The sequence below is a fragment of the Pseudomonas sp. 5Vm1k genome, assembly GCF_056161485.1.
Window position 1 is genome coordinate 261,217 of record NZ_JBSPCZ010000008.1, and the last position, 56,347, is coordinate 317,563.

A 56,347-nucleotide genomic window follows, 5' to 3' on the forward strand; every position below is an offset into this window, starting at 1 on the left:
CCTCGTCGTTCATCGAAGAGTGGGTGATAGCGCAACGCCATGGTCTGAATCTTGCCTTGCTTATCCGCTTCAACGCGGCCCCCTTACAAAGGGGATCGAGAATGGGAAGTTTCGCTACAGAGTCGGCCTACAGAGCTGGCAAGGGTGAACTTTCGAGGCCTTTTAAAGGGGCACAAGTCGCGGTCGCAATGATCACGACGCACGCCAATGGTGCGTGGTGTCCAGAGGAGTCATGGGGCATGCAGGCTTTTTTATCACCGGGGATCGGACTGCTGGGGCGTTTTGGCTTCGCACGCAAATTTCAGCTGTTGTTTCTGCTGTTTATCCTGCCGCTGGCCGGCAGCCTGTGGATGATCGGCCAGGACTATCGAGACAAACTCCAGCTGATTACCGGTGAACGTGCCGGGGTTCACCAACTGCTGGCCCTGGACGCACTCGACAACCTGCTCGCCGCCCAACGTGACCGCGCGGCCCGTTGGCGCGCCACCGAAACCAATCGCCAGCCGACGCCGGCCACGATCGCCGCCATGGGCGCTTTCGACGCCGTGCAGCCCGCTGTCGCCCAAGCCACTACGGACCTGGGCAACGCCTTGAAAACCGCAGGCGCCGAAGGTGAAATCCTGGCCCGCTATCAAGCCCTGCAAACTGCCCTCAACGGCCTGGATTCGAAAAGCCTGAGCAGCGTCGGCTGGTGGCCGGACGGTTACGACCGCTTCACCAACGCCTTGAGTGCCCTGCAAGCCTTGCGCGAACAAATCGTCATGGACAATCGCCTGACCCTGGCGCCGTGGCTGGAAACCTATTTGCTGACGCAGATTTCCACACAACATGCACCGGACCTGATTGAACGGGTCGGACGCCTCGCGGCGGTTGGCCAGGCGTCGGTGGTGTCGGGTCAGTTCACCTTGCAAAGCCGTCTGCAATTGCGCGATCTGCGCAGTCGCATCGGTGATGCGCGGGAGCAACTGGTGAAAACCGCGAGCCTGTTGGAAGCACGCCTGCCCAGCGCTTTACAGACCTGGGCCGGGCAGTACCATGACAGCCTCAAGCACCTCGATTCCACCTTGAAAGTGCTGGACGACGGGGTGTTCGGCGGCAGCATCAACCTCAAGCCGGAAGACTTCGAACACAACCTCGACGCGCTGCTGACCGATCTCGCCTCGCTGCGCCAGCAATCCTTGGTGTCGCTGGATCAACGCCTGGATTACTACCACAGCTCGGCCATCCGTCAATTCATCCTGGTGGCGACGATCTTTGGTTGTCTGCTGCTAGCCGCGCTGTACCTGTTTGTGTGCTTGCAGGCTTCGATCCGGCGCAGTGCCAGCGGCATCACCGTGCTGGCCGAAGCCTTGCGCGACGGTAACCTGAGCCTGCAAGTACCGGTGCAGGGGCGCGATGAACTGGCGGCAATCAGCACCGCACTGAATGTCGCGGTGGTGCAACTGCGCAACAGCTTGCTCGGGGTCGATCACGAGACGTTGCAGCTGAGCAATGCCGTGCGCACCCTCAACGATCATTCCAGCGGCGCATTGGGCGAAGTCGAAGCCCAGCAGATTCAGATCAGCCAGATCGCCGCCGCTGCCACGCAATTGGCCGCCACCTCCCAAGGGGTCGCGCAGAGCTGTGAGCAGGCATCCGGCAGTGCACAGCACACCCAGCGCATTGCCGCAGACAGCAGCCGCGACAGCCAACGCACCACGGCGAGCATTCAGCAGCTCAATCAGCGGCTCAACGACACCGCGGCGGCATTGGGTCGGGTCAGTGCGCAAGGGCAGCAGATTCAATTGGTGGTCGACACCATTCGTGGCGTCGCCGAGCAGACCAACCTGTTGGCGCTCAACGCCGCCATCGAGGCTGCTCGCGCGGGTGAACAAGGTCGCGGCTTTGCCGTGGTGGCCGATGAGGTGCGCAGTCTTTCCCAACGCACCCAGTCGTCCACCGCGCAAATTGCCGGCACCGTCGACAGCCTGCGCAACACCGTGAATGAGGCGGTAAGCCTGATGGAAGCCGCGTGTGGCCAGGCCCAGTCCGACGCCGAAGCCGTCACTGGCCTGGGCGAACGCCTGGGAGAAATCGCCAGCGCTGTGCAGAGCGTCACCGACACCCTGGCACAAATCGCCACCGCCGTAGAGGAACAAGCGAGCACCGCCGATGAGGTCAGCGGCAACATCCAGCAAGTCGATCAGGCCGCTGTCAGGTTGCTGGAAGGCGCGCGGGCCGTAAACCTCGCGGCGGACACTTTGAGCCAGGGCAGCAAGGCCTTGAGTGCGAATACCGGGAGATTTCAGCTCAGTTGACGCCCTGCCCTGCCCCGTTTTTTCGGGCCAGGACGATAACCGGTTGAAAGTGTGGAGAAATATTTTAAATTTACGCTTGACGCATCTTCGTTCCAGGTGAATAATGCGCGCCACTTGGCTACATAGCTCAGTTGGTTAGAGCATAGCATTCATAATGCTGGGGTCCGGGGTTCAAGTCCCTGTGTAGCCACCAAGTACCGATTTACAGATGTCTCAGAATGTCTATAAATCAAAACAAGAAGCCCGCCTCGTGCGGGCTTTCTTGTTTCTGGCTATCCCTCCTTGTATCCCCCTATACCTTCCCTCCGTGTATCCCACTGTGTATCCTCGACAAATAATTGAACCGAAGGGATACAGGTCAGATGAAGCGTTCAGAGATCAAGCGCCGCCCCCTCTCCGACACCGCGCTGGCTGGGCTAGAGCCTGATGCCAAGGAATATCGCGAGCTCGATGGAAACAGCCTTTATTTCCGCGTGAAAACTGACGGTCAGAAGTCCTGGCAGTTTCGATACAAGAAGCCCGACGGGAAATGGTCATGGCTTGGGCTGGGCGGCTATCCCGATGTGAGCGGATCGGTGGCCAGGCAGAAAGCTGCCGAACTTCGCGCCGATGCTGCTGATGGCAAGAACCCGATCGTCACGAAGCAGGCTCGCAAAAAAGCAGAAAGGGACACTGCCGGCGAGACATTCGAGCCGCTGGCAAGGGAGTGGTACACCTCACGACTCACCAACTGGGACGCAGGCACGTCGAAGCGGATCATGGGCGCCTTCGAGCGCCATGTTTTCCCCGTGTTCGGTAAGCGCCCCTATGCAGACATCACCCCGCTCGAATGGATGGAGTTTCTTCGAGGGATGGAGCAGCAGGGAATCCTCGAGCAGATGAGCCGGGTTCGCTCGTACTGCAGAGATGTCTACGACTTGGCCAGGGTGACCGGCCGCGCAACCCATAACCCGCTTGAAGGCCTTCAGAAATACCTCCAGTCAGGCAAGGCAGAGAACTACGCCCACGTGTCGCCAGATGAACTGCCGGGCCTGATCCGCGCCATAGCAGCTTACCCTCATGCACACGACGTGCGCCTCGGCCTGCGACTGCTGAGCCTCTTCGCCGTGCGTCCCAGCGAGTTGCGCGAGGCACGGTGGTCAGAGTTCGATTTTGCCAAGAAGATTTGGACGATTCCTGTCGAGCGTAAAGGTCGTAAGAAAGGCCTTGAGCATCTGGTTCCGCTTTCGTCTCAGGCGATCGAGGCGCTGGAGGAGTTGCGCCAATATACCGGCAGCTATCCCCTTCTTTTCCCGGGTCGCAGCGATCACACCAAACCGCGGAGCGACACGGTGTTCCTAATGGCATTGCGTCGGATGGGATACGAAGGGCGGCAAACCGGGCATGGCTTCCGGCATATCGCCTCAACGGTGCTCAACGAAAACGGGTTCGATGAGAACCATGTCGAGGCCCAGCTTTCGCACAAAAAGCCTGGCGTCGCTGGCGTCTACAACAAGGCCCAGTACCTGCAGCAGCGCACGACGATGATGCAATGGTATGCGAACCACCTCGACGGCTTGGCCGGTGGTGTGGTTGTTCAAGGCGACTTTGGAAAGAGGGCCTGAACCTGGCCTTCCATGGTTCTCGTAGACGCATATAGACTGAAATCTATCGCTGTTCGAACACAAGTACTCAGACAGACACAATATTTTTGCCCGCCTAGCCCTAAGGGGTGAAAAGTCGGACACCCATCCGGCCGGCCGACTTCTCATTACAGGGTGCGGGAGAGGAGTTGATCATGGAAACGGATAAAGAGTTTGATGCCTTTACAGACGAGGTGCCGTTCGAGCCCATATGGCGGCTGCGCGGCATGCAAGCACGCGCCAAGCTGGTGCTTGAGAACCGATCAGAACATGAGATCAGAGGGGCTGCCTCAACTATCGAGTGGCTCACCAGCGAGTACTTTTACAAAGAGAAAGAATCCTGGATTGCTCTTCAAATAAAGAACGATGGGCCGATACTCCGTTATCTCCCCGACGAAAAACGGACGGAAGATGGGCTATGGGAGCTAGTCGATCACAACCCTGACATCATTTCCGATGAGTTCGATTTTCCGAATGAGGACAACACTAGCCCTCTTGAGGCACTGGAGGAGAGTTTAAAAGGGGTCGACCTTGACGACGAGCACTTCCCTGACGCAAAACCTTACGAATACATCGCCGTTTTAGCATTGGTGCTCATTGGTCAAGCGATGCTTTCATTCCAAGACGATGAATGGTGGCCACCCGTCCTGAAAGAAGACATACCTATGGTGCGCCTTAGCTCCATTGCCAACAATGCAGTAGACATCATGGAGGTCGTTTGTAGAGCAGAGCAGTATCAAGACCAACACGAAATGCGTAAGAGAATCGAGTTTTTCCTGCAGGACAATGAAAAAAGAATTCCCGAGCAGGTAGATGAACTGGTGAGGAAGAAGGTTTCTCTCGCCGCAAGTCTAGCAGCCAATGCTCGACACAAAGAGACGAGCCAAAGCAAAACAGCCGCTCTATTGTGCTGGGACACTACTGGCTCGAACTTCAGTAGCCGAGCTGCTTTTGCCAGAAATATGCACAGAGATTACGGAGTTACCGATAGAACGCTTTATGGGTGGATCACGGCGCACGAGCGTTTAAAGACCTGACTGAGCTACTACCACCCTGCGCGCAGACTGTACGTTTTGCGCGCTAACTGTACAGTCTGCGCGCATACGGGGCTGCCGAGAAAATCACTGCGCAATCACCATGTTTCCCGTCTACATCAGTATCGGGAAACACAACATGCATACCATTCACGCGTCGCACCAATCTTCTGCCACAGCCGCGCAGAACTTTGACCCATCGATAACCCTGATTCGCATGCCGGATCTGGAGGCCATCACCGGCCTCGCCCGCCCCACCGTGTATAAGCGCCTCAAAGACGATCCAACCTTCCCTCGCCCTGTGCCTCTGAGCAACAGCAAGTCACGCGGTTCGCCCATTGGTTTTGTGCTTGCAGAAGTTGAAGCCTGGGTTCGCCAGCGCATCGCACTGCGTGGGGAGGCGGCGTAAATGACAGACAAAAAAATGGCCGACCAACAGGCCAGCCACGAAAATACTCACGTAGAGAATACCAGCGGAACCGCACAACGTGCTCGCCTTTTGGAGCGCCTTAAAGCCGGCCCGATTGATACCTTCACCGCCATCCGAGAACTGAACATCGTTCGCCCTGGTGCTCGCATTAACGAGCTGCGCGCCCTAGGCCACAAGATTCTCACTCATCGTCTTGACCTGACCGACGACCAAGGCCGCAAGCATCCACGCATAGCCCTTTACTACCTCAGCACCAACCCGCCTGCCGGAGTATCCGCATGACGACTACCCCAATGTCCTGCGATGAATGGTCTATAACTTCTCTTGCCAGCAATCACGCCCGCCGGTATCGTTTCCTTTGTCACATTGCTGACAACGACCTTGGCGGGTCGAATAGTAAACGGCGCAACAGCGCCCCCATTACGATTGCAGGCGCTTTTTTTGTGCCCGCATTCTCGTGTTATGGCGGGTTGCGCAGGAGCACCTTAGGGTGCGCCGGGCTCCGTTTACCCCGGTCCGCCAATCCTGTGCAACTCGCCACCCTTCTCTGCTTGGCGGCAGATTGGAGTGGCTCCAATGAAGTAAACGGAGCTACACCCATGAAACACGCCCTCATTCCGTCCGCAATCCGCGCTTTTGCTCACCGCCGAATGGCCCTGAGCGCTCTCCGCGCAAACTCATCCCTTTCCGTCCGCCTCGCCCGCTACAACGCCGCGATGGCAAAAGCCCGCGCCCTTGAAGTTGAAGGGGGTGTGCAATGAACAGCCAAAACACAGAGCCGAAGGTTGCTCCACTGCTCACAAACTCCTCGGAGTTTCACTTCGTAGGGGCGCGACCGTTCTTTACCGTCTCCGCCGGCATTCCCGTCGCCGATGCGCTTCACGAGGCGAGCTGCTTCCTCGCGGCTGGGGATGCAATTCTTACGAAAACCATGGATGGCGGCCTTGGCGTTGACGAGGCATTTGGAATCAGGTTTTTGATGGCCGCAGCCAAGGCTTTGGTTGATTCCTCCACCGCGCCTATCCAGTTTGGCAGTCGCCAGGGCGGTGCCAAATGAACACTCCAGCCCTCTCAGCCGAAATCAGCGTTGAAGACATGCGGGACGTTCAGGAAATTCTGAAGTTGCTCGCGCTTTCCTTCGCCCTGATCGCCTCACCTTCGATCAACATACTTGTGGCACGAGTCACCGCCGTTTTCGCTCAGCACACCGCAATGGCTTGGGCGGACCTTCTCGACGACTTGATCGCTGCGCAAGGGGGTGCCCAATGAGCCGCTTGCTTTCAACGTCAATCAACGCCGAGCGCGAACACGCATCTCAGTGGTGGGGTGTCCTCAATCAGTTGCGCCTTTCCAACGAGTTGCCGGAGTGGGTTCGCGGCAAAGACATTGGTAGTGATGCCGACTATCAGGAGTCGTTGCTCGAGAGAAGCATCGTCAATCAGGCTCTGTTTGGCGTCGACGAGATCCAACCGGGAGAGGACCTCGATCCATGCACCTATGAGTGCCAGAGTCTCATTGATCTGATGGAGTTGGAGCGCACCCGTCATCTGACCTGGTGGACCATGCTCAATGAAATGCGGGCGCGTAAACAACTCCCGGAATGGGTCATGGCTAAACCAATAGGTCACGGCCCGGATCATGAGCGGTGGTCTGACAAATCGGCACAGGTCAACCAGATGCTGTTTGGACAATCACGCGTTCGCCACTTAGCGACGCAGCTTCGGTTGCCTGAGGGGCCACGCCCCGATTCTCGCCAGCGCACAGCGTCGGCGACTCCCGTGAATTGCTGATTCGATAAAGGTTTAAGCACATGAAAATTCAAAATGGCGCGCCGGCGCCAACGGGATCGGCTTGCCCGAAAAAAGCCACAGAGCTGTTCTATGTGACCCATCCGAAAGCGCTGAAGGCGTTGCTTGGCCCGTTCCTGACGGAGTCTGACGCCGAGTGCGGGCGCGTAGTTATGCGTAGCGTCGACGCTCAGGTGACAGCCTGTCTCGTTGAATCCATCGACGACATCACGCACTGGCACGCCGTAAACAATGGCCGGGTTTGCCGAGTCTTCGCTGGGAGCGCTAGTCATGGATGACGCAGCGATCCTGTTTCGTGATGCGCTCCAGGCTGTTTATGGCTCGCTCGACTGGCTGCCTGTTCCCGATAGCGCCATTCACCGGTTCCGCGTTCCGGACGACAAGGCCGGTACTCTGAATGGTTGGTACGTCCTGTACCTGGACAGGATCGCCTCTGGTGCGTTTGGCAGCTGGAAGTCCGGAACCGCCAGCACCTGGTGTAGCCGCGAACCGGTGGACGCTCGCGAGGCGGCGCAGATCCGCGAGCGAATTGATCAAGCACGGCGGCAGCGCGAAGCCGAGCAACTCCGGCGCCAGCAGCAGGCCGCCGAGAGGGCTAATCATTGGTGGCGCAACGCTCGGCGCGCTTCGCCAGATCACCCATACCTCACCGCCAAAGGAGTTCGCTCCCACGGTCTGCGCCAGCGCGGCGCTGATCTGCTCGTACCGCTGTACCTCGATGGCCGTCTGGTCAATTTGCAGAGAATCGCCCCCGACGGCGCCAAGCGCTTCTTGCCTGGTGGCCGCGTGAAGGGCACGTACTCGCCTCTAGGCATCATCGAGCCCGGTTCCGTGCTCTGCATCTGCGAAGGATGGGCGACGGGGGCCAGCCTCCACCAGCACGGCGGCTACGTCGTTGCGGCAGCCATGAACGCGGGCAACCTGATCCAGGCGGCGATAGGTCTTCGCGCTCGCTACCCGGACCAGCCAATCGTCATAGCCGGCGACGACGACCGGCTCACCGACGGCAACCCGGGACGCACAGCAGCGAACGCAGCCGCGGCAGCGGTGGGTGCCGAGGTGGCCTTCCCCGAATGGCCAGAAGGTTCGCCCGATGACCTTACCGATTTCAACGACCTCGCAAACTGGAAGCTCGCCAATGGCCAAGCCTGATACCAACGTGATCAACCTTCGGCCAGAAGCCGCAACCATCGCGCCTGCTCGTCCTTGCTGGGCGGTGTACGAGCACTGGGTGACCAACGAGAACGGCCGCAAGTTGCGCCCGGGCGTTTACTGGCACAGCTTCAAGCGCACCGCTGCGGATCAGGACGACGCCGAGAACGACGCCGCCGACAGGCCGATCAGCGATGAGTGGATCTCAAGCCCAGTCACGGTCGTGGCCCGGACCACCAACAGTGACGACGGCAGCGAGGGCCGGCTCCTGCGTCTGGTTACAGAGGGCGGGATCAAGGAATGGATCATTGCCATGGAAGTATTCGGCGGCAGCGGCGAGGACGCCCGGCGCGCCTTGTTCGGCATGGGCGTCATCATCGCTTTGAAGAAGCGCGGCACGTTCATGGAGTACCTGCTCGACCAGCACCCCGCCGAAGTGTTCGCCACTACCTGCCGGCCCGGCTGGCATGAGTCAGGTGCGTTCGTACTGCCCGGGCGGACGATCGGCGCGGCCAACGTGCGATATCAGGCCAGCAACAAAGCCCAGGTGCTTTTCAGTCAGCGTGGTGAGCTGGCGCTGTGGCAATCGGCCGTCGCCGCCAAGTGCGCGGGCAACCCGGTACTTACGCTGGCGATCGGCTGCTCGCTGGCTGGTCCGTTGCTGAGCTTGGTCGGCGTGCTGGGTGGTGGTGTTCACCTGGTGGGCGACAGCTCGAGCGGCAAATCTCTGGCCCAACTGATCGGTTCGTCGGTGTGGGGTGACCCGGGCGTGTTCGCCGCCAGTTGGGACATGACCAAGGGCGGCCTTGAGATCGAGGCGTCGAGCCGCAACGACACCATCCTGCCGTTGGATGAGATCAAGCGCGCCGACCCAAAGCGGGTGCAGGAAATGGCCTACTCCCTCGCCAACGGCCAGGGTAAGGGAACCATGACCCGTGAGCGCGAAGCCAGGGGCAAACTGAGCTGGCGCCTGCTCACGCTTTCCAGTGGAGAGCGCTCGCTCTCTGAGCACGCCGCCATTTCCGGGAATGCTGCCCATGCTGGCGCTGAATTGCGCATGGTCGACGTGAACGCCGGCACCCGCACGCACCGGGCCTTTGATGAGTTGCATGGCCTTGAGGGAGCGGACTTTCACCGGCAGCTCACCGTGGCTGTCGGCGCACACCATGGCCACCTTGGGCCAGCCTTTGTGGATCGCCTGGTCGCCGCCGACGATAAGCCAGGCTTGCTCAGCGATTTTGACGGCATCCGCGCCCAGTTCGTCGAGGACAACGCCCAGGCGGGGCGCGTAGCCGATCGGTTCGCCGTGATCGCACTTGCGGGGGAGATGGCCATCGCTTTCGGCTTGCTGCCTTGGGAACAAGGGACCGCCCTCGCCGACTGCCGCCTGCTTTATGGGGAATGGCTCTCACGTGTAGGTGGCGGTAACGCAGAGGATCGCCAGATCCTGGCCGGCATCCTCGACTTCATCGACAAACACGGCAGCAGCCGGTTTTCCGATGTCGACGCCACGGAGGTGGATGCCAAGGTCTTCAACCGTGCCGGCTATTGGGAGATGGTGGCCGGCAAGCGGCTCTACCTATTCAACAAGTCCGCACTCGTCGAGGCAGCCCACGGATTCGGCCTCACCCGCGTGATCAAGGCACTGGAAGTTGGCGGAGCCCTGGCCAAGCGCGACACCGATCGCGATAGCCGCAAAACCAAAAAGTACCGCATCCCCGCCGGCGGGTCGGCGCGCCTGTACGTCATCGATCCCGAAGCAATGGACAGCGAAGGGGGCGGCGCATGACCACCATATCCACCAAGTACGAATGCCCGAGTTCACAGGAACCTATAAACGTGGGGAACAGGGGGAACGGGGGAACAGCCAGTAAAACCGTGGCTTGTAGCCGTTCCCCCTTATTGAATGTATGGGGAACAGGGGGAACACAAACATGTTTTTGAATATAAGCGTCTCCCCGCTTCTGAGCATTTGGTTATCACTGTTCCCCACAAAAAAACGTGGGGTACAGAATCCCCCTCTGAAAGCCCCGGAAACATTGGCTGTTCCCACTGTTCCCCCGTTCCCCCGTTTTTTTTCTACAGACACATTTGGGCAATTGAGCAATCAGGGCGAGGTGCCGGCATGAGTCTCCTTTCCAGCTTGCTCGATCACATGCCGCCAGTCGTTATCGGTACTGAATCGCCAGAAGTGGATAGTCGACCTCGCCCGCGCCTGGTGCTGGCCACTCGGGTCGAGCGCCCTACCCAGTTCATCACCGCCCCACACGCAAACGCTGCCACTGCCACACCCGAGTGGCGACAGGCCCGCGACCAATACCTGAGCCACATCATGGTTTGCCGATCCTGCTACGCACCCACCGGCCGCCATTGCACTGCTGGAGCTCACCTGCGCGCCAGCTACGACAACACACCTATGGAGGCTCGCCCATGAGCACCAGTTTCGTTACCACCCTCGCGGACATTGCCAAAAAACCCAATGCCAGCATGAGTACCAGTCTGATCGTTGCCCGCCGTATCTGTCGCGAGTTTAGTAAGAGGCTCGAATCCATTCACAACGAACATCGGGCAATGGAGCGTAAAGCGAACCTCCTTCGCCAGAACCTGCCATTCACTTCTGGTGCAATCGCAGAGATCGAGCAGCAACTCGCCGAACACCGCTGCAGTGAGCGAGATGAGCTACGCAACGTGCTCGCCTGTTTCGGGCGCTCGCTAGTGGTGGATACCGAAGGTCTGGCAATAGGGCTTGGGTTCGACCGACTGTGCGATTTGCTGGCGATCAACACAGTGGAGCGTGAGACGGCGCGCAGTGCTGGCTATACCACTATCGCCGAACTGGTGTACGCCTGTTCTCTTGAAGACAGCGCCGCTTGCCGCGGCCAAGAACCTAGCACCGCACCTCTGTTCAACGCCTGTCAGCTCGCGATTTCCACGTTCATCAGAGAATGTCCGGAGCACCTTTTCCCCGGTCCGTTCTTACCTGGCTCCCCCCTCTGTCCCGAAGCCTCACCAACCCTAGGCACCATTAAGAAATAACTATTTCGAGATGCGAGACGTTTTCGTTTTTCGCAAATGCGTCGCGACATTGAGCAACACGACAGGCCATTGGCCCAACAAACGAGAGGTGAACACATTGGATAAAAGGCATCTTCAAAATGCGAATAGCCACGAGCTATTTCGTCCTGACTGTTCGAGGTCTCGAAATAACCTCGCACCCGTCCTTACAAAGGTAACTAGACATGGCATTTGAAGCATACGCAGTCGCCGTAAAACTATCGCTGATCAACCACGTCAGCGCTGGCATGGCGCTGATCAGCAAAAGCATGGCCACGACCGGTCAGGATGTCGACAAACTCAACGCAAAACTGTCATCGATCGGCAAGCAAGCGGCCATTGGTGGCGCAATGTTTGCTGGCGGCATGGGCATTGCGACGTTGTTCAAAGCCCCGCTTGCAGAGGCCAAAAAGTACCAGACAGAAATGGCCAAGTTCTCGCTGTACGGCATGTCTGATTCGGTCAATGCGGAGTCTGAGCGGTTCGTCAAAGGGATGAACTCAATCGGCACTAGCATTACCACCAATATGAAACTTTTTACCGAGGCACAGGGCGTCTTTCGTGAGAGCGGATTGCCAGGCATGGAAGCGCTGGAAGGCGCCAAGATCGCTGCGCCGACGCTCTCAAAAATCGCCTATGCGACATCCGGCCTGAGCGAAGAAACGCAGGCCGTCATGAAAACCAGCAGCATGGCGATGATGCGTTACATCGAAGACTCGGGCGGTCTGAAATCGGCCAAGCGTTTCAATGAGCTTGCGGATGCTGGCTGGAAGATGACCCAGACCTCCGGTGGCTCGGTGAACTGGGAGCAACTGCGCCAGTTCAAGGCCCGCGGCGGTATTGCGGCCATGAACATGAGTGATGACGCAGTTGCCATGATGGAACCCATCATCACCATGCTCAAAGGCCAGACGGCCGGCTTCTCGATCAGGACCGCCTACAACAGGCTGAACGGCATCGTCAAAATTCCTAACCAGGTCGCTCACGAGCTTGTAGCCAACAAGATTTGGGATGAGGACAAGGTTATTTGGAACAAGCAGGGCGGAATCAAGGCGTTCAAAGGTAACCCGCTGATCGGTGCCGAGATGTTCAGCCAGAACCCGACGGAGTTCTACGAAAAAATCATCATGCCGATGCACAAGCGCATGGGGATCACCTCTGACTCTGCAATTGGGCAGTCAAACGCCATGCTGTTCGGCTCTACCGGCGGCGCGATGTTCACCCTCATCGACAAGAACATTGAGAAGCTTCACCATTCGCTTGAAGCGCAGCATAAAGCCCTAGGCATTGATGCTTCGGTGGAGAAAACCCGTAAAACCCTTTCAGGCAAAGAGGTTGAACTGGCCGCAAAATGGAAGGACTTAATGCTGCTGCTGGGCGATCAAGTCCTGCCAATGGCTATTGCGGGTATAACGATGCTTAACGATGGCATTGTTTCGCTGACGAAGTGGATGGGCGAAAACCCCAAATATGTCACCGCTTTCACCTATGCGCTTATCGGCCTTTCAGGCTTCCTGATCACGGGTGGTTTGATCAACATGATCATCGCTGCCGGGCGCGGGTTCTTGCTCTTGGCCAAAGCGTTGATGTTTGTCTCAAGCGGCGGTCTTGCACCGATGATTCCGTGGCTAGCAAGGATGGGAACATACCTGGTCATGCTCACGGTAAATGTCGGCAAAGGCATCGCATTTCTTGGCCGCGCCCTCCTGATGAATCCGATCGGCCTTGTTGTCACTGCGATTGCTCTGGCGGCCTTCCTGCTCTGGAACAACTGGAAGGAGATCAGCAGTGCGCTGAAACTCATGTGGAATGACATGAAGACTGGCTTCGTCAAACTGTTCCACGGCGATATCGGCGGGGCTTTCAAGTCGTTCGCTCTGGTTTTTCTGACTGGCTGGCAGACGATCTTCAATACGCTGATCGCGGGAGCAAACATGATACTGCCGACTTCGATGCAGATATCAAAGACGACGTTCGCCGATGAATACCGTGGCACGTCTTCTCAGTTGGCGGCTGGCAAATCGGCTCCTTCCTGGGCGCTACTGCCAAGCCTCACCAATAAGTCAGATCAGTCTCTGGTGGTCCCTATACCGCCCAAGCAATCACTAACGGTGCAATTGACTCAGCCAATCCATTTGGACGGCAAAAAGATTGCAGAAGTTGTGACGGAGCACCAAGCCAAGGCATTGAGTCGCCCGCGAACCAGCACTAATGGCTTCGACCCATCTCGCAGCATGCTGATGCCAGGAACCCCTAGCACAGCCCTCCCAAGGGGATAACCGATGAGCTTCACTACCTTCCTGGACAACTTCGCCCCAGGCGGAGACCCATTTGCCACTCGTGTAATTTTGGGAGATTTCGAGTTCACCGGACTTGAGGTTCCTGAGTCGGCTACCCCGGGCGCCGGCAAGCAGCAACTCGTCATGCACAAGCTGGTCGGCGGCAAGCGCATTTTTGATGTAATGGGCGTCGACTACGACAACATTTCGTGGTCAGGCTGGATCATTGGGGCTACGGCGCAGGAACGTGTCACGCAGTTGGAGACCATGCGAGACGAGGGCCTGCCGCTCTCCCTCAACATTGGCTCGTACTACTTCAGCGTGCTCCTGTCCAACTTCGTTCCGGTGTTTGAATTCGAGTATCGCAGGCGCTACACCCTGGAATTGACCGTGGTTTCGCGCCTCGATGCGCCGCTTACGGAAAACGCGCTGACCGGCACGCTCGACAAACTGATCAATAGCGACATTGGTGAATCATTGGGATTGGCCAGCATCATCAATTCTGATGCCGTCACATCCTCGATCAACACCGTCAAGGATGCCGTCTCGCAGGTGCAAGGGTTCGCCAATGCCACCATCGACACGGTGCAGACCGTGATTCGTCCTCTGGTAGCGGCGCAGGCTGTCGTTCAGTCAGTCATTGCCCAAGTGGGCGCGTCAGTGAACGACATTACAACCCTTGGTGGGCTGGTGCCAGGCAACCCTGTATCGATCGCCGCCAACAACGTCATGCGCCAGGGCGCGGCACTGACCCAGCTCGTACCGCTGTACCAGATGCAGAGTGTGCTGGAGCGGATGCATAAGAGCGTCCTGTCCGGACCGCTGGCGAATGGCGTATCGAGTGTTATCACCAGCAACTCCAGCCTTCAGAAGGTTTCCGCAGACGCGTACGGGGATCAGTCGCGCTGGACCGAGATCGCAGCGGCCAACAGCATCATCGACCCTCAACTCGACGGCATTCAGACGATAAAAATCCCAGTAGGTGAATAGATGGACCTGAATACGAAGCTTAGTGACACCAAGAGCCCTGCTGGCGGAGCGGTGTTTTTGAATATAGAGAAGGCTAAAGTCGCCGGTAAGTACCAAGGCCGGTTCGAACGGCAAACCGTCCCCTTACCAAGGGGCTAATAAGAAGAAAGCCCGACTGCCGAAGCGCAATGCCTCGGCAGTCGGTATCCCTGCCGGCGGCCTTTGTTGATCACGGAAACTCCGGCCCATGGCATTTGCCCTTCAAAAGCCATAGTGCCGTTCTTGTTGTCGGCGTGTATTTGCCATTCCTGTACGAAAACCCGGCAGAACCGAGCACTGTGCATTCTTTTGAGTCGGTTTCAAAGCTGTAATCAATGTCCCCATCCTTGGTGTCCGGATCTCCTTCAGTATCGGCTTTAGAAAATTTCATCACAGCTACAGAATTTATCTTGATTCCATTGAGTCTTGCCCGGTCGGTAAGACTTCCGACAATTGTCGGGATTTCATTTGTGATTTTTTCGATATCTTTTTGGCTTTCGTAATACTCGCTTTCAAGAGCCTGTGAGAAGCTGGAGTACGCAACCAGCAACGCAATAAAAATCAGCTTTTTACTCATATCACTCGCCAAAGATCACAGAAAAAATAACGTATAAAACGGCGATCAGCGCGGGCACTGCAAACACCATGATTACGCTACAAAAAGTGAAAAGTAGTAATCCATTTTGAAAGCCTAGCCTTGCGGACTTAGGGGGCGCAGCGGTTCGCTTCGGACGTGAAGTGCCAGTGCGAGCAGACGTTACCTCTTCGATCTTTTCGTCTCGCCACTGATAAGTCCGGCCGCGTCTTGCCATATGAGCCACCTCGAAGCATGGGTCGTTCTATACGCCACTTAGCGTAGTCGTCACAGGGAGTCGCCGCTGCTCTTCCCCCCAATGGCTCCCTGGCCGGCATCACTCATGGATGATGACCTACATGATCGGGTAGCCGCCAGATACCTTGATATTGCTCATTCGCCTCTGAGGAGGACCTGTCAAATTGATACAGCATGCTAAAGTCCATCCGAGTATCAAACTTTAGGAGGGAACCTTATGCAATGCCCTGTGTGTAACCATGAAGCTCCACAGTTCGATTTCGGCGATCCGTTGAAATGCCCAGAGTGTGGCGTGGATTACAACAAGGCACTGTCAGCCAAACAGCGGAACGAAAGTGCTGCTGAGCTGCTCTCAGTCCCCGACAAACGCGCCTCAATAAGACAAAGAAAGCCGTTGCTAATTATGGTTGGTATAGCAGCTATAGCGCTGGCGGGGGTTGTCTCGGCACCATACGTAGCGGTCTATCAAATTCGACAGGCTGCTCAAGCTCAGGACACTGAAGCCCTGGAGGAACACATTGATTTCCCTCGCGTAAGAGAAGACCTTAAAGAGCAGGTCAACGCCTCCATCATGGCAAAAGCCAAAACAGAGCTTAAGGATAATCCGTTCGCAGCCCTAGCAACGGCATTTGCAAGTGGCATAGCAGAGAAAATGATTTCTACTCTCGTCACGCCATCTGGACTAGTTGAACTGATGAAAGGCGAAAAGCCGGGCAAACTTATATCGGGTGGCGGAGGCTCAGGTAAAAATGTTGCGTCAGTAGATAAGAAGCCATTCGAGAACGCCCATATGCGCTACGAAGGTTTCAGCAAGTTCGTGATTGAAGTCCCCGATAAAAATGGGGGAGCCCCATCACAGTTTATCCTTCGGCGAGATTTAATTGCATGGCGCCTAACGGGGATCAGACTTCCATTGTAGTCGGAGCCTATCTACTTCCCGACTAGGCGCTCACTAACGGTAGCCGGCTTGGTGCCAGCTCACAAAAACCACCATTCAACTGGGTCGCCCCGCCCGAGAACATAACGATGGATAGCAAGCTAAAGACGGGGTTCACGCACCCGAGTCGACGTTAGGTTTTGTTAGGTTATGGTGCGCGCTGGATGACAGGTTTTGACAGGTTCGCCGCGCCGATCAGATGTTAAGTTTTGATAAGTCGCTGGCGCTCACCTGGTCGCCCGGTATCCACCAAACTGGGCTTTCGAACCGGATGCCTGCGCCACTTACCAAACGCGGTGACCATCTTGATACCGGATTCCCCGGTCAATGAAGCATTGAATGGCAATTTGGGAAACCAACCCCATGGAAGGCCCGCATCAAGTACCGATCGGCATATTTTCACGCATTATCTTCACGCAACTGGAGTGCGTGAAACCGCCTCGGAGACAGCCTTATCCGGCATTCGTACGCGGCTCAGTACGCACTCGCCGTACATGCCGGCAACAGGTTCGCACTTCTGGTTCGCACCCTCTTACGCGAAGCTGGTGCGAACCCGGCCAGTGGTTACCACGCTGGTTACCGCGAAAAGTCACCAATGAAAGCTGTTACCGGTCGCTGGTTTCCACTGTGGTTTCCACGGTATTGCTGTGTTTTTCACTGGCCAAACGCAGGTTTGCGAAACAACCCCATGGATGAGGTGCAATGCACGCGAAAGCGACGCTGAATGAGCGTTGCGAAACAAACCCCATGAATGGAGCTGATCTAGGTCGAATGCCCCCTTTGCGGAAACACCCCATGAATGACCCGCGCCAGCCGCTCCAATGTCAGGTTTTATCAGGTTGCTGCGTGTTGAAAACAACACACTGTGTAGGAGTCAACACAGTGTCGAGTGCCCGCTACTTTGACCACGCTTTGACGGAATGTGAGACAGGCATGAGACGAAACCGGCGATGGATGTGCGTCTGAAGCTGATTCCATGCGGGAGCCGTCAAACAAGCCGTCCTGGCCGTCTCATACCTTTGACAGACCCCAGACAAATTCTGGACAGGCACTGGACAGATTGTGACCCTGCCGAACAGTCAAACCGCCCGGACAGCAGCGCCCCACCTGATGCGCGGAGGAGCACGCCGCATCCGAGCGCCGCGCCCCGTCAAGAATGGCTAGAACCTTGACCAGCCTTGACGAAATATTTGACAGGGTTAGACGGATTGGCGGACCACGATGCGCCTGCGCCTGGCTGAACGCCTTGATCTGTAAGGGCTGGCGAAAATTTATCAGAGCAACTGAGGGCGCGGCCCGTCAAAAATTCTCGGTGGGCTCGTCAAGGAAGAATTGACGCTCGCAACCAGCCTCGATAGGCGACAGAACGCCCCAAGCAAACTACCGGAATCACGGCAGTTATCAGATAATCGAACGCCAGCTCAACGGCTGTTGAATACGACCACATCTGCGAGGGCCACCCCATGTCCGTTATCGACTGCGACTACCTACCCATCGACAAAGTGGTATTTCCACCCGAGCTGGCATTGCTGATCGTGAGGAAGGCCGCAGCCATGGCGGCAGCCTTTGAAGATCAGGCGCTTGACCAGCTCACCAAGGACGCAAGGCGAGCGCTTGCCCAAGGTACGGAGCCTCGGCGAGTCATCAGAGAGATGCGACTGTAGATGACGGGAAGATTTCCGACACCTATCCACGCCACGATTTTCGAATTACGAAAACGTGGCGAGTGACAAACTTAACCGGACACTGAGTACATCTCAAAAATCCGCCCTATGCGCTCGCAAGCGCTTCTCGGCAACGACGCTCGTAAGTGAAGCGCAAAGTCGACGCACTTTGGCGCTCAGCCTCAAACACTCCCCAGTTCTCGTGCGGTGTCTGTAGAGCAGTACACAGCAACGAGCGGATCTTCTCTGGATCAGCAACTCCTTCAACGCTTGGCTTATCTTCCAGGAGGAACTCCTTCATGAGATCAGGCCGATCCGGATTAAGAGGCACGTGCCAAGGCAACCTGCTGGAGGTGCCATCGAAGATTACGAACAAAGCAGGTCGGGCCTTGTAGTGAGAAGTCGTAAGCCTGAAGAGCTCCAGCGTGAAGCGGTCTAAATAGTCTTCCATCCTTACTCTGAGCGTCGACTCGTTGCAAAACATCGAGCTCTCATCGCGGGCTTTCAACTGAAAGGTGAAAAAGCGCGGTTTAACGTCGGCAGTGACGAGCCCTACACCGTAGTTGCCTACCACCTCAATCTTCGGTACGACTTGTATGTAGGTACGAAGATCATGGCTCTGTTGGTGATCGAGTGCACAATCGTCGCCATCATCACTATGAGCGTTACCGCACCGCGAATCGTGATAGGCAGAATTATTGGGATTTAGCTGATTGCTGCGATTGTCCTGATCGCTTTTGCTCGACATCGTAGAACACCTCACCCCTAAGATTTTTGGTTACGGGCCGCACTGACGTATAGGGTAGACGCTATCGGCCTTAGCGATGTCCCCTACCATACCGACATGGGAGATCAGGTTACATGCCTGGAATTCCGACTAAGCAAAAGTAAGCAAAACCGGCTGGGTTTCTACCGAAACCGGATGGGTTATTCCTCAATGGGCTTTGCGAAAACCGAACCCCATGAATGAGCGGGGTCAATACCCAGCAATCACCACATCATGGTGGTCGTCACGTCACACCGTCACGCAACACGCTTTGTAAATTAAAGACGTGGCGCGGCATCTGCCCTACCGAAATGGGAGTTCAGGGCCGGTGGCGCGAGCTACTTTCGCCGGCTATACACAACCCCCTGGGCATCGCTTAAACAATGGCTATACACAACCCCCCAGGCATCGATCACTTCCAGTTACTCGAAACGCTCGTCGGCGAGTGAGCAGTGAGCAGTGAGCAGTTTGTTTCATGCCCAATCGAACCGGCGCTGCTACGCTTTCATTTTCTCGAATGGAGTCGAAGCGATGCCCTCCCCTGAATACTCTCTTCCAGACATCCTAGAGCGCATGTATCGAAACCAGCTCGCCTTGGAGGCCGCGCTAATGGAGCTGACCCTGCTAGTCGAAAGCCAAGGGCATGCCGAGGCCGGCGACAATATCCGAACTGCGCTGGAGACGATCGGCGAGAACGCCGGGCACATCAATCAGGGGCTGGCTCGACTGAAAGCACAAGGGGCGCAGTAAGCAACCCCGAGTTAGGAGTGCATATGGACGATGACTGCGAAGTGGTGTTCGTAGCAGGCCTGGGCAAGATGCTTGGCCGAACGGAGGCATCGGTCAGAGAGGGGATTCGCCGCGGCGTGGACTGGCTGCCCAAGAGTTTCAAGATGGGCACCAGACATTGCTGGCTCAAGGAGGATGTGCGGGAGTTTCTGCGGGGGTGCCGGGATGGCGAGAAGAGGACGCCGAAGGTGGGTAGACCGCGACAGGCACCGCCAACACTGAGAGATATCAGGAGATGACAGAGAGCATCGATCGCTTCCTGCGCCTCGACGAGGTACTTCACATTACCGGTCTAGGGCGAAATACGGTTTATCGCCGGATCAGGGAAGGCACGTTCCCAAAACAGATCAGGATAGGCCCCAACTCGGTGGCCTGGCGTCAGTCAGCAATCGCTAAATGGATGTTCGATTTGAGCCCAGTCGATTGAGCGCTTGAAAGCGAGACATCTCCGGTCGGAACCGGGTTACTCGGGAAAACTTGGCGACAACCGCATAGGCCCAATGCAACGCTGTACCGGGGAACAGAATGAACGGAACTCTCTATTGCACAAAGTGCGGAACAGCGAACGCCACTGACGCCAACTACTGCTTCAACTGCGGCCAGCCGATCACCAACATGCAAGCCAACATCAGCAGAGTCGAAGAACTCATTCAGACTGAAGAGCCACCTCCTCCCGAGGAGAGAACCCCTAGGAGAGAATATGCCCCTCCGGCGGCCCGGCCGCCGGCAGCCAAGCCATCTAGATCTTACAATTTCATCGCCAAGCACTGGCGCGGGGAGTACTCACTCGGAGTCTCTTACTGGCTGTTCGGATTTTTGGTCGCAATCTTCATAGCTCTCTCAGACGTAGCTTTGGGCCATTTCAGTGACGCTATGAATCTGAACACTCAGAAACAAGGCTTCCTGATATTGGCGTACTACGCCGTCACCATCGCGGTGGCAGTTTGGCAGATTGTCGGGGTGATACGATCTGCCTCTGCCCACGTTTCGCGCGGCGGTAAGCATATCTGGGCAGTTACGGCCAAGGTGATGGTCTGCATTGGTGCGCTCCAACTGTTCTTCAGCTTTATCGTCGACGGCGTCCCCCTTATTCGCGAAGGGATAGATATGATACGGGGCACCGACAACATACCCCCGTACTCACTCCGTCTGATGCGCAACGACACCGAGATGGAATTAGCCGGGGGCATTCCCATCGGAACCACTGATGCAGTCCGGAACATGCTCGACTCTTCCCCAGCAGTCCGAGTCATTCACCTGAATAGCACAGGCGGTCGAATTACGGAGGCAAACAAGCTCGCGAACCTGATCTCCCAGCGCCAGCTCATCACTTACACCCGCACCAGTTGCTCCAGTGCCTGCGCCATAGCCTTCCTCGCCGGCCGCGAGCGTTACATCGGCGAACAGGGTCGGATTGGCTTTCATAGCGCCTCGGTGAATGGAGCTAGGGGCAGCGACGAGCTCGATCTCAACGCCAGTTTTAGAGAGGTACTTTCTCGGGTAGGTGCAACGCCACAGTTCGTTGCGAAGGCGATTTCCACCAGCCCACAGAATATATGGTTCCCCACCCAAGAAGAGCTGAAGCAGCAGAACATCATCACCTCAGTTGTCGACTCTCGCTACTTCGGCCTATCAGGCATCGCAGATTGGCGGGACGCGAATATGATTGAGCAGTCGTTGCTGAAAACGCCTGTGTTCGCAGCTCTGTCGATCTACGACCCAGACAACTTTGCCAAGCTAAGAAAGACGATGGTTGAAGGTGTGCAAGGCGGCCGCTCACTGGCTGAGATCCAACTGGATGTCCAGACGCTGATCACCGAATCGATTGTGCCAAGTTACTTGATTCGAGCACCCGATCTGGCCCTCATCCGCTACTGGCGCTCCCAGATTGCCGAAGTGAAATTCCTCGGCAGAACAAACCCAGCCCATTGCGTGACTTTCCTGGGGATGGACAATAAAACGCCCACTGCGGACCTGATGGGTAAGGTCCCGAAGGAACTGACCAACGAAGACCTCGCAGCTCTGACGGAACTAATCAAGCAAACGGCTACGAATCCGACTAAAGCACAGCCGTTCTCGAGCTACGATAAAGAGTTTAAAAAAGTACTGCTTGCAATGATGGCGAAGGATCAGCATTCAGTGGAAATTATTACGAATCCAGAAAAGTTCTCTAATGACCCGGCCACCACATGCAACAGTTTGATCCTGCTGTACGACACAATCCTGTCACTGAGTGATTCGAAGAAAGCGGCGGGAATGTTGCGAAGCATGGTTCAGGAGTTCAAGTGATAAACCAACTAGTGGTGATGAACGATCGCCGCTGCTCAGCAATCCTTCCGATTAAGATGAATCTGCCATGCGTTATGTTACGGTCAGAAAATTTTCCAGCGAATCGGGATACACAGAGGCGGCCATCCGGGCAAAGATACAAGACGGGACCTGGTTAAAGGATCGAGTCTGGCGACATGCCCCTGATGGGCGGGTGCTGATCGATGTAGAGGGTTACGAAGCGTGGGTGGAGATGAGCAAACCGTCGGCGACCAATCGAGCAGATAAACTCAGCTCACGACTGAGCCCCGCGCCACTGATGAGCAAGGCAAAACTCGGAAGCTCAAAACCGCTGGAATGATGCCGCTCGTCGGATCAATCCGACTTACCAATTGGTCGCTTTCGAGCACCTTCTGGCGAAAAGAAAAAAGGCCAAAAACCACCTAGCAGTGGGCGCCATGTATCCCCATATGTATCCCTCGCGCAATCTGCAAGACAAATTCCCAATAATTACAGATGGTTAAGTTATCAGTTCAAATGTCTGTGTACCACCAAGTACTAAAAACGGCTTACCGAAAGGTAGGCCGTTTTTTTATGCCTCGAGAAAAGTGCCCGACCACCGTCAGGCACGCATCGTCGACAACGCTGACAAACCCCGCTCCCAAATCTGCCAGGTGCGCAGCCAGACCATGGCCTGCCAGTCGCTGTCGGCCGGATAGAACTGCTCAAGCAGATTGAGTTTGATCCCGCGCCCCACCGCATCACTTGGGTTGCCGTACAGATGCAGCCAATGGTCATCGCGCAAATGACGATGAACGTCTGGCCCCGGATACGTCCCGCACTCGATCACAAATGGCATCAGCCGCACCTGCGGCAAAGCATTGAGCAATGCCTGGGAGGTGTAGCCCGTCGCGGTCGCCGCGATCCCGGTTTCGCTGGTGGTGTTGGCGCCGGTGTGCAAGGTGTAAAGCCATGGGCCGTAAATGGCTTGGGCGTCTTCCAGCGCCGGATACGCCGCTTCGGTGATGGTCAGCAGCATCGGATGACCGTACTCCCCTGCCCCGGTATGCAGGTCGAAACACATAGCAACATCGGCATGGGCTACGTGTGCCTGCATGATCTGGTGCAACGTGCGGTTCGACCAACTCGGCGCCACCCCACCATAGAACAAACCATCGGGGTGACTGTGCTGGCCGCCCTCGACAATCGACATCACATCCGGCCAGCCGTGTTCCTTGATTTGCGCATCGAGCAACGCGTCAGCGCGATCACGCTCGGGGCCGTGCAACTCAGTGCTGGCATAGATTTCATGCAGCGTCGCGTAAGCCTGGTTGTCCGGCAGCGGACGCTCGAAGTTGAGGTGATTGCGGTTGAGGTCGATGTTGTCTTCATTGACCCGACGCAGCCACGCCGTGCCCCAGGGGTTGATCAAGTGGATCATCACCACCGCGACATCCGCTGGCAGCGAACGCTTGCCCAAGTCCTGCAACCATTTGATCTGACATCCGGAGCCGTAGAAGCCTTCGACCCCGTGGGTGCCGCTCAACGCAATCAGCAGACGCTTGGCCGCCGGATCACCGAGCACCGCCACATCGGTGCTCAATGACTCACCGAACGGCCCTTTGAGGGGATGCGGATATTCGGTCAACGTCGCGCCGGCAGCGGTGGCCGCCGCTAGGAATTGTTCACGTTGCCCGCGGTAACTCGGCTGGGTAGGAAACTCAGTGTGCATGTCTGCCTCTTGTTGGTTTTCTGGCTGCTCTGATGTGTTCGACCCTACAGAAAATCTTCCCGTTCATGAAGGGCAAAAGTATCTTGGCCGTAGGACGCGGTTTGCGTCGCACCCTGTCGGCCGATAAAGTCCCCCAAACCTTTTTCCCACGGACGGAGTGCCCCACGTGTTCCCAGCCTTCCACTTGAGTCGCTTTCGCCTGTCAGCCCTGTCGCTGATCGCCGCCGCGTTGACCCTCGCCGCGTGCAACGCGCCACCCACTTCGACATTGCCCGTGGCGCCGGAAGCCGCCACCGGTTTTCGCACTGACCTGCAAACCCGCCACGCCGCGAAACACATGGCCGCTGCGGCCAATCCACTGGCGGCCGCTGCCGGGCGCGAGATGCTGCGTCAGGGCGGCTCGGCCATCGATGCAGCCATTGCGATGCAAGCCGTGTTGACCCTGGTGGAACCGCAATCGTCGGGCATCGGCGGCGGTGCGTTGATCGTGTTGTGGGACGGTAAGGCTGTGCGCACGTATGACGGTCGAGAAACCGCTCCGTCTGGCGCCACCGAGAAACTTTTCCTGCAAGCCGACGGCACACCGATGGCGTTCACCCAGGCGCAGATTGGTGGTCGTTCCGTGGGGACGCCGGGCGTGTTACGGGCGCTTGAGCTGGCGCATCAGAAACACGGGCGCCTGCCTTGGGCAAAACTATTCGAGCCGGCGATCAAACTCGCCGAGCAAGGCTTTGCGATCTCGCCGCGTTTGCACCTGCTGATTGCTTCGGATTCGTCCCTGCCGCGTTCGCCGGACATGGTGGCGTACTTTCTGAATGCTGACGGCAGCCCGAAAGCCGTCGGTACACAGCTGAAGAATCCGGCACTGGCCGCAGTGTTCAAACGCATCGCCAAGGAAGGTCCCGACGCGTTGTACAAAGGGCCGATTGCCGAAGAAATCGTCGCCAAGGTCCAGGGCCATAAAAACCCTGGCAGCCTTTCGCTGAATGACCTTAAGGCTTACAAGGCCAAAGAACGTGCGCCGCTGTGCACCGACTACAAACGCTGGCAGGTCTGCGGCATGCCGCCACCGTCATCAGGCGGGATTGCCGTGGCGCAGATCCTCGGCACCTTGCAAGCCCTGGAAATCCGCGACCCACGCTTCGCGTTGGCACCACTCAAACCGCTCAAGACCAATAAGTCTGCGGGCATCGAACCGGCGCCTGAAGCCGTGCACCTGATCTCCGAAGCCGAACGCCTGGCCTACGCCGACCGCGCACAATACGTGGCCGATACCGACTTCGTGCCAGTGCCGGTCAAAGGCCTGGTCGACCCGGCTTATCTGGCCAGCCGCGCCGCCCTGATCGGCGATCGCAGCATGGGCACCGCCAAACCCGGCACGCCGCCAGGCATCCAAGTTGCCTACGCGCCGGACCGTTCACCGCTGCGCATTTCCACCTCGCAAGTGGTCGCCGTCGATGACGAAGGCGGCGCCGTGTCCATGACCACCACCGTCGAGTCCGCGTTCGGCTCGCACCTGATGGTCCAGGGCTTCCTGCTCAACAACCAGATGACCGACTTCTCGTTCATCCCCGAAGAAAACGGCCAGAAAGTCGCCAACCGCGTCGAACCCGGCAAACGCCCGCGCTCATCCATGGCACCGACCTTGATCTTCGATCGCCAGAGCGGCGAATTCGTGGCCACCGTCGGCTCACCTGGCGGCTCGCAAATAATCGAATACGTCGCCAAATCCACCATCGGCCTGCTCGACTGGAACCTCGACCCACAAGCTGCCATCAGCCTGCCCAACTTCGGCAGCCGCAATGGCCCGACGGAACTGGAACAGGGGCAATTCAGCCCGACGCTGATTCAGGCGCTGAAGGACAAAGGGCATGCGGTAAATGAAATCGACATGACCAGCGGGACCCAGGCGATTGTTCGGGTCAAGGATGCGTCAGGGAAAGCGTCGTTGGCAGGCGGGGCCGATCCACGGCGTGAGGGGGAGGCGTTGGGGGATTGAATCTGTGGGAGCTGGCTTGCTCGCGAAGAACGATAACGCGGTTCTGCTGAAACACCGCGTTGTCTGCTTCGCGAGCAAGTCGAATCGTCGCACCGCCGCTCCCACTTCAATCTGAGCTGTACTTGAAATCGATGACTCAGGCCGGCACACCCAAAATAATGTGCGAGGCCTTGATCACGGCCGTCGCGCTCACACCCGGTGCCAGACCAAGCTCCGCAACCGCTTCACGGGTAACGATCGAATAAACATCGCTGCCGCCATCGAGCCGGACCACCACTTCAGCATTCACCGCGCCATCGGTCACGCTGGTGACTTTGCCTTCCAGGCAGTTACGCGCCGAGAGGCGGATGTCGCTGGATTCGGTCATCAGCATCACCCACGGCGCCTTCACCAGTGCGACGGCTTCCTTGCCGACCGCCAGGCCAAGGCTCTTCACGCTTTCCATGGTCACTACCGCCACCAGTTCATTGCCGCCGGCCAGTTTCAGGGACACTTCGGCGTTGACGGCGCCAGGTTGCAGTTTGCTGATGGTGCCCTTGAAGACGTTACGTGCGCTGACTTTCATGATGTTGTTGCCTCTGCTAGTAATTTTTGTATACAACTTCGCACATCATTCGGGATAACGCTGCGCTGTGCAACTACGCGCTCACATACACCCACGCTTCAATCCCGGATTGCAGGACCACGCTGACGCGCTTGTAGTCCGAGACTTCATAGCTGTCGGCGGCGGCCAGTTCTTCAGGTGTGATCTGAAACACCATGCCAGGAATCGGCGCATTGCTCGCGCTACCCGGACGCAGAATCGGATGATGGGTCTTGCCACTGGTGGCCAACACGTCAGGGTCGGTGATTTCCACCCAAGACTGTTCATACCCTAGCATCGCATCAGCACTGCCGCTGAGTTCGCGTCCGAAGTTGGCCAGTTGCACGGCTTTGTCCTGCAAGGTGCCGTAGGAAAACAGGTAAACAGTTGCAGCCGTCATCGATAAATCCTTGATTGAATATTTACTCACGGCTTAGCGGCTGATTTTCAACGCTTGCCGTGCTTGATGCTTTTCCAGTGCCAAGTCGATCAAGCGGCTGACCAGTTCGCTATACGTCATGCCAGTGGCCTGCCACAGCTTGGGGTACATGCTGATGCGGGTGAAACCGGGCAGCGAGTTGATCTCGTTGATCAACACTTCGCCGCTGTCGGTGAGGAACACATCGACCCGCGCCAGCCCGGAGCAACCGAGCACCTGGAATGCCTCGACGGCCAGGGCGCGAATGCGTTCGCTCGCTTCAACGCTGATGTTGGCCGGCACCACCACTTCGGCGGCCTGGTCGTCGATGTATTTGCTGTCGTAGGAATAGAACCCGCTGCGCACCACGATCTCGCCACAGCCGCTGGCGATCGGCTGATCATTGCCGAGCACCGCACATTCAATCTCACGACCGCTGACGGCGGATTCGATCAGGACTTTTTCGTCGAAGCCCAGGGCCAGCTCAACTGCCGCCGCGTATTCGGCTTCGTCGGTCACCTTGCTCACTCCCACCGAAGAACCCTGGTTCGCCGGTTTGACGAACAGTGGCAGGCCGAGCTTGCCCTGCACTTCGGCGAACCCGGTGCGCGCGGCGCCGGCACGATTCAGCGTCACAAAAGGTGTGACCGCAATCCCGGCGTCACGCAGCAGGCGCTTGCTGATGTCCTTGTCCATGCACACTGCAGAACCCAGCACATCGGAGCCGACAAAAGGCAAATTCGCCATGCGCAGCAAGCCTTGCAGGCAGCCGTCTTCGCCGAGGGTGCCGTGGACAATCGGGAAGATCACATCGACGTGGCCCAGCAGTTCCTGGCTCGAGGTTTCCACCAGTTGCTGACTGGCCTTGCCCGGCACCACCGCCAATTCTCGATTGGATTGATTAAGCGCGATCAGCGCCGGGTTCTCCTGATTGAGCAGGAAATTCGAGGGATCGTTGAGGTGCCAGTGGCCTTGTTTGTCGATGCCGATCAGCACCGGTTCGAAACGCGAACGATCCAGCGCATCGACAATGTTTTTCGCCGATTGCAACGACACTTCATGCTCGGCCGAACGGCCCCCGAAAATAATCCCTACCCGCAGCTTGCTCATTGCCTGGCCTCATTTTGAACGTGGTGTTTCATACCACGGCAACGCGGATGAGTTAAAGACTGAAACTTCGCGTGGTGCCGACGAGTCATTGCTAATGCGCAGCACGCACCTGCGCTCCGCCAAGCAGAGGCCGCCCTTGAACGCTCCTACCGATCGTCGCAACACCCTTTCCCTGGACGGGCTCAACTTCTTTCTAGCCGACGTGCGCGACGGGCTCGGGCCTTACCTGGCGATCTATTTGCTGGCAGTGCATCACTGGGACCCGGCCAGTATCGGCCTGGTGATGACAATTGCCGGGATCGCCGCGCTGTTGACGCAGACTCCGGCTGGTGCACTGATCGACCGAACACGGCGCAAACGCGGCGTCATCATCGTCGCGGCGCTATTGGTGACGCTGAGCTGTTTACTGCTGCCGTTCATTACTTCATTCACTCTGGTGGCGCTGACCCAAGCTTTGAGCGCTGTCGCGGCGTCGGTATTCGCCCCAGCCATTTCCGCCATTTCGTTGGGCATTACCGGGCCGCGAGCCTTTACCCGCCGTACCGGGCGCAATGAAACCTTCAACCACGCAGGCAATGCTGTCGCGGCGTTGCTGGCCGGGGGATTTGCGTATTTGTTCGGCCCGGTGGCGGTGTTTTACCTGATGGCCGTGATGGCGCTGGCCAGCGTGATAGCCATCAGCTTTATCTCGCCACAAGCCATCGATCACGACGTTGCCCGAGGCTTCGATCCGCAAGGCCCGGCCCATGGTGAACAGCCCTCGGGGATCAATGTTTTGCTGCACAACCGGCCGCTGCTGATCTTCGGTATTTGCTGTGGGCTGTTTCATCTGGCGAACGCAGCAATGCTGCCACTGGTGAGTCAGAAACTGTCCCTGGTTAATTTGCAAATGGCCACGCCGCTGACTTCCGCCTGCATCGTCGCCGCGCAATTGGTGATGGTGCCGGTAGCGTTGCTGGTGGGATGGAAAGCCGATGTGTGGGGACGCAAACCGTTGCTGCTTGCCGGTTTTCTGATCCTGCCATTGCGCGGGGTGCTTTACACCTTGTCGGATGATCCGTACTGGCTGGTGGCGGTGCAATTGCTCGACGGCGTAGGGGCCGGGATCTTCGGCGCCTTGTTTCCCGTGGTGATCAAGGACCTGACCCAAGGCACCGGACGCTTCAATGTGAGCCTCGGCGCGCTGTCGACCGTGTTTGGTCTGGGCGCCGCACTGAGTAACGGCCTGGCCGGGCTGGTGGTTCAGTCGGCCGGTTACAGTGCGGCATTCCTGACGCTGGCGGCAGTGGCGGCGACAGCGCTGGTGTTGCTGGTGGTGGCCATGCCGGAGACATTGAATCGAGCGCCCGCCGTTGCCGAGCAGCCTGTGGCCACGGTGCCGACCTGATCAGCGATTGGCCACCAGATGCGCACCAAACAGCAGGTAGCAACTGCCGGCAAAACGATCCAGCCACTTGCGCGAACGCTCATAAGCCCCCGCGACCCGGCGACTGGCAAACAGCAGCGCTACGCTGCAATACCAACTGAATGACAGGCTCGCCATGGTCAACACCGCCAGCGCTAGCAACATCGGTGGCGGCGAGGCCGGCATGGCCGTGGCGAAGATCGTCGCAACGAACAGCGCCGCTTTGGGATTGGTCATGTTGCCGACAAAGCCCCGGCCGTACGCCGACCACAGCGTTCGCCCTGCCCCATCCAGCGAGTTACCAACGCCGGGTTGCGTCGCCGGTTTGCGCTTGAATTGCTTCAACCCCAGATAGATCAGGTAACAGCCACCGGCGATCTTAAATGTCAGATAGAGCGTCGGTGCCGCGCTGAACAGCGACTTGATGCCCAAACCACCGGCCAATCCCCACAGGACCGTGCCCGTGGCCACGCCCAGCGCAGCCACGACGCCATGTCGTCGGGAGCAACTGGCCGCCAATTGCGCGGTGTTGAAGAAGTTCGGGCCCGGCGTCACCACCGCCACCGTCCACAAAAGGGCCAGGGACAATAATGGCGCGGCATAGCTCAACTGGGTCGGTTCCATGGGACGGGGCGCCTTCGTGGCATCAGAGAAGCCTTGTACCTTGCAACATTTGCCGACAGTTTTCTACTCGTCGTAATGACGCCGTTCGTCAGCAGACAAGGGTTTGTCACTGGGTTAACGTGTTCTGCATCGAGCTCAAGACAAGCGCCACCATGACCAAGCACACGCCACCCAGCGACTGGTTCCACCGCGCGCCCAATATCGGCGGGCTGGAGCGTATCGAGGCGTTTTTTGCCGGCCATGGTTACGACTTCCACCGTCACGACACTTATGCCATCGGCCGCACCCTGGCCGGGGTGCAGAGTTTTCAATACCGCGGCGCCTGGCGCCATAGTTTGCCGGGCGGCACGTTGGTGTTGCACCCGGACGAACTCCACGACGGCGAGGCCGGCACCGACAGCGGTTTCCACTACCGAATGATGTACATCGAACCGGCGCTGATCCAGCAGATCCTCGGCGGTCAGCCGCTGCCCTTCATCAAGACCGGCCTGTCCACCGATCCGCGCTTGTTCGCCGCCACCGATGTGTTGATGCGAAGCCTGGATGACCCGCTCGATCCACTGGAAGAACAGGACGCGCTGTTCGATCTGGCCCACGCGTTGAGCGCCGTATCCGGCACGCCCGACAAACGCCAGCGCTTCGACTATGGGGCGGCGGAACGCGCCCGGGAATTCATGCACAGCGCGCTGGATCGCACCGTGACCCTGGACGAACTGGCGCAACACAGCGGTCGGGATCGCTGGAGCCTGTCACGGGATTTCCGTCTGCTGTTCGGCACCAGCCCTTATCGCTACCTGACCATGCGCCGCCTGGACCTGGTCCGGGCGCTGCTGATCCAGGGCCAGTCGCTGGTCAGCGCCGCGCTGATCGCCGGCTTCACCGATCAGAGCCACATGACCCGCCAGTTCAGCAAAACCTACGGCCTGTCGCCGGCCCGCTGGCTGAAAATGCACCAGCGCTGAGTCACGCACAATCGTTCAAGAATCACCTCGAAGCGCTGGTTATCGTGGAGCCGGAATCACTCTGGAGAACCACCTGATGAACACGTTCAAAAGCCTCAACTTCCTGCAGAAAATCGACCTGATCGACCAACACTGGTCACCCCGGGTCATCGCCGAAATGAACGACTACCAGTTCAAAGTGGTGAAGCTGCTGGGGGATTTCATTTGGCACGATCACTTGGACACCGACGAAACCTTCATCGTCCTCGAAGGCCAATTGCGCATCGACTTTCGCGACGGTCACGTGCTGGTTTCGGCGGGTGAAATGTACGTCGTACCCAAGGGCGTCGAGCACAAACCGTCGGCCGCGGAGGAAGTGAAACTGCTGCTGATCGAACCCAGGGGCGTGCTCAACACCGGCAGTGAAGGTGGTGAACTCACGGCAGTGAATGATCTGTGGATTTGAAAAACACTAAAAATGCGCAGACTGTGATCGCCGTGATTCACTTGACCGACTTTCCGGTCGACGAATAAGGACATTCCATGAGCGACTTCCCGACTCTCGAAACGCCGCGCCTGCGACTGCGCGAAATCGTAGGCGCCGACGCCCCTGCCCTGCTGGCGATTCACGGTAATGCGCAGGCGATGCAATGGTTCGGCATGGACCCGATCACCGAAATTGCTCAGGCTCAGGCCTTGGTCGACACCTTCGCCGAATCGCGCACTCAACCGAATCCCGGCATCCGTTGGGGCATCCAGGACAAAACGCACGAAGCATTGCTGGGTAACTGTGGCTTCTTCAAATGGAACCGACAGTGGAAAAGCTGCTCACTGGGTTTCGCGTTGGGCCAGTCGGCCTGGGGCAAAGGCATCATGTCCGAGGCACTGCACGCCATGCTGGTCTGGGGTTTTGAACAGATGCAACTCAATCGGATCGAGGCCACTGTGCACCCGGATAACCACGCGTGTTTGAAGTTGCTCGAACGCTTGGGTTTCGTCCAGGAAGGACGGCTTCGCCAGGCCGGTTTCTGGCTGGGGGAACATCGCGATTTGCAGCAACTTTCGTTGCTGCGCGCAGAGTTTGAACCGTCTCCGATCAACGTTCTTTAGTCAGACTCGCCCAGCGTCTTGCCATCCACCGGGTCACCGATCTTCAGGAAGTGACCACCGGCGACGTGATGCAAGGTACGTAGCGCGTCATGCCCTTCGAAGTGCCAGCGACCCTCGCTGAACACGCGTTCATCGGCTTGAGCAGCAATCACTTCGGCCAGAAACAGATCGTATTGCTGATGATTGTGCGGCTCCGGCAGCAACCGGCACTCAAGCCATGCGACGCAACCTTCCAGCATCGGGGCATCGATCAACTCACCGCTGAAGGTCGGCAAGTCATAGGCCTGGAATTTATCCTGACCTTGATCCTGAGTCAGCGCCAAGCCAGACGTCGAACCGACGGTCTGGACGATGTCGGCCTGGGCGACGCAGGGCACGTTCACCACGAACGTACCCGAGGCTTCCAGCAGTTGCCGGGTCCAGGTGGACTTGTCCAGCACCACCGCGATTTTCGGCGGTTCGAAATCCAGCGGCATGGCCCAGGCCGCGGCCATGATATTGCGCTGGCCTTCATGGGCGGCGCTGACCAGCACGGTCGGCCCGTGATTGAGCAGGCGATAGGCCTTGGACAACGGAACCGGACGACGATGGGAAACGGTCATGGATGTCTGCTCCAGGGAAAACGCCGATTGTAGCGGCAACCGCGAATCAGGCCATTACGAAGAACGTGGTGGTGTAACGAAAAAGATCGCAGCCTTCGGCAGCGCCTACATGGATTGAGATTCCCCTGTAGGAGCTGCCGAAGGCTGCGATCTTTTCGAGTCGCGTCTGTTTAACTCTGCGAATCAAGTCGCCAATTGATTAGCAAACTGTCCGACCGCATTCACCACTTTCTGCGCGCCGTCCTGAATCTCGACAATCACCGTGCCCGCCTCCGCCGCTAACGCCAGCCCTTGTTCGGCCTGGAGCTTGCCGTCGGTCATCAGGCTCACGGCGTTACGCGCCATGTCCTGGTTCTGCCGCACGACGCCGACAATTTCATCCGTCGCCTGACTGGTACGCGACGCCAACTGCCGCACCTCGTCCGCCACCACCGCAAAGCCCCGACCCTGTTCGCCGGCACGCGCTGCTTCGATAGCGGCATTGAGCGCCAGCAGGTTGGTCTGTTCGGCAATGCCGCTGATGGTCTTGACGATGGTGCCGATCACCAGCGATTGCTCGTTCAGGGCTTCGATGCCTTCACCGGCGGTTTGCATATGCTTGGCGAGGTCGCGCATCACGTTCACCGCCTGAGTCACCACGGCGGTGCCGCGCTGGGCACTGTTATCGGTCTGGATCGACGTGCTGTAGGCGATGTTGGCCGCCTCGGCGACCGCTTGCTCCTGATTGACCTGATCGGTAATCACCGTGGCGAATTTCACCACTTTGTAGAGCTTGTTGTTGGCATCGACCACCGGGTTGTAGGACGCCTCCAGCCAGACTGTACGGCCGTGGCTATCGACGCGCTTGAAGCGGTCGGCCACAAATTCGCCGTTGTTCAGACGGCGCCAGAAGTTCTGGTACTCGGCGCTGTTGTATTCCTCCGGCGCACAAAAGGTGCGGTGATGTTTGCCCTGGATCTGCGCCAGGCTGTAACCCATGCCGTTGAGGAAGCGCTCGTTGGCGGTCAGCACATTGCCGTTGAGGTCGAACTCGATCACCGCCGTCGAACGCACCAGCGCACCGATCAGGTTCTCGTGCTCGCGAGACGCTTCGATGGTGCGGGTCAGGTCGCTGGAGTAAATCGAGAAATGCTTGATGCGACCGTCCGCAGAGCGCACCGGTTGCAGGATCGAACGCAACCAGGCCTCGGCGCCATTGCCACGCAGCAAGCGCACAGTGCCGGCGAAATGTTCGCCACGGGTCAGCGCAGTCTTGAAACGGTTATGGAATTCGTCGGATTTCACGTGAGCCGGCACGATGTCTTCGATGTGCCGCCCGATCAGGTCATTGCTCTTGTAGAGCATCTCACCCAGGAAATTCTGATTGACCGATTGAACCCGCCCATCCGGCTCGAGGGTCAGGACCAGCATTTCGCTTTCCAGGCTGTCCTTCACTTGCAGGAGGCTGGAGAGTTCTTCGCGAAGAGCCGACAGCTCCTGCTTCAAGCGTTTGTTGAACATGGGAAAGCACCGATGGGCAGGGATAGAAAGCGGTATGCAGCCTAACCATCGGCCTTGGGGGTATTTTCTGAAGAGTGTTTTAGGGTTGTCCTACAAAAATAATGGCGACATGCGATTAGCTCCCTCGCCGCCCATGTGTATCACTTACAAAACCCACCGCTCTATCCCGGCCACATCAGGTATTCTCCGTCTAAATTGCAACAACATGTTGCAACGGTTTCCGCCCGATAAGGAGTCCTGTTTTGGAGTTATCGACTGCTGCCTGGATGGTTCACGACACCCGTTTGATCCTTTGCGTCCTGCTGGCGATTGCCACGATTATCGTGTTGATCAGCGCCACCAAACTCCCGCCGTTTCTGTCGATTCTGATCGGCACTTTCATTGCCGGTGTCGGTGCAGGGTTGCCGCCCGAAGACGTCGCCAAGGCGTTCAGCAAAGGTGCCGGGGCGATTCTCGGTGAAGCGGGGATCATCATTGCCCTGGGTTCGATGCTCGGCGCGCTGATGGCCGAATCCGGCGCCGCGGATCGCATCGCTTCGACCTTGCTCGGGTTGGGCAAAGGCAAGTGGTTGCCGTGGGTCATGGCGCTGGTGGCGATGGTGATCGGCCTGCCGCTGTTTTTCGAAGTGGGCCTGGTGATGATGGTGCCGATCATTTTCGTCATGGCCCGCCGTTCGGGTCAGCCGCTGCTCAAGATCGCCATTCCAGCGCTGGCCGGGATGACCACATTGCACGCCCTGATGCCGCCGCATCCCGGGCCGCTGATCGCGGTCAGCGCGTTGCACGCCGACCTTGGCCTGACCATGTTGCTGGGTTTTAGCATCGCGATTCCGGCGGTGATACTGGCCGGCCCGATCTACGGCAACTGGCTATCGAAACGCATGCACGTCGACGAGCCGGCAGAACTCGGCGCGCTGTTCAGCGCCCCGCCCAAAGCCCCGCGCCAGCCGAGCTTCGGCATGTCGTTGCTAATTATTTTGTTGCCGGTATTGCTGATGCTCGGCAGTACGCTGGCGAAAGTCGCGATGAGCCCGCAAAGCACTGTCGCCCTGACCCTGAAGTTTCTCGGCGAACCACTGGTGGCGCTGGGTATTGCGGTGATGGCGGCAGTGATCTGCCTCGGCTGGGCCAATGGCATGCCCCGTGAACACGTCGGCGGTACGTTGCGCAAAAGCCTGGCGCCGATTGCCGTGTTGCTGCTGACCATCGGCGCCGGCGGCGGTTTGAAACAAACGCTGCTCGATGCCGGCATCAGCCAGACCATCAGCAAAGTCGCTGAAGGTGCACACATGCCGTACTTGCTGCTGGCCTGGCTGATTGCCGTGGCATTGCGCCAGGCCACCGGTTCGGCGACGGTGGCGACGACGACCACGGCAGGCATCCTGGCGCCGATGATGGCGGGGCTGGCGGCGACGCAAAGCTCATTGGTGGCGCTGGCGATTGGCGCCGGCTCGGTGTTTTTCTGCCACGTGAACGACGCCGGGTTCTGGATGGTGCGCGAGTACTTTGGTTTGCAGCTCAAGCAGACAATCTGGGTCTGGTCGATTCTGCAAACCATCGTGTCGGTGGTGGGGTTGGTGGGGACGTTGTTGTGGTGGCATTGGTTGACGTGATGGCCATCTCGCTCCCCGGATAGCTACAGACAGGGCGCCACGGAACGGCTCCCGACATGGGGCATGCGCGCACCGAAATACGCCGCGCTGCCCACGCCCACCGCGCCCATCACCGCGCAGAAAATCACGCAGATCCACGGACTCCACGGCATCAGACCGATCAGCAACAGCGGTGTGATACTCGCCCACGCGGCGTAGGCGATGTTGTAGGTGAAGGAAATCCCCGAGACGCGAATCCGCGCCGGGAACAGGCTGACCATCACCGACGGCACCGCGCCAACCACTCCGCAACTGAGGCCGGCCACCGCGTAGGCCAGGCCGATCCAGCTACCACCGATGATCAGGCAGGTATAAAGCACGCCAATGCCCAGTGGCAGCAACAGGCTGTAGAGCATCACCGTGCGCCAGGCGCCGATGCGGTCAACGAGCAAACCGGCAAGCACGCAACCGATGTTCAGGAACACAATACCCAACGCGCTCAGGGCGAAGGTGTGGCTAGCGGTCATGCCGAAGGTTTTCTGCATCATGGTCGGGGTGATGACCACGAACACCACCACCGCCGAAGTCAGCACACAGGTGAGGATCATTGCTGGCAGCATGGCCAGTCGATGTTCGCGCAGCACCGTGCGCAGCGGCAGTTCGACAGCCGCATCGCGACGGGCCTGCATCGCCATGAACACCGGGGTTTCGCTGAGCCAACGGCGCAGCCAGACGCCGATCACGCCAAACACCCCGCCCAGCAGAAACGGATAACGCCAGGCGTAATCGAGGATTTCTGTCGGGGTGAAGGCCTGGGCCAGAAAGGTCGCGGTTAACGCGCCGATCAAATAACCAAAGGTCAGCCCAGCCTGGAGGAAGCCCAGCGCATAACCACGATGGCCGGCCGGTGCGTGTTCGGCGACAAACACCCAGGCGCTTGGCACTTCGCCGCCCACCGCCGCCCCTTGGAGGATGCGCAGCGCCAACAGCAGCAACGGTGCGAAATAACCGATCTGCGCGTAGGTCGGCATGATGCCGATCAGCAGGCACGGCAGCGCCATCATCAGGATGCTCAGGCTGAAGACTTTCTTGCGCCCGAGTCTGTCGGCGAAATGCGCCATCAGAATTCCGCCCAGCGGCCGCGCCAGGTAACCGGTGACGAAGATCCCGAAACTTTGCAGTAAGCGCAGCCATTCGGGCATGTCCGGCGGGAAAAACAGTTGGCTGAGGGTCAGGGCGAAAAATACGAAAATGATGAAGTCGTAGATTTCCAGCGCCCCGCCGAGGGCTGCAAGGCCCAGGGTCTTGTAGTCCGAACGGGTGAACGGCGCCGGGCGCGTGTCGGTATTGGCAGTCATGAAAAGAACTCTGGCATAGGCAAAAACCAAGGCGCCCATGGTCTACGCAAAATCGGTGACGGACAACCCGATCAGGCCTCTGGGTTGGTTTTTTGCTGCTCTCTGTGCATTGAATTCAGCGTCACGACACCAATAATCGGGCACTTTCCAACCCACAGGAAAGCCGCCATGAGCAGCCATACCCGCAGTAAACGCCTGACCGTCCCCCAGTTGGTGGCGATGAAAGGCCAACAGAAAATCGTCTCCCTGACCGCCTACACCCGCTCGATGGCCGAGTTGATGGACCCGTTCGTCGACTTCGTGCTGATCGGCGATTCCACCGCCATGGTTGGCTACGGTCGCACTTCAACACTGGACATGAGTCTGGAAGAAATCATCGCGCACACCCGTGCGGTGGTCTCCAGCACAAGGCTGGCCTGCGTGATTGCCGACATGCCGTTCGGCAGCTATCAGGAGTCCCCGCAGCAGGCCTATCGCAATTGCGCCGAAGTGCTGGCCCGCACCGGCTGCGACGCGCTCAAGCTTGAGGGCGGCAAGGCCTTGGCTGGCACCGTGGAGTTTCTGGTACAGCGCGGTATTCCGGTGATGGCGCATATCGGCCTGATGCCGCAGTACGTCAACGTCATGGGCGGCTTCAAGGCCCAGGGTCTGAATGACACGACCGCAGCGGCCATCGAGGAAGATGCCCGTGCGCACCTGACAGCCGGCGCGTTCAGCCTGTTACTGGAAGGTGTGGCCGAACCGCTGGCCCGGCGCATCAGCGATTTCTCGGCGATGCCGACCATTGGTATAGGCGCCTCACCGGCCTGCGACGGGCAAGTGCTGGTAACCGAAGATATCCTGGGCCTGGGCGGCGAATACGTGCCGCGCTTCGTCAAACCCTATGCTGATGTCGGCGCACTGATCAGCCAGGCGTTCGAGTGTTTTGCCGATGAAGTGCGCAACGGTCAATTTCCGCAGATGCAGCACTGTTATGGCGTCAGCTGACGTTCCTGATCAATGGCCTCGGCCAGCGTCTTCACGGCCAGGCCGATGTCCTTGCTCCAGTCGACGGTGTAGCTCAGGCGCAGGCAATCACGCCACAAACCCTGCTGGCTGAACATTTCGCCGGGGGCAATCACGATACCTTTGGGTAACAGCCGCTCGTACACTCGGCGCATGTCCACGGGGTAAATGGATTGCGCCCACAGCGTCGCACCCCCGGCCGACGCCAGCACTTTGAGTTGATCGCCTGCGTGCTCTTGAAGCAGGCGGGTCATGTGCGTCATGCGCTCCTGTAGCAGACCGCGCAACTGCTGAGTGTGCTGATCGATTCGTCGTGAACCGAACAAGCGGGCGAGCGCCTTTTGCCGGATTGGCGACAAGCGAAAGGCACGGTCGAGACACTGGCGTTGCATCGCGGCTTCCAGTCCTCGGATCAGCACGTAGCCGAAGGGCGCTTCCGAACCAATGACCTTATCGAAGGTAGAAAACACCACCAGCTTCTCAGGGTCGGCGAAATCACGGTAGCGTGACTGCTCAGCGTTAAAACCAAACTCGCCATAGCTGTCGTTTTCAAACAACCAGACATCCTGCGCCGTCAGCCAATTACATATCTGCTGTTTATCGGCCGCCGGCATCAGGCTGCCGTGGGGGATGCTCACCGCCGAAGAGAACACCGCCAGCGCCACGGTTTCACGCTGCAACAGGTCGTGGACCCGCTGCAGATCAAAGCGTCCATCGGCTTGCACAGGCACCTCGATCACCCGGATCTTCGCCGCGTGCAACTGCCGCAAAATCGCCCAGGAACACGGCGATTCGACCAATGCCACGCTGCCGTGCAGGTTCAGCGCGGCCAGCAACAGGTCCAACACACTGCGCAGGTCGGCACCGATGTACACCTGTTCCGGACGCCAATAATGCTCGGTCGAACGGGTGTAGCGCTCGGCCAGCACCGTGCGCAATTCGATCTCCCCGAACGGTTGATACAACGGCACCGCCGAGCGCGGGTATTGCCGCGACAGTTCGCGCTCGGTCATCAGCAACGGGTTTTCCAAAGACAGCAACATCGACGGCGCATCGCTGCACAGCGCCAGCATGCCGGGCTGGCGCGCGTAGGCGTATATGTTGTCGAGCAGATTGTCGGCCGGTGCCGGGGGTTGCATCGGCGTCACTGCGCAAAAATAGCCGAGCTTGGGCCGGGAAAAGACGCGTCCCTCATCCTCGAGCAAGGCATAGGCATATTTGGTGGTGGACACCGAGACATTCAGGCGCAACGCCAACTGGCGCAATGACGGTAGTTTTAACTCGCCGTCAGTCCTGGCCGAGTCAATCAGCTCGACCAGATAGCGATACACAGCCTGGTAGGCGAAAGCACTGCCCTTGTTCAATCGCGGTCATTCCTGAGGAGGTAAGCAGGGCGCAGCATCCTCCCTTGAGGGATGCGATGCAATCTACACAAAACAGTAAAACTGCCCCGCAAAAAAACTTCGATTGATTTACTGTTGGCACCTGACCAGACGGGCCTTTGCGGCCCCGAACATCACAATAATCATAAAAATCCGAGGTAGTCCCGTGGCCGCTGATATCGACGATAGCCGCTATGCCCGCTTTGCCCTGCGCTGTTCAAGTTTTGCCGAACGCTGGTTCCCCGATTCCTGGGTGTTCGCCGCCCTGGCGGTGATCATCGTTGCCCTGGCGACCATGGCCATGGGCGCCAAACCCACCGACGCCGCCATGGCTTTCGGTGACGGGTTCTGGAGTCTGATTCCGTTCACCATGCAAATGGCGTTCGTGGTGATTGGCGGCTATGTGGTTGCCAGTTCGCCGCCGGCGGTGAAGCTGATCGATCGCCTAGCGCGAATCCCGAAAAACGGCCGCTCCGCCGTGGCTTGGGTCGCGTTGATTTCCATGGTCGCGTCGCTGCTGAACTGGGGCTTGTCGCTGGTGTTCGGTGGTTTGCTGGTACGCGCACTCGCGCGCCGCACCGATCTGAAAATGGATTACCGCGCCGCCGGTGCCGCTGCTTATCTGGGCCTTGGCGCCGTTTGGGCGCTGGGGCTGTCGTCGTCCGCGGCGCAATTGCAGGCCAACCCGGCCAGCTTGCCGCCGTCGATTCTGTCGATCACTGGCGTCATCCCGTTCACTCAAACTATCTTTCTCTGGCAGTCCGGCGTGCTGTTGCTGGCGCTGATCGTGGTCTCGCTGATCATTGCCTACGCCACCGCACCCGGCCCGAATTCTGCGCGTGACGCCAAGGCCTGCGGTATCGACCCGAGTTTCAACCTGCCGCCACTGCAACCGCGCACCCGTCCCGGCGAATGGCTGGAGCACAGTCCGTTGCTGACGATCCTGTTGGTGCTGTTGGCGGGCGGCTGGCTGTTCCATGAGTTCTCAACCAAACCGGCGATCAGCGCGATCTCCGGGTTGAACACCTACAACTTCCTGTTCCTGATGCTCGGCGCCCTGCTGCACTGGCGCCCGCGCAGCTTCCTCGATGCCGTGGCCCGGGCAGTGCCGACCACCACTGGCGTGCTGATCCAGTTTCCGCTGTACGGCTCGATTGCCGCGCTGATGACCACCGTCAAAGGCACCGACGCCCAGACCCTGGCCCACCACATCTCGACCTTTTTCGTACAGATCGCGTCCCACGACACCTACGCGCTGCTGATGGGCGTGTACTCGGCGATTCTCGGCTTCTTTATCCCGTCCGGCGGCGGCAAGTGGATCATCGAAGCCCCGTACGTAATGCAAGTGGCCACCGACCTGAACTACCACCTGGGCTGGGCCGTGCAGATCTACAACGCCGCCGAAGCCCTGCCGAACCTGATCAACCCGTTCTACATGCTGCCACTGCTGGGCGTACTGGGATTGAAGGCGCGGGACTTGATCGGCTTTTCGTTCGTGCAGTTGTTGGTGCACACGCCGCTGGTGTTGTTTTTGCTGTGGGCGTTGGGGACGACGCTGGTTTATACGGCGCCGGTGATGCCTTAACCGAATTGATTGCACCTGCTCGGGGGAGTGGGTGCAGTCAGGACTGATCGGCAGGTAACACGTTCAACAGTTCGGGCAAGGCTGCCTGAACCGTGTCCCACACCACTTCAAGATTGATATCAAAGTAGCCGTGGGCAATGCGATTGCGCATACCACGCATGCTGCGCCACGGCACTTGGGTATTCTTCGTAGCGAACTCCGCGTAGCGATCCATGACCTTGGTCGCCGCCTCGCCAATGATGATGAGGCTCATGATGACGGCTTGCTGCGTGCGCTTATCCTCGAAAAACTCTTCCTTGCTCAGCCCTTCGACAAAAGTCAGCGCATCTGTAGCCGCCTGACGCATATGGTCAAGGTAGTCGCCGAGACGGTGATCCGTCATACGGGCCGTGCCTGCTCTAGCACCTGCTGACGAAACTTCACTGGAAGGTCTCCTGGCGTCAGCAGGTCAACAGTTACGCCGAGCAAATCCTCAAGCTCGACCTGAAGTCCGCCGAGATCAAAAAGTGTGGCTCCGGGCAATGCATCTACCAGCAGATCAAGATCACTTCCCTCTTTATCCGTTCCCAGTAGCACCGAGCCGAATACTCGAGGATTTGCCGTACGGAATCGGCCGACAACCTCGCGGACGGCTGCGCGTTGAAGATCAAGAGCGGTGGAGGGTTTCATTATTCACCTTTGCCAGGTTCTGTATGGCGCCAGTCTAGCAGTGCCTGAAGATGGTAAACACAGCGCACCGTTTCAGGATGCGCACCGACCTCGCAGTTCCAGCCAATCGAAACTCTGGTGTAACCTCCCCGTCACATAGCGCTGCTAGCGTCCCGCCGAAACACATTGCAACAATTTCGCGAAAAGGAATCGAAATGGCCGACGAAAAAGACGGAACCGACCTGCCCTCCCCCGACGCCGATCAACCTACCGACACCAGTCGCCGCCGCTTCCTTGGCGGTGTGGCCGTATTGGGTGTCGGGGCAACCCTGAGTGCTTGCGGCACTAAAAGTGATGACTCTGGCAAACCGGTCGAACGTCCGCTGACACCGGTCGAGTTGGATAAAGCCCTGCACGAAAATGTGAAAAACGTCGTGGTGATCTACGGCGAAAACCGTAGCTTCAATAACCTGTTTGCAGATTTCCCGGGTATCGAGAAGCCGCTGTCGGCGCTCAAACCGGACGACTATCAGCAACGAGACCGCGACGGCAATCCGTTGTCGACCCTGCCGCCGGTTTGGGGTGGCTTGAATCAGGTTGGCCCGCAAACCCTCGACGGCGTGACCTACCCCGCCGGCACGCAATTTCAGGAACACTTGCCCAACGCGCCGTTCGCCCTCAAAGGCCCGCAAGGTGAAGACTTGCCGCTGAGCCTGGTGACCCGCGACCTGTGGCATGTGTTCTATCAGAACCAGATGCAAATCAACGGCGGCAAGAATGACCACTTCGTGGCGTGGGCCGATTCCGGTGGTTTGACGATGGGGCATTACACCCAAACTCGCTATTCATTGCGCCTGTGGGATGTCGCCAAGGAGTTCGTGCTCTGCGACAACTTCTTCCAGGGCGCTTTCGGCGGCTCGTATCTGAATCATCAATACCTGATCAGCGCCCAGGTGCCGTTTTACCCGGATGCCGCCAATTCGATCGCCAAGCCCAATATCGCCACGCTGCAAAGCGATGACCCGACCGACAACCGCCTCAAGCCACTGGACGCCTCCCCCGCCAGCGCCATGACCGGCCCGCCGCAGTTCGGCCCGAGCCTGCTGACACCGGACGGCTACGCGGTGAACACCATGGCGCCGCCGTATTGGCCGACCTGGATTCGTGATCCCGAGCGCCCGGAATACGCCAAGCCATTGCCCAGCGTCCTGGTCCCGCAAACCCACGAGCACATCGGCGACAAGCTCTCGAAGAAGAACGTCGACTGGGCCTGGTACGGCGGCGCGTGGCAAGCCACGATCGATGAGTACAAGGATTCGGGGGCCATTCCGAAAATCCCCAACTTCCAGTACCACCACCAGCCGTTCAACTACTTCAAGCGCCAAGGCCCGGAAAACCCGGCCGAGCGCGCCAAACGTCTGCGCGATGGCGGGCTGGGTGATGAGTCGAGCACTAACAAGTTCCTGGCCGATGCCGAGGCCGGCAAACTGCCAGCGGTGACGTTCTACAAGCCTCAGGGCAACCTGAACATGCACGCCGGTTACGCCGACATTGCATCAGGCGACCGGCATATCGTGCGGGCGTTGAAGGTGCTGCAGCAAAGTCCGCAGTGGAAAAACATGGTGGTGGTGATCACCGTCGACGAGAACGGCGGCTGGTGGGACCACGTTGCACCACCAAAAGGTGATCGTTGGGGCCCGGGGACGCGCATCCCGGCGCTGGTGATTTCACCTTTTTCGCGCAAGGGCACGGTGGATCACACGGTGTATGACACCGCCTCGATCCTGCGGTTGATCACCCGCACTTTTCAACTGGAAACCCTCGACGGGATCAAAATGCGCGATGACGCAATGATTGCCCGAGGGCAGAAGCCGATGGGGGATTTGACTAACGCCCTGCATTTTTCGGCGTGATTGATTGAAGATCAAAAGATCGCAGCCTTCGGCAGCTCCTACGGGGGGAATGTCATTGGCTGCGATTTTTTGCGTGGGTACTGGACCGCTCGACACATCTGGTTTCAGTATGTACCCGCCCCCGCCTACGAGGGCCAACGCTGAAAAGGATCTGAGCATGTTCAAACTCGCAGGATTTACCCTCGCCGCCCTCACCCTGAGCGCCGCCGCCCACGCCGATGTCGATCTCAAGCTGGGCAGCACTGAACGCGTCACCCGCCTCTTCGCTTACCCCAACAATTGCAACGTGATCTGCTTTCGCAACTGGACGCTGGAGCAAACCGTCGAGCATTACCTGACCCAGAGCGTGCAGCGTGACGGGTACAGCGCCGCGAAAGTCCGGGTCAAAACCGATAATCATCAGCTCTACGCCGACATCACTGGCGTGCCCAAGGGTTATGACAAACCCTTGGCAGCGCTGCTCGATGCCGGCGACCTGGCCTATAACGGCGCCAAAAAGCTCAACATTGATGGCAAATGGGCTTATAGCTGGTATCTGTTCCTGCCGTTGGGCATGGCCCTGGAAAACCGCAAAAGTGTCGAGTTGCTGCACTTCCCGCCGGATTACTCCCTGACCCAGGCCCAGGACTATCTGGAATCGGCCACGACTGATCGTTGGGCCACGCTGCTGGTCGCCAACGGCATTCCAACTGCCCAGACACCGGGCTATCAGACCATCATCGACATCGCGCCGATTGCCGCGCCGTCCAGCGCGGGCAAGGATCTGGAAGGTGTCTACGACTACTTCAAGGACTACCAGACCACCATGGTCAAGGAAGTCAGCCAGAACGCCAAAGGCGCAGCGTTGCCGATGGTCGCCTTCGGCGCGCCGGTGCGTAATTGGATCAAACAGCAATACGGGGCGACCGTCGGTGTACTCGGCCTGGCAACAATCAGCCCGAGCGCCGGTGTGAAAGTGCCGGTACTGGGTTCCAACCATCCAAGCTACATCTGGTACGCCGCCGACCCGGCCAGTTACACCGGCCCCGATGCCCAGGCCAAGGCTGATGCCGCCGGCCTGACCGTCATGGGCCAGGATTTGAGCGCCGCGTGCTGGCAGGCGGGAATGGGCAGCAAGCCGGGCAGCGATCCGTCGGCCCAGCTGAAAAGCTGTACCCAGACCTGGCAAGTAACCCAGAAAGAAAAAACCTGCGAGCTGTTCTACACCTCGATCCGCAACCTGACGCCGGCTGATGCAGCGGCCAAGTGCGCCACGCCGCCGGTCAAGTCGCAGCTGCAACAGCTGCAAGCCCCGGCCCCGGCGCCTGCGGTTCCTGCACCACACCTCTGAAACGGAAAAGGCCTTTTGCGCGCGATACGCAAAAGGCCTCTACCGCAGGGTTTACAACGCCCCGACTGGGCGCAAGCGATACTGCGGCGGCAGTTGTTCAAAACCGCTGATGGTCGCGTTCAGGCTTTTCCAGCGACCGTCCTTGATGCCGTAGATGCATCCGTGGATCGACAGGCTCTGCCCGCGATGCCAAGCGTTTTGCACAATGCTGGTGTGCCCGACGTTGGCAACTTGCTGGACCACGTTGAGCTCGCAGAGGCGGTCGACCCGTTCTTCTTCGGTGGGTAACTGGGCCAGTTCTTCGCGCTTTTCATAATAAAGATCACGAATTGAGCGCAGCCAGCCATCGATCAGGCCCAACTGACGGTCCTGCATCGAAGCGCGCACGCCGCCGCAGCCGTAGTGGCCGGTGACCAGAATGTGTTTGACCTTGAGCACGTCCACCGCGTACTGAATCACCGACAGGCAATTGAGGTCGGTGTGCAACACCACGTTGGCCACGTTACGGTGAACAAACAGGTCACCGGGCAGCATGCCAACGATCTCGTTCGCCGGCACCCGCGCATCGGAGCAACCGATCCACAGGTATTCCGGGGTTTGCTGGCGGGCCAGTTTGGCGAAGAAGTCAGGATCTTCTTTGGTGATCGCGTCAGCCCAGCGCTCGTTGTTATCAATCAGATCTTGTAATTCGTTCATGCAATGAAGCCTCAAGAATGATGCGCAGGTTTGACAGACGACCGTCCGTCGAGGTCACGCGCATGATGCAGATAGCCTAAACGTCCATGATCGGCATTCCATGCCGGTGGAATTCTCGCACGCCCAGTGGGTCCACCCTAGTAAGGCCCACAGTATGAGGAATTGCCATGACTGAATCACGACGTCCGTACGATGCGGTGCAACCCGAGCCCATCGATGACAACGAAGACCGCATGGGTTCGATGCATGAGCTGGATTTCGACGAGGAAGAACCCAGCGCCAAAATCGGTGACGAGCTACCGGAAAACGAACGCGAGCGCCTGATGCCCCGCGAGCGTGTGCGTGAAGCCGGCATGACCGGGGCCTCGACCGACGACCATGAGTCTACCGAGGATGACATGAGCCCGGAAACCTTGATTCTTGAAGACGGCGCGCGGGATGCCCATGAAGCCGGCCAAGGTGATCAGGCGGATTGGGACCTGAGCATTGTCGATGAAGACGATATTGGTGGTGGCAATGGGCTGGATGAGGCGGAGTTGGCGAAGCGCGATCCGATTGACGGGAATCGTTGATCGATCCAGCTGCTTGACCGAATCAACCTGTAGGAGCTGCCGAAGGCTGCGATCTTTTGATCTTCACTGTCGCCAGAAAGATCAAAAGATCGCAGCCTTCGGCAGCTCCTACAGGGATGTGTTCAATCGACCAGGGTACAGGCCATGACCACGGCATCTTCCCGCCCGCCCACCGCCGGATAATAATCCCGGCGCCGACCAATCTCGTTAAACCCATACCGCTCATACAACCGAAACGCCCCACGGTTGCTGTCACGCACTTCCAGGAAACACTCCCGCGCCTTGGCGTCATACGCCCGAGACATCAAATGCTCGAGCAACGTCAAACCCAGGCCTCGGCCCTGATTTTCCGGTTTGACCGTGATGTTCAGCAAATGTGCTTCATCAAGAATGATCTGCACCACGCCGTGGCCGACCTGTTGCGAGCCTTCGAACATCAGCCAGATCTGGTACTTGCCCAGGCCATCGAGAAAAATCCCGCGAGTCCACGGGTGGCTATAAGCCGCGTATTCGATTTTCAGTACAGCGTCCAGGTCTGCCTCGGTCATTGGGCGGAACGATACAGCGTCACTCATTTGATTCTTTCCAACGCGCCATCAGCCGACGCATGGCTTGCCAGACATCAGCCTTACGCTGTGGCTCTTCCATTAGGAGTTCCAGGCCCGGAAGGGCCCAGACCGAGCCCAGGCCTTCGACCTGGAGTTCACGGTTGAACGATTCGGCGTTGGCCTCGCCGGCAAAACGCACCGCCGGCAGGCCGATCAGCCACAGGCAGACGCACGGTGCGTCTTCGAGCCGGGCCGAGAGGAAACCTTGCACGAAGTCCCGAGCCGCTTCCGGCCCCTGGTCCATCGTGCCACGGACCAACAGCGGCCAGCGCACCGGTTCGCCGACGATTTGCGGGCTGTCCGGCAGACCGGCGGCGCGCAGCATGTCCTTCAGCAACATGTACGCAGGGTCACGGGTCTGGAAGGTTTCGCCTGTGGGTAACTCCACCAGCAGCAGGCAACGCCCGGCTCGCAGCAATTGCAGGGCGAAACGTGGTGGCGGCACGACTGGCGCCTTTGCCACGACCGGTGCGGCCTCTTCTTCGACCTTCGCCCCCGAGCGCGTGCTGGCCAGCGATGGGCGCGGCACTTCGATTTTCACCCGCTCGGCTGGTTTGGCCACCGGTTCCGCGGGCGTTTCAGCCACGGCAGCCGGCAGCACTGGCGCGACGACCAACGGCTCGGGCGCTTCCAGCAGCTCTGGCCGCGAGGGCGCAGCAAAGGGCAATTCGGTGCGCGGCAGCCAGTTGACCACCTGCATGGCGGTCAAATAAGCGCGGCGACGGGACTCGATAAGCAAAGGTCGGCCACTTGTGGATAACTAAAGTGCGGTGATTCTACCGCCCTTCGCTCAAGATCGCCCGCTGTTGATCAACACTCTTACCCATAGAAACAGCGACAGCCCGTCCCGCGAGTGAATCGCAACCGGCGTGATGCAGTACAATCGCTGCTTTTATTCGACAACCAGCCGGCCATCCCGATGATCGAACCCAAGCGCGTCTTGCGCGCCCTCGCTGAACACTGGGCACTTCTGGAGCCACTGTGCGAGCACTTCGACCAAGGCACCCTGAGCCTCAACGAACTGCGTTCACAGTTGGCCGCCCAGCAACTGGACAGTACACCGCAGGACATCACCAGCCTGCTGGACGTGTGGATCCGCCTCGATATTCTGGTGCCCGTGGCAAAAAGCCCGAACCGTTTCGAGCTCAATGCGCAGATCCACGACTTTCTCGCCTACCTGCGCCGTGAGCACCGTCTGGGCCTGTGCCTGGAAATCGAAGCCTATCTGCGCCACCTCGAGCGCCTGGCCGGTTATATCCAGGACGCCTTTGACATCCGTGACGGCCACGACCTGGCGCGCCAGTTGCGCTTGCTCGACATGCGCGTACGGGACGTTCTGAAGAAACTCGCCAACGACGAACAGGCCCTGGTGGCCGTCGCCGAACGCGCCAAGACCAGCGACCGGCAGATCCCGCTACGTCAGCGGTATGCCGAAGTACTGGCGACCTGGGACGAATACGTCGAGCCGATGATTCAGTTGGTCAACGCTGACGGCGCCTTCGAACAAGGCGTGCGCAAGGTCGAGAACGTGCTGCTGAAGATGCTCACCGAACAGCAACGCCTCGGCCACTTGGTCGACGACGACATGCTGCTGCGCACCCACGCGCGCATCCTCGAAATGCAGACCAGCGCCCAATTGACCTTGCGTCACGCCCGGGAATTGCTGCTGCCGCTGCGTGAAGAAGCCCGTCGGCACAACGCCGTGACCCGTGGCGCGGCGCTGGCCTTGTCGGCCATCCGTCGCAAAGGTATCGATGCGGTGCCGCAAGCGGCAATGCCGATGTTCACCCGGCCGCAAAGTACTTTCCTCGGCAGCGCCAGTCAGGTCGAAGCCTACGTTTATGCGCTGGCCCGATTCGAGCCGAAACCGGCGCGTTTCCCCAAGGCCCACAAAACCCAGAAAGGCGAAGCCCCACGCGCGCCACGCACGGTTCGGGAAATGCTCGAACGTTGCGAAGACGCCCTGCCGATGCCGGACCTGATGACCTGGTTGCTGGAGCAGGAGCCGGACGGCGCTACCGACGAATTGCTCTACTGGTTCTCGCGTCTGTCGCGGGAAAAACGCTTCACCCGCGAGCGCCTGGAACGCCGCGATTACCACACTCATGAGCACCAGGTCAGCCTGCGCTCCTTCGCCCTGCTCTCGGCCCGCGATACCGCCGCCGAGGATTCTGCGAGCATCCCAAATGCATCTTGATCTAAACGAACTGTCCCAGCTGGCGCCGATCTTTCGCGAGCTGTTCAAGGGCTACCACGTCAGCCGCCGCGATCCGGAGCTGTACGCGCAACTGTCGAATTTCCAGGACCAGTACCGCACGCTGTTCAAGGCGTTGGGCTTTGAACTGGTCTGCGACACCCGTGGTTTCTACTACTTCGTGCCGGACCTCGCTGCGGCGGCGGTGAACAAAACTGCGCAACGTCTGGCACTGTTCACTTTCATCCTCGTCGAGCACCTGGCCGACCAGGGCCGCGACCCGGTCGCCGTGCTCGACGGTGGCAGCCTTGGCCGCGATGAATTGCCATCGCTGCTGGAGAAGTACCGCGATCTGTTTATCCAGGCCGAAGTACAGACCGTCGAAGAACTCGAAGAAAAAATCATGCGCCGCATGACTCAGCTCGGTTTTGCCGGCGAAGAAAACGGCATCTACCGTTTCCTGCCGCCAATGCACCGCTTCCTCGATGTTTGCCTGTCGGTTCAGCAGGACCGCGATCTGGCGGCCAGCCTGCACAGCGTGTTGCCATTGCCGGTGCCGGTATTGATCGATGACGACAGCGACGAAAAGCTGCTGCAAACCGATGACCCGCTGGACCTCAGTGACTTCGAAGAAGAAAGCGAAGAAGACGCCATGGCCCGCGCCATTGCCGAAGAACAGGAGACCGACGCATGAGCAAGGAACGCTACGGCATTCGCCGCTTCGCCCTTTTGAACACCGCCGGTTACAGCCTCGGGCTGTTTCCGCTGGAAGAGCCGCTGTCGGTCTACGGCGCGAACAACCTTGGTAAATCCGCGTCGATCAACGCCTTGCAGTTCCCGATCCTGGCGCGCATGTCGGACATGAGTTTCGGCAAGTACAGCCTGGAACAATCCCGGCGTTTCTACTTCGCCTCGGACACCAGTTACATCCTGGTCGAAGTCTCGCTGCCCCACGGTCCGCACGTGATCGGTGTGGTCGGTCGCGGTCCGGGCGGTGGTTTCGGTCACCAGTTCTTTGCCTATGCCGGCAAACTCGACCTGGCCCACTACCAGAAAAACGACACCTGCCTGCGCCAGAAAGAACTGTTCACCAACCTTGAGCGCGAAGGCCTGAAAGCCTACGAACTCAAGCCGGATGAACTGCGGCGTTTGCTGGTCGGCGGTCACACCTCGATTCCGCTGGACCTGACCCTGATCCCGCTGCGTTCCACCAGCGAGCAGAGCCTGAAGACCTTCCGCGCGTTGTTCATCAACCTGCTGCACATGCGCGAAATTACCGCGGCCAAGCTCAAGCAACTGTTCCTCGACGCCTTCGAACACAGCCTGCGTTCCGGCAGTGTCGATTACATCGCGGCGTGCGAAGAAGCGTTCCGCGATGTACGACGCATGGAACAGGACTACAACTCGCTGGTCACCGCGGGTCCATTGGTCGAAGCGTTGGCCTCCGGCGTTACCCAGCGCAATATCCTGCGCGGCAAGTTGCATCGCATCTCGCCGCTGCTCGATTCGTTGCTCGGCACTTGGTCGGACTACGCCAGTGCGCGTAAGGAAGAGCTGACCATCCAGGCCGAGCACTACCGCAGCGAGCAGGATGCCCTGCAAAACGATCAGCGCGGCGGCACCCAGGAGCTGATGCGCCTGGAGCGGGAAATCACCGGCATCCAGCGCTGGCTCGGCGAGTTGTCGGTGCTCAGGCATCGCTTCGCGTTGGTCACTGACGTCAAAGTCCTCGAGCAGCAATTGCTGGCGGCCAAGGATGCTCACGATGAGCTGGCCGGTGCGCTGGCCCAGTCCCGGCAGTTCAGCGCCGAAGACTTGGAAGAGCGTCTTCGCGATCTGGAAAAACGCTTGAAGTCGGTGAAGCAGCAGCTCGATCACGCCGACAACAACAGCTATGCCCGTCTGCGTGAAGAGTTCTCGCAACAGGACGTCGAGCGCCTGATGCGCCTGTTCAACAGCGCGCTGTTCAGCCTGCCGCTGGGCGAGCACGGGATTACGCTGGACGAGGACGGTCAGTGGGTCAAATCCCTGGAACTGATCCTCGACGGCTTCAAAGGCGAGCGTTTCGAAGTGCCAGGCCTGGCCATCGACATCTCGCACATCGAGCCGCCGGCCCTGCAAGCCCTGGCTGACCGCGCCGCGTTGCGCGATCAGAAAGAGCGTCTGGAGAAAGAGCTCAAGCAACTGAAAACTCAGGCTGCCGTGGTCGCTGACCGCGCGGCGAGCAAGACCCAGACCGAAGCGCTGTACCAGCAAGTGCTGGATGCGCAGAAGGCCCTGGAAGATTTCCGCCGCGCGCAAACCTTGAGCGCCGAGGAAGACGACAAGCTTGAGCAACTGGCACAGATGGAAGCGGCGCAGGAAGAGTTGAAGCGTTCCAGTGACGCTTTCACCGAACGCGTCCAGCAACTGTCGGCCAAGCTACAACTGGTCGGCCGGCAAATCGGCGACATGGAAGCCAAGCAACGCACCCTCGACGACGCCTTGCGCCGCCGTCAGCTGTTACCGGCAGATCTGCCGTTCGGCACGCCGTTCATGGACCCGATCGACGATTCCATGGACAACCTGCTGCCGCTGCTCAATGACTATCAGGACAGCTGGCAGGGTTTGCAGCGCAGCGATGGCCAGATCGAGGCGCTGTATGCGCAGGTTCGCCTCAAGGGCGTGGCCAAATTCGACAGCGAAGACGATATGGAGCGTCGCCTGCAATTGCTGATCAACGCATACGCGCACCGTACCGACGAAGCGCTGACCCTCGGCAAGGCACGTCGTGCCGCCGTGACGGACATCGCCCGGACCCTGCGCAACATCCGCAGCGACTACGACAGCCTCGAGCATCAACTGGCGCTGTTCAACCGCGAGATCAACAAGCGTCAGGTGTCCAACCTGCAGAGCTTCCGCATCGTCCTCGCGCCGAACAAAGAAGCCCTCAAGCACATCGACCAGATCATCCACAGCGCCGGCCAGTACGAAGAAGGCGAAACCCTTTCCGTGTTCGACCTGAGCCAAAGCGCCGATCAGGACAACAAGAACGAAGAAGCCAAGGAATACCTGGCGAGGCTGGTGGCGGCGAACCACAACCAGCTCGGCCTCAAAGACTTGTTCGAGCTGGCGTTCGAGATCACCAAGGTCAACGGCCAGCCGGTGATCCACACCGACATCGATGGCGCGGCGTCCAACGGCACCACCATGACCATCAAGGCGCTGACCAACATGTACTTGTTGCTGCACTTGATGGACCGCGACCAGGCCGGCCGCGTGCGCCTGCCGTACTACCTCGACGAGGCGGCGGACATCGACGAGAAGAACCAGGCAGCCTTGCTGGAAACCAGCCTGCAACTGGGCTTCGTGCCGATCCTGGCGAGTGTGAAGCCGCAAGTCTGCGCCAGTGTGGCGATTGACCTGGAAGGTGGCAGCGGGCCGAACGGGATCTACATCGATGAGGCGGACTGGAAGTACATTCGCCGGCATGATGAGGTGAAGGCGACGGTGAATGTTGGAGCGGATGAGCCGGAGTTGGATGCGGTTTGAGTTGAACCGTTAGATATGAAAAAGGCCGCGATCCATTGGATTTCGGCCTTTTTTTGTGGGCTGAAGCCTGAGGTATTTCAGTGTTCTTTCGGGCCTCTTCGCGAGCAGGCTCGCTCCCACAATAGTTCGGCGTACACCGGAATTAATGTGGGAGCGGGCTTGCTCGCGAAGGCGTCAGCACAGACGCCGCAAGACTACTTGCCGAGTGAAATCTTCGGCGCCCAAGTCAGCCATTCATCTTCAAACTTATCGAACAACGGGAACGTCTGCTCAGGCCGGGCTGGCGTGCCCATACGCTCGCCGTCCGGCGTGGCAAAAGCGATGCCGCCCTGAATCAGCGTCTCCAGCGACTCAGTCCGCACTGTCGCGCCTTTGAACAAACCGAAGTCCAGGCCAAAACCGCTGGTGTTCCAGAACCGCGTGCCGCTGCGCACCAGGGGCGCGTACTTCGGCTCGATCAGGATATGCACCAACACGCGGTCTGCGGTTTGACCCAACTCGTAACCGGTGACTTTGCCGACGGTGATTTCGCGATAGGTCACCGGCACACCGGTTTTCAGCGAACCACGGCGAGCGGCGCTCAACACCAGACTCAACCCGGCCTCAACCTTGGCGGAGTCGGGTGGATTGGCCAGTGCGACGAAGTTCTTCTGTGGGCCGAGGTTTTTTGCCGCTGGTTGCACCTCGATGTACTGACCGGTGACCAGGGTTTCCAGATTCGAAGTCTTGATCAGACCCAGCTCTGGCTTGACCACCCAGAACTGGCTGCCCACTCGGGCAATGCGTTCCGGCACTTCGGTAATCCGCGCGGTCAGCATCACCGACTGTAAGTCATCCGTGAGGTCGACATCTTCGATCTTGCCAACGTCCAACCCTTTAAAGCGGATTGGCGTGCCGGTACGCAAGCCGTCAGCGCGATCAACCTTGATGGTGACCACCGCTCCTTTCTGGTTCGCCTCGTCATGGCTCGGGAACAAACGGAAACGCGGGATCTTCTTCTGCAACGGCGCCTTGGCTTCCGGGGTTTCGAAGGCAATACCGCCGGCCATCAGGCTTTGCAACGATTCACTCTTGACCTGGATGCCGCCGGTCAAACCACCACTGAGGGTGATGCCGCTGGCGTTCCAGAATCGCGATGAGGCGTTGACCAGCCCTTCGTATTCCTTCTCGATATGAACACCAATGATCAGCTGTTTCTTGGTCTTGGAAAACTGATAGCTCTGGACCGAACCGACCTTGACCTGTTTGTAGAGGATCGGGCTACCGACTTCCAGGGAGCCCAAGTTGTCTGTGAACAACACCATGTGCAGCCCCGGTGAGCGCAAGTCCAGCGGCGGCGCCTTGGCCCGCGCCACGAACTCGCGCTGCGGCGCACTGCCTTTGTCACCGGGACGAATCGCGATGTAGTTACCTTTGACCAAGGCTTCCAGACCGGTGATGCCCGCCAGGGAAATCGACGGTTTTACTACCCAGAACTGAGTGCCGGTGACCAGGTAATCCTCGGCCAGCGGATCCAGGGTCAACTCGGCGGTGGCGGCAGACAGGTCCGGATCAATCTTCAGCGCCTTCAGGTTGCCGACCTGGATACCTTTGTACATCACGGGCGTACGGCCAGCCTGCAGGCCTTCGAAGTCACTGAGTTTGACCTTCACCCGAATACCGGCGGCGGCTGCATCGAAGTCTTCATAGAGACGGAATGGCAGGCTCGGATCGGTGGGCGGGCTGTCCTTGCGGTTTTCCGGTGTGGCGAACGCGATACCGCCGGCGACGATGCTGGCCAGGGACTCACTGCGGATTTTCACCCCGGACAGATTGGCGTCGATGCTGATGCCGCTGGAGTTCCAGAAGCGCGTGTGTTTGCGTACCAGACTGGCGTAGGTGGGCTCGATAAAGACTTTGAGCTCGACCGTGCTTTGGTCTTCGGACAGTAGATAGCTTTTGACCTGACCGACCTTGATCTGCTTGTAGAACACCGGGCTGCCACGGTTCAACGAACCGAGACGATCAGCCTTGATGGTCAGGTGCAGACCGGGCTTGGAATCAGACAATGGCGGTTCTTCAGCCAGGGCCTTGAACTTGCGGGTCGGTTCGCCCTCACCGGGGCTGACGGCGACATAGTTGCCCGATACCAGGGTTTCCAGACCCGTGATACCTGCCAGGCTCACGCTTGGTTTGACCAGCCAGAACCGGGTGCTGGTCTTGAGGTATTGCTCCACGTCCTTGTTCATCTCGATGGTGGCGATCACCCCTTTGGAGCTGCCTTCGTCATCGAGCTTGAGAGTCTTCACCTTACCGACCGACATGCCTTTGTAGACCACTTCAGTCTTGTTGGCCTGGATGCCCTCGCCGCTTTCGAAGCGCACCTGAATCTCGATGCCGGTTTCGTTATAGGCACGCCAGCCGAGCCAGCCGCCGATGATCAGGGCGATCAGTGGCAGGACCCAGATAGCTGACCAGTTCGAGGCCGGTCGGGTTTTCGCTGTAGGCAAATCAGTCATGGTCGTCGTCCGACTCCGTGTTATCCCAAATCAGTCGGGGATCGAAAGTAACTGCGGCAAGCATCGTCAGAATCACCACACTGGCGAAGGCGATGGCGCCAAGATTGGCTTCGACGCTGGCAAGCCGTCCGAAATTCACGACCGCCACCAGGATGGCGATCACAAAGATATCCAGCATTGACCAACGGCCGATGAACTCGATAAAGCGGTACATCACAATCCGTTGGCGTGCCGACAGGGGCTGGCGACGTTGCACCGAAAACAACAGCAACGCGATGCCCACCAACTTGAACGTTGGTACCAAAATACTGGCGATAAAAACCACGGCAGCGATGGGAATCATGCCGTGCTGAACCAGTTGGATCACGCCGGACATGATGGTGCTGGGATCGCCCTTGCCCAGAGAGCTGACGGTCATGATCGGCAGCACATTGGCCGGGATGTAGAGAATCGCGGCGGTGATCAACAACGCCCAGGTACGCGCCAAGCTGTTCGGACGACGGGCGTGAACCAGCGCACCGCATCGGGTGCACACCTGCTCGTCGGTATCAGCTTCCTGCTTGTTCAACTCATGACATTCGATACAAATCAGAATGCCTGCATCAATCGCCCGCATGGGCATCTTCTCCTGACAAAGCCTGCCAGATCTGGTGAGGCGACATCACAACCTCCAACCACACCTGGACCAACAACAAGCTGATAAAGCACGCCAGGCCGAGACCGACGGTGATCGCTGCCATATCTGCCAGCTTGACGATCGCAACCAGCACGCCCATGAGGTAAACCTCGAGCATTCCCCAATCCCGAAGGTGGTGATAAATGCGGTAGAGCAACAAGCCGTAACTGCGCCCGATATCAAAACGAATGCTCAGCAGGACCAGCAACTGGCAGAGCAATTTGAGCAGCGGGATCCCCATGCTGCACAGAAACACGACGACCGCGACGCCTTGCATGCCGGTGTTGAACAGGCCGACAACGCCGGTCCAGACAGTGTCTTGCGACGACTGCCCGAGTAGATTGAGCTGCATGATGGGTAAAAAGTTCGCCGGGATATACAACAACAGTGCGGCGATGACCAAAGCGAGACTGCGCTGGACCACGTTATGGCGGTGGGCATAGAGCTCGTAGCCACAGCGTGGACAGAGGGCTTTCTCGCCACGGGCGAGTTCGGGCTTGCGCATCAGCAGGTCGCACTCATGACACGCCACCAAGTCGTCCAGCGGTAAATCTGACAGCCCTGGGGCGTCAACCGAATCTGGCATAAAAGGCTCTTGCTCCGAAAAAAGTTGGGCCTATTCTAGTGTTCTGAATCGAAAATAACTGTGCAAATTTGTGCTGCTATCTGGGCACACTTTTCTGCGGGCAAAAACAAAACCCCTACCTGCATACGCAGATAGGGGTTTCGGAATTTAATCTTGACGATGACCTACTCTCACATGGGGAAACCCCACACTACCATCGGCGATGCATC

The 56,347-nt window shown here is 58.7% G+C and carries 54 protein-coding genes, 1 tRNA gene and 1 pseudogene; 36 read left to right on the forward strand and 20 right to left on the reverse strand.

What is annotated here, in order from left to right:
• The first annotated feature begins 239 nt into the window (after positions 1-239).
• The 16 genes from ACWIKB_RS18105 (at position 240) to ACWIKB_RS18180 (ending at position 14,666) form a co-directional block, all read left to right on the forward strand.
• Complete coding sequence (locus ACWIKB_RS18105) at positions 240-2,297, forward strand: methyl-accepting chemotaxis protein (RefSeq protein ID WP_475268541.1); 2,058 nt, start codon at positions 240-242, stop codon at positions 2,295-2,297.
• A gap of 116 nt (positions 2,298-2,413) precedes the next feature.
• Positions 2,414-2,490: transfer RNA gene (locus ACWIKB_RS18110), tRNA-Met, on the forward strand.
• 169 nt (positions 2,491-2,659) lie between these two features.
• Positions 2,660-3,901, forward strand: coding sequence for a tyrosine-type recombinase/integrase (locus tag ACWIKB_RS18115; protein WP_475268543.1), 1,242 nt, complete (start codon positions 2,660-2,662; stop codon positions 3,899-3,901).
• A gap of 173 nt (positions 3,902-4,074) precedes the next feature.
• Positions 4,075-4,956, forward strand: coding sequence for a hypothetical protein (locus ACWIKB_RS18120; protein WP_475268545.1), 882 nt, complete (start codon positions 4,075-4,077; stop codon positions 4,954-4,956).
• A 136-nt stretch (positions 4,957-5,092) separates the two neighbouring features.
• Positions 5,093-5,362 carry a helix-turn-helix transcriptional regulator gene (locus ACWIKB_RS18125; protein WP_475268637.1) on the forward strand — a complete coding sequence of 90 codons (270 nt, stop codon included), beginning with the start codon at positions 5,093-5,095 and terminating at the stop codon, positions 5,360-5,362.
• Positions 5,363-5,665 carry a helix-turn-helix domain-containing protein gene (locus ACWIKB_RS18130; RefSeq protein ID WP_027925940.1) on the forward strand — a complete coding sequence of 101 codons (303 nt, stop codon included), beginning with the start codon at positions 5,363-5,365 and terminating at the stop codon, positions 5,663-5,665.
• 475 nt (positions 5,666-6,140) lie between these two features.
• Positions 6,141-6,440: a DUF3077 domain-containing protein gene (locus ACWIKB_RS18135; RefSeq protein ID WP_475268547.1), complete on the forward strand. Its 300-nt coding sequence runs from the start codon at positions 6,141-6,143 to the stop codon at positions 6,438-6,440.
• Positions 6,437-6,652, forward strand: a complete 216-nt coding sequence (locus ACWIKB_RS18140) for a hypothetical protein (protein ID WP_475268549.1) — start codon at positions 6,437-6,439, stop codon at positions 6,650-6,652. Before ACWIKB_RS18135 ends, ACWIKB_RS18140 begins: the two co-directional genes overlap by 4 nt.
• Complete coding sequence (locus ACWIKB_RS18145; protein WP_475268551.1) at positions 6,649-7,173, forward strand: hypothetical protein; 525 nt, start codon at positions 6,649-6,651, stop codon at positions 7,171-7,173. Before ACWIKB_RS18140 ends, ACWIKB_RS18145 begins: the two co-directional genes overlap by 4 nt.
• Before the next feature lie 20 nt (positions 7,174-7,193).
• Entirely contained in the window at positions 7,194-7,469 is a 276-nt protein-coding gene (locus ACWIKB_RS18150; protein ID WP_475268553.1) for a hypothetical protein, read from the forward strand.
• Positions 7,462-8,343, forward strand: coding sequence for a toprim domain-containing protein (locus ACWIKB_RS18155; protein WP_475268555.1), 882 nt, complete (start codon positions 7,462-7,464; stop codon positions 8,341-8,343). The genes ACWIKB_RS18150 and ACWIKB_RS18155 overlap by 8 nt, the downstream gene beginning before the upstream one ends.
• The gene (locus ACWIKB_RS18160) at positions 8,330-10,132 is read left to right on the forward strand and encodes a DUF927 domain-containing protein (RefSeq protein WP_475268557.1); all 1,803 of its coding nucleotides are present in this window, start codon (positions 8,330-8,332) and stop codon (positions 10,130-10,132) included. Before ACWIKB_RS18155 ends, ACWIKB_RS18160 begins: the two co-directional genes overlap by 14 nt.
• A 336-nt stretch (positions 10,133-10,468) precedes the next feature.
• Positions 10,469-10,777: a hypothetical protein gene (locus ACWIKB_RS18165; protein WP_475268559.1), complete on the forward strand. Its 309-nt coding sequence runs from the start codon at positions 10,469-10,471 to the stop codon at positions 10,775-10,777.
• Complete coding sequence (locus tag ACWIKB_RS18170; RefSeq protein ID WP_475268561.1) at positions 10,774-11,379, forward strand: hypothetical protein; 606 nt, start codon at positions 10,774-10,776, stop codon at positions 11,377-11,379. Before ACWIKB_RS18165 ends, ACWIKB_RS18170 begins: the two co-directional genes overlap by 4 nt.
• A 203-nt stretch (positions 11,380-11,582) precedes the next feature.
• The gene (locus ACWIKB_RS18175) at positions 11,583-13,676 is read left to right on the forward strand and encodes a phage tail tape measure protein (protein WP_475268563.1); all 2,094 of its coding nucleotides are present in this window, start codon (positions 11,583-11,585) and stop codon (positions 13,674-13,676) included.
• 3 nt (positions 13,677-13,679) lie between these two features.
• Positions 13,680-14,666 carry a LysM peptidoglycan-binding domain-containing protein gene (locus tag ACWIKB_RS18180; protein WP_475268565.1) on the forward strand — a complete coding sequence of 329 codons (987 nt, stop codon included), beginning with the start codon at positions 13,680-13,682 and terminating at the stop codon, positions 14,664-14,666.
• A 208-nt stretch (positions 14,667-14,874) separates the two neighbouring features.
• Here the strand turns inward: ACWIKB_RS18180 and ACWIKB_RS18185 are convergent, their stop codons facing one another.
• Positions 14,875-15,261, reverse strand: a complete 387-nt coding sequence (locus ACWIKB_RS18185; RefSeq protein WP_201193461.1) for a hypothetical protein — start codon at positions 15,259-15,261, stop codon at positions 14,875-14,877.
• A 547-nt stretch (positions 15,262-15,808) separates the two neighbouring features.
• Between ACWIKB_RS18185 and ACWIKB_RS18190 the strand changes: the two genes are divergently transcribed.
• Together ACWIKB_RS18190 and ACWIKB_RS18195 are read left to right on the forward strand one after the other, a co-directional pair.
• Entirely contained in the window at positions 15,809-16,435 is a 627-nt protein-coding gene (locus ACWIKB_RS18190) for a DUF2939 domain-containing protein (protein WP_475268567.1), read from the forward strand.
• 1,481 nt (positions 16,436-17,916) lie between these two features.
• Positions 17,917-18,117 (forward strand): hypothetical protein, encoded by a 201-nt coding sequence (locus ACWIKB_RS18195; RefSeq protein ID WP_475268569.1) that lies wholly within the window; start codon positions 17,917-17,919, stop codon positions 18,115-18,117.
• 106 nt (positions 18,118-18,223) lie between these two features.
• On the opposite strand, the gene ACWIKB_RS18200 is transcribed toward ACWIKB_RS18195, so the two are convergent.
• Positions 18,224-18,865: a hypothetical protein gene (locus ACWIKB_RS18200; RefSeq protein ID WP_475268571.1), complete on the reverse strand. Its 642-nt coding sequence runs from the start codon at positions 18,863-18,865 to the stop codon at positions 18,224-18,226.
• A gap of 549 nt (positions 18,866-19,414) precedes the next feature.
• Between ACWIKB_RS18200 and ACWIKB_RS18205 the strand changes: the two genes are divergently transcribed.
• The 4 genes from ACWIKB_RS18205 to ACWIKB_RS18220 all read left to right on the forward strand — a co-directional run bounded on the left by ACWIKB_RS18205 (position 19,415) and on the right by ACWIKB_RS18220 (position 22,301).
• Positions 19,415-19,633, forward strand: a complete 219-nt coding sequence (locus tag ACWIKB_RS18205; protein WP_475268573.1) for a hypothetical protein — start codon at positions 19,415-19,417, stop codon at positions 19,631-19,633.
• A 274-nt stretch (positions 19,634-19,907) separates the two neighbouring features.
• Positions 19,908-20,099, forward strand: coding sequence for a helix-turn-helix transcriptional regulator (locus tag ACWIKB_RS18210; protein ID WP_475268575.1), 192 nt, complete (start codon positions 19,908-19,910; stop codon positions 20,097-20,099).
• Between the two features lie 98 nt (positions 20,100-20,197).
• On the forward strand, positions 20,198-21,961 hold the full coding sequence (locus ACWIKB_RS18215) for a hypothetical protein (protein ID WP_475268578.1): 1,764 nt from the start codon (positions 20,198-20,200) through the stop codon (positions 21,959-21,961).
• A gap of 67 nt (positions 21,962-22,028) precedes the next feature.
• Positions 22,029-22,301, forward strand: a complete 273-nt coding sequence (locus ACWIKB_RS18220; RefSeq protein WP_475268580.1) for an excisionase — start codon at positions 22,029-22,031, stop codon at positions 22,299-22,301.
• A 261-nt stretch (positions 22,302-22,562) separates the two neighbouring features.
• On the opposite strand, the gene ACWIKB_RS18225 is transcribed toward ACWIKB_RS18220, so the two are convergent.
• On the reverse strand, positions 22,563-23,672 hold the full coding sequence (locus ACWIKB_RS18225) for a DUF2817 domain-containing protein (protein WP_475268581.1): 1,110 nt from the start codon (positions 23,670-23,672) through the stop codon (positions 22,563-22,565).
• 166 nt (positions 23,673-23,838) lie between these two features.
• Here ACWIKB_RS18225 and ggt point away from each other — a divergent pair, with 166 nt between their 5' ends.
• Entirely contained in the window at positions 23,839-25,671 is a 1,833-nt protein-coding gene (ggt, locus tag ACWIKB_RS18230; RefSeq protein ID WP_475268583.1) for a gamma-glutamyltransferase, read from the forward strand.
• A gap of 136 nt (positions 25,672-25,807) precedes the next feature.
• Here the strand turns inward: ggt and ACWIKB_RS18235 are convergent, their stop codons facing one another.
• From ACWIKB_RS18235 to ddlA, 3 genes are all read right to left on the reverse strand, one after another.
• Positions 25,808-26,236, reverse strand: coding sequence for a TOBE domain-containing protein (locus ACWIKB_RS18235; RefSeq protein WP_475268585.1), 429 nt, complete (start codon positions 26,234-26,236; stop codon positions 25,808-25,810).
• A gap of 73 nt (positions 26,237-26,309) precedes the next feature.
• The gene (locus ACWIKB_RS18240; protein WP_475268586.1) at positions 26,310-26,654 is read right to left on the reverse strand and encodes a gamma-glutamylcyclotransferase family protein; all 345 of its coding nucleotides are present in this window, start codon (positions 26,652-26,654) and stop codon (positions 26,310-26,312) included.
• Positions 26,655-26,687: 33 nt separating this feature from the next.
• Positions 26,688-27,782, reverse strand: a complete 1,095-nt coding sequence (gene ddlA, locus ACWIKB_RS18245) for a D-alanine--D-alanine ligase (protein WP_475268587.1) — start codon at positions 27,780-27,782, stop codon at positions 26,688-26,690.
• 94 nt (positions 27,783-27,876) lie between these two features.
• Between ddlA and ACWIKB_RS18250 the strand changes: the two genes are divergently transcribed.
• Entirely contained in the window at positions 27,877-29,169 is a 1,293-nt protein-coding gene (locus tag ACWIKB_RS18250; protein ID WP_475268588.1) for an MFS transporter, read from the forward strand.
• Here ACWIKB_RS18250 and ACWIKB_RS18255 read toward each other — a convergent pair whose 3' ends face one another.
• Positions 29,170-29,811, reverse strand: a complete 642-nt coding sequence (locus ACWIKB_RS18255) for a LysE family transporter (protein WP_475268590.1) — start codon at positions 29,809-29,811, stop codon at positions 29,170-29,172.
• Positions 29,812-29,963: 152 nt separating this feature from the next.
• On the opposite strand from ACWIKB_RS18255, the gene ACWIKB_RS18260 reads away from it, so the two are divergent.
• The 3 genes from ACWIKB_RS18260 to ACWIKB_RS18270 all read left to right on the forward strand — a co-directional run bounded on the left by ACWIKB_RS18260 (position 29,964) and on the right by ACWIKB_RS18270 (position 31,862).
• Positions 29,964-30,773 (forward strand): AraC family transcriptional regulator, encoded by an 810-nt coding sequence (locus tag ACWIKB_RS18260; protein WP_475268591.1) that lies wholly within the window; start codon positions 29,964-29,966, stop codon positions 30,771-30,773.
• A 76-nt stretch (positions 30,774-30,849) separates the two neighbouring features.
• Entirely contained in the window at positions 30,850-31,218 is a 369-nt protein-coding gene (locus ACWIKB_RS18265; RefSeq protein ID WP_475268592.1) for a cupin domain-containing protein, read from the forward strand.
• A 77-nt stretch (positions 31,219-31,295) separates the two neighbouring features.
• Positions 31,296-31,862, forward strand: a complete 567-nt coding sequence (locus ACWIKB_RS18270) for a GNAT family N-acetyltransferase (protein WP_475268593.1) — start codon at positions 31,296-31,298, stop codon at positions 31,860-31,862.
• Here ACWIKB_RS18270 and ACWIKB_RS18275 read toward each other — a convergent pair.
• The 3 genes and pseudogenes from ACWIKB_RS18275 to ACWIKB_RS18285 form a co-directional block, all read right to left on the reverse strand.
• Positions 31,859-32,464 (reverse strand): flavin reductase family protein, encoded by a 606-nt coding sequence (locus ACWIKB_RS18275; RefSeq protein ID WP_475268594.1) that lies wholly within the window; start codon positions 32,462-32,464, stop codon positions 31,859-31,861. The two genes, ACWIKB_RS18270 and ACWIKB_RS18275, sit on opposite strands and share 4 nt — an antisense overlap.
• Before the next feature lie 183 nt (positions 32,465-32,647).
• A complete protein-coding gene (locus ACWIKB_RS18280; protein WP_265045836.1) occupies positions 32,648-33,079 on the reverse strand; it encodes a methyl-accepting chemotaxis protein in 432 nt (143 codons plus the stop codon).
• A 156-nt stretch (positions 33,080-33,235) separates the two neighbouring features.
• Positions 33,236-33,964, reverse strand: a pseudogene (locus ACWIKB_RS18285) (PAS domain-containing protein); the annotation flags it as partial.
• A gap of 242 nt (positions 33,965-34,206) precedes the next feature.
• Between ACWIKB_RS18285 and ACWIKB_RS18290 the strand changes: the two are divergent.
• Positions 34,207-35,577 (forward strand): GntT/GntP/DsdX family permease, encoded by a 1,371-nt coding sequence (locus ACWIKB_RS18290; RefSeq protein WP_475268595.1) that lies wholly within the window; start codon positions 34,207-34,209, stop codon positions 35,575-35,577.
• Positions 35,578-35,600: 23 nt separating this feature from the next.
• On the opposite strand, the gene ACWIKB_RS18295 is transcribed toward ACWIKB_RS18290, so the two are convergent.
• Positions 35,601-36,914, reverse strand: a complete 1,314-nt coding sequence (locus tag ACWIKB_RS18295) for an MFS transporter (protein WP_475268596.1) — start codon at positions 36,912-36,914, stop codon at positions 35,601-35,603.
• Between the two features lie 168 nt (positions 36,915-37,082).
• Here ACWIKB_RS18295 and panB point away from each other — a divergent pair, with 168 nt between their 5' ends.
• Positions 37,083-37,901 carry a 3-methyl-2-oxobutanoate hydroxymethyltransferase gene (panB, locus tag ACWIKB_RS18300; RefSeq protein ID WP_475268598.1) on the forward strand — a complete coding sequence of 273 codons (819 nt, stop codon included), beginning with the start codon at positions 37,083-37,085 and terminating at the stop codon, positions 37,899-37,901.
• Here panB and ACWIKB_RS18305 read toward each other — a convergent pair.
• Positions 37,886-39,283 carry an aminotransferase-like domain-containing protein gene (locus ACWIKB_RS18305; protein WP_475268600.1) on the reverse strand — a complete coding sequence of 466 codons (1,398 nt, stop codon included), beginning with the start codon at positions 39,281-39,283 and terminating at the stop codon, positions 37,886-37,888. The two genes, panB and ACWIKB_RS18305, sit on opposite strands and share 16 nt — an antisense overlap.
• A 184-nt stretch (positions 39,284-39,467) precedes the next feature.
• On the opposite strand from ACWIKB_RS18305, the gene ACWIKB_RS18310 reads away from it, so the two are divergent.
• Positions 39,468-40,886 (forward strand): short-chain fatty acid transporter, encoded by a 1,419-nt coding sequence (locus tag ACWIKB_RS18310; protein ID WP_475268601.1) that lies wholly within the window; start codon positions 39,468-39,470, stop codon positions 40,884-40,886.
• Between the two features lie 37 nt (positions 40,887-40,923).
• Here the strand turns inward: ACWIKB_RS18310 and ACWIKB_RS18315 are convergent, their stop codons facing one another.
• A complete protein-coding gene (locus tag ACWIKB_RS18315; protein ID WP_475268603.1) occupies positions 40,924-41,268 on the reverse strand; it encodes a HepT-like ribonuclease domain-containing protein in 345 nt (114 codons plus the stop codon).
• The gene (locus tag ACWIKB_RS18320) at positions 41,265-41,555 is read right to left on the reverse strand and encodes a nucleotidyltransferase family protein (protein ID WP_475268605.1); all 291 of its coding nucleotides are present in this window, start codon (positions 41,553-41,555) and stop codon (positions 41,265-41,267) included. The genes ACWIKB_RS18315 and ACWIKB_RS18320 overlap by 4 nt, the downstream gene beginning before the upstream one ends.
• Before the next feature lie 194 nt (positions 41,556-41,749).
• On the opposite strand from ACWIKB_RS18320, the gene ACWIKB_RS18325 reads away from it, so the two are divergent.
• Positions 41,750-43,447: an acid phosphatase gene (locus tag ACWIKB_RS18325; RefSeq protein ID WP_475268606.1), complete on the forward strand. Its 1,698-nt coding sequence runs from the start codon at positions 41,750-41,752 to the stop codon at positions 43,445-43,447.
• A gap of 157 nt (positions 43,448-43,604) precedes the next feature.
• Positions 43,605-44,777, forward strand: coding sequence for a hypothetical protein (locus tag ACWIKB_RS18330; RefSeq protein ID WP_475268608.1), 1,173 nt, complete (start codon positions 43,605-43,607; stop codon positions 44,775-44,777).
• A 51-nt stretch (positions 44,778-44,828) separates the two neighbouring features.
• Here the strand turns inward: ACWIKB_RS18330 and can are convergent, their stop codons facing one another.
• Complete coding sequence (gene can, locus ACWIKB_RS18335; RefSeq protein WP_475268610.1) at positions 44,829-45,473, reverse strand: carbonate dehydratase; 645 nt, start codon at positions 45,471-45,473, stop codon at positions 44,829-44,831.
• Positions 45,474-45,640: 167 nt separating this feature from the next.
• On the opposite strand from can, the gene ACWIKB_RS18340 reads away from it, so the two are divergent.
• Positions 45,641-46,045 carry a serine kinase/phosphatase gene (locus ACWIKB_RS18340; protein ID WP_475268611.1) on the forward strand — a complete coding sequence of 135 codons (405 nt, stop codon included), beginning with the start codon at positions 45,641-45,643 and terminating at the stop codon, positions 46,043-46,045.
• Between the two features lie 122 nt (positions 46,046-46,167).
• Here ACWIKB_RS18340 and rimI read toward each other — a convergent pair whose 3' ends face one another.
• A complete protein-coding gene (rimI, locus tag ACWIKB_RS18345) occupies positions 46,168-46,620 on the reverse strand; it encodes a ribosomal protein S18-alanine N-acetyltransferase (RefSeq protein ID WP_054045745.1) in 453 nt (150 codons plus the stop codon).
• Positions 46,613-47,353 (reverse strand): P-loop NTPase family protein, encoded by a 741-nt coding sequence (locus ACWIKB_RS18350; protein ID WP_475268639.1) that lies wholly within the window; start codon positions 47,351-47,353, stop codon positions 46,613-46,615. Before ACWIKB_RS18350 ends, rimI begins: the two co-directional genes overlap by 8 nt.
• A 219-nt stretch (positions 47,354-47,572) precedes the next feature.
• Between ACWIKB_RS18350 and mksB the strand changes: the two genes are divergently transcribed.
• Genes mksB through mksF form a run of 3 tightly spaced genes read left to right on the forward strand, consistent with a single transcriptional unit; the run spans position 47,573 to position 52,378 of the window.
• Positions 47,573-48,850 carry an Mks condensin complex protein MksB gene (gene mksB, locus ACWIKB_RS18355; RefSeq protein WP_429512478.1) on the forward strand — a complete coding sequence of 426 codons (1,278 nt, stop codon included), beginning with the start codon at positions 47,573-47,575 and terminating at the stop codon, positions 48,848-48,850.
• Entirely contained in the window at positions 48,840-49,541 is a 702-nt protein-coding gene (mksE, locus tag ACWIKB_RS18360; protein WP_038981553.1) for an Mks condensin complex protein MksE, read from the forward strand. The genes mksB and mksE overlap by 11 nt, the downstream gene beginning before the upstream one ends.
• Positions 49,538-52,378 carry an Mks condensin complex protein MksF gene (gene mksF, locus ACWIKB_RS18365; protein WP_475268613.1) on the forward strand — a complete coding sequence of 947 codons (2,841 nt, stop codon included), beginning with the start codon at positions 49,538-49,540 and terminating at the stop codon, positions 52,376-52,378. The genes mksE and mksF overlap by 4 nt, the downstream gene beginning before the upstream one ends.
• 194 nt (positions 52,379-52,572) lie before the next feature.
• Here the strand turns inward: mksF and ACWIKB_RS18370 are convergent, their stop codons facing one another.
• From ACWIKB_RS18370 to ACWIKB_RS18380, 3 genes are read right to left on the reverse strand one after another with little or no spacing between them, the layout of a single operon-like run.
• Positions 52,573-54,876 carry a PqiB family protein gene (locus tag ACWIKB_RS18370; RefSeq protein WP_475268615.1) on the reverse strand — a complete coding sequence of 768 codons (2,304 nt, stop codon included), beginning with the start codon at positions 54,874-54,876 and terminating at the stop codon, positions 52,573-52,575.
• Positions 54,869-55,492, reverse strand: coding sequence for a paraquat-inducible protein A (locus tag ACWIKB_RS18375; RefSeq protein WP_475268617.1), 624 nt, complete (start codon positions 55,490-55,492; stop codon positions 54,869-54,871). The genes ACWIKB_RS18370 and ACWIKB_RS18375 overlap by 8 nt, the downstream gene beginning before the upstream one ends.
• The gene (locus tag ACWIKB_RS18380; protein ID WP_475268619.1) at positions 55,479-56,138 is read right to left on the reverse strand and encodes a paraquat-inducible protein A; all 660 of its coding nucleotides are present in this window, start codon (positions 56,136-56,138) and stop codon (positions 55,479-55,481) included. Before ACWIKB_RS18380 ends, ACWIKB_RS18375 begins: the two co-directional genes overlap by 14 nt.
• Between the last annotated feature and the right edge of the window lie 209 nt (positions 56,139-56,347).

Excerpts from the sequence above, each read along its gene's own strand:
- ACWIKB_RS18105 (WP_475268541.1), top strand. The coding sequence starts at position 240 with ATGCAGGCTTTTTTATCACCGGGGATCGGACTGCTGGGGCGTTTTGGC.
- ACWIKB_RS18115 (WP_475268543.1), top strand. The coding sequence starts at position 2,660 with ATGAAGCGTTCAGAGATCAAGCGCCGCCCCCTCTCCGACACCGCGCTG.
- ACWIKB_RS18120 (WP_475268545.1), top strand. The coding sequence starts at position 4,075 with ATGGAAACGGATAAAGAGTTTGATGCCTTTACAGACGAGGTGCCGTTC.
- ACWIKB_RS18125 (WP_475268637.1), top strand. The coding sequence starts at position 5,093 with ATGCATACCATTCACGCGTCGCACCAATCTTCTGCCACAGCCGCGCAG.
- ACWIKB_RS18130 (WP_027925940.1), top strand. The coding sequence starts at position 5,363 with ATGACAGACAAAAAAATGGCCGACCAACAGGCCAGCCACGAAAATACT.
- ACWIKB_RS18135 (WP_475268547.1), top strand. The coding sequence starts at position 6,141 with ATGAACAGCCAAAACACAGAGCCGAAGGTTGCTCCACTGCTCACAAAC.
- ACWIKB_RS18140 (WP_475268549.1), top strand. The coding sequence starts at position 6,437 with ATGAACACTCCAGCCCTCTCAGCCGAAATCAGCGTTGAAGACATGCGG.
- ACWIKB_RS18145 (WP_475268551.1), top strand. The coding sequence starts at position 6,649 with ATGAGCCGCTTGCTTTCAACGTCAATCAACGCCGAGCGCGAACACGCA.
- ACWIKB_RS18150 (WP_475268553.1), top strand. The coding sequence starts at position 7,194 with ATGAAAATTCAAAATGGCGCGCCGGCGCCAACGGGATCGGCTTGCCCG.
- ACWIKB_RS18155 (WP_475268555.1), top strand. The coding sequence starts at position 7,462 with ATGGATGACGCAGCGATCCTGTTTCGTGATGCGCTCCAGGCTGTTTAT.
- ACWIKB_RS18160 (WP_475268557.1), top strand. The coding sequence starts at position 8,330 with ATGGCCAAGCCTGATACCAACGTGATCAACCTTCGGCCAGAAGCCGCA.
- ACWIKB_RS18165 (WP_475268559.1), top strand. The coding sequence starts at position 10,469 with ATGAGTCTCCTTTCCAGCTTGCTCGATCACATGCCGCCAGTCGTTATC.
- ACWIKB_RS18170 (WP_475268561.1), top strand. The coding sequence starts at position 10,774 with ATGAGCACCAGTTTCGTTACCACCCTCGCGGACATTGCCAAAAAACCC.
- ACWIKB_RS18175 (WP_475268563.1), top strand. The coding sequence starts at position 11,583 with ATGGCATTTGAAGCATACGCAGTCGCCGTAAAACTATCGCTGATCAAC.
- ACWIKB_RS18180 (WP_475268565.1), top strand. The coding sequence starts at position 13,680 with ATGAGCTTCACTACCTTCCTGGACAACTTCGCCCCAGGCGGAGACCCA.
- ACWIKB_RS18185 (WP_201193461.1), bottom strand. The coding sequence starts at position 15,261 with ATGAGTAAAAAGCTGATTTTTATTGCGTTGCTGGTTGCGTACTCCAGC.
- ACWIKB_RS18195 (WP_475268569.1), top strand. The coding sequence starts at position 17,917 with ATGTCCGTTATCGACTGCGACTACCTACCCATCGACAAAGTGGTATTT.
- ACWIKB_RS18200 (WP_475268571.1), bottom strand. The coding sequence starts at position 18,865 with ATGTCGAGCAAAAGCGATCAGGACAATCGCAGCAATCAGCTAAATCCC.
- ACWIKB_RS18205 (WP_475268573.1), top strand. The coding sequence starts at position 19,415 with ATGCCCTCCCCTGAATACTCTCTTCCAGACATCCTAGAGCGCATGTAT.
- ACWIKB_RS18210 (WP_475268575.1), top strand. The coding sequence starts at position 19,908 with ATGACAGAGAGCATCGATCGCTTCCTGCGCCTCGACGAGGTACTTCAC.
- ACWIKB_RS18215 (WP_475268578.1), top strand. The coding sequence starts at position 20,198 with ATGAACGGAACTCTCTATTGCACAAAGTGCGGAACAGCGAACGCCACT.
- ACWIKB_RS18220 (WP_475268580.1), top strand. The coding sequence starts at position 22,029 with ATGCGTTATGTTACGGTCAGAAAATTTTCCAGCGAATCGGGATACACA.
- ACWIKB_RS18225 (WP_475268581.1), bottom strand. The coding sequence starts at position 23,672 with ATGCACACTGAGTTTCCTACCCAGCCGAGTTACCGCGGGCAACGTGAA.
- ACWIKB_RS18235 (WP_475268585.1), bottom strand. The coding sequence starts at position 26,236 with ATGAAAGTCAGCGCACGTAACGTCTTCAAGGGCACCATCAGCAAACTG.
- ACWIKB_RS18240 (WP_475268586.1), bottom strand. The coding sequence starts at position 26,654 with ATGACGGCTGCAACTGTTTACCTGTTTTCCTACGGCACCTTGCAGGAC.
- ddlA (WP_475268587.1), bottom strand. The coding sequence starts at position 27,782 with ATGAGCAAGCTGCGGGTAGGGATTATTTTCGGGGGCCGTTCGGCCGAG.
- ACWIKB_RS18250 (WP_475268588.1), top strand. The coding sequence starts at position 27,877 with ATGCGCAGCACGCACCTGCGCTCCGCCAAGCAGAGGCCGCCCTTGAAC.
- ACWIKB_RS18255 (WP_475268590.1), bottom strand. The coding sequence starts at position 29,811 with ATGGAACCGACCCAGTTGAGCTATGCCGCGCCATTATTGTCCCTGGCC.
- ACWIKB_RS18260 (WP_475268591.1), top strand. The coding sequence starts at position 29,964 with ATGACCAAGCACACGCCACCCAGCGACTGGTTCCACCGCGCGCCCAAT.
- ACWIKB_RS18265 (WP_475268592.1), top strand. The coding sequence starts at position 30,850 with ATGAACACGTTCAAAAGCCTCAACTTCCTGCAGAAAATCGACCTGATC.
- ACWIKB_RS18270 (WP_475268593.1), top strand. The coding sequence starts at position 31,296 with ATGAGCGACTTCCCGACTCTCGAAACGCCGCGCCTGCGACTGCGCGAA.
- ACWIKB_RS18275 (WP_475268594.1), bottom strand. The coding sequence starts at position 32,464 with ATGACCGTTTCCCATCGTCGTCCGGTTCCGTTGTCCAAGGCCTATCGC.
- ACWIKB_RS18280 (WP_265045836.1), bottom strand. The coding sequence starts at position 33,079 with ATGCGCGACCTCGCCAAGCATATGCAAACCGCCGGTGAAGGCATCGAA.
- ACWIKB_RS18295 (WP_475268596.1), bottom strand. The coding sequence starts at position 36,914 with ATGACTGCCAATACCGACACGCGCCCGGCGCCGTTCACCCGTTCGGAC.
- panB (WP_475268598.1), top strand. The coding sequence starts at position 37,083 with ATGAGCAGCCATACCCGCAGTAAACGCCTGACCGTCCCCCAGTTGGTG.
- ACWIKB_RS18315 (WP_475268603.1), bottom strand. The coding sequence starts at position 41,268 with ATGACGGATCACCGTCTCGGCGACTACCTTGACCATATGCGTCAGGCG.
- ACWIKB_RS18320 (WP_475268605.1), bottom strand. The coding sequence starts at position 41,555 with ATGAAACCCTCCACCGCTCTTGATCTTCAACGCGCAGCCGTCCGCGAG.
- ACWIKB_RS18325 (WP_475268606.1), top strand. The coding sequence starts at position 41,750 with ATGGCCGACGAAAAAGACGGAACCGACCTGCCCTCCCCCGACGCCGAT.
- ACWIKB_RS18330 (WP_475268608.1), top strand. The coding sequence starts at position 43,605 with ATGTTCAAACTCGCAGGATTTACCCTCGCCGCCCTCACCCTGAGCGCC.
- can (WP_475268610.1), bottom strand. The coding sequence starts at position 45,473 with ATGAACGAATTACAAGATCTGATTGATAACAACGAGCGCTGGGCTGAC.
- ACWIKB_RS18340 (WP_475268611.1), top strand. The coding sequence starts at position 45,641 with ATGACTGAATCACGACGTCCGTACGATGCGGTGCAACCCGAGCCCATC.
- rimI (WP_054045745.1), bottom strand. The coding sequence starts at position 46,620 with ATGAGTGACGCTGTATCGTTCCGCCCAATGACCGAGGCAGACCTGGAC.
- ACWIKB_RS18350 (WP_475268639.1), bottom strand. The coding sequence starts at position 47,353 with ATGCAGGTGGTCAACTGGCTGCCGCGCACCGAATTGCCCTTTGCTGCG.
- mksB (WP_429512478.1), top strand. The coding sequence starts at position 47,573 with ATGATCGAACCCAAGCGCGTCTTGCGCGCCCTCGCTGAACACTGGGCA.
- mksE (WP_038981553.1), top strand. The coding sequence starts at position 48,840 with ATGCATCTTGATCTAAACGAACTGTCCCAGCTGGCGCCGATCTTTCGC.
- mksF (WP_475268613.1), top strand. The coding sequence starts at position 49,538 with ATGAGCAAGGAACGCTACGGCATTCGCCGCTTCGCCCTTTTGAACACC.
- ACWIKB_RS18370 (WP_475268615.1), bottom strand. The coding sequence starts at position 54,876 with ATGACTGATTTGCCTACAGCGAAAACCCGACCGGCCTCGAACTGGTCA.
- ACWIKB_RS18375 (WP_475268617.1), bottom strand. The coding sequence starts at position 55,492 with ATGCGGGCGATTGATGCAGGCATTCTGATTTGTATCGAATGTCATGAG.
- ACWIKB_RS18380 (WP_475268619.1), bottom strand. The coding sequence starts at position 56,138 with ATGCCAGATTCGGTTGACGCCCCAGGGCTGTCAGATTTACCGCTGGAC.